This is a genomic window from Microbulbifer halophilus (genome assembly GCF_026183675.1).
GTDB classification, from domain to species: domain Bacteria; phylum Pseudomonadota; class Gammaproteobacteria; order Pseudomonadales; family Cellvibrionaceae; genus Microbulbifer; species Microbulbifer halophilus.
Map to the genome: position 1 here is coordinate 57,672 of NZ_JAPIVK010000010.1, position 57,671 is coordinate 115,342.

Below are 57,671 nucleotides of genomic sequence, written 5' to 3' on the forward strand. Positions count from 1 at the left end.
CAATCGGCCCCCGAGCCGGTGGAGATCGATAGTGCTTCCGCCGCCGACAGCGCCGCGGCTGCAGATGCCGGGGAAACCCCGGCTGCCACAACCCCGGTACCCACCGGCACCCGCCCCGATGTGGAGCAGTGGCTGGTCAAGCTGGGCGAGGCGGTGACCGGGCTGGAGTACAGTGGCCTGGTGACTTTTGAACACGCCGGTGTGCTGGAGACCCTCGAGGTAGTGCACGCGGTGCGCGAGGGGCAGCAGGTCGAGCGGGTGCGCTACCTGAGTGGCGAGCCGCGCGAGCTGATCAGCCACGGCAGCAACAGTAACAACTGCAAGCGCAGTGCCAACCCGCTGGCGCGCACCGAACTCTGGCGGGGCGCGGACAGCGCCGATGTACAGCGCACCTATCATTTTATCCTGCGCGGTACCGAACGTATCGCCGACCGGGATACGGTAGTGATCGAGGCGCGCCCGCGGGATCGCGACCGCCTGGGAATGGTGGTGAGCCTGGATCGCGAGACGGGCCTGCCGATGAAGTCGATGCTGGTGAGTGCCAAGGGTCGCGTGCTCGAGCGCTACCAGTTCGTGCAGCTCGATCTGTCGCCGATCGAGGCGGAGGAACTGGAGCCCGCCTCTGCCGACGCGCGCCGGATCGACAACAGCGGTGCCTGTTCGCTGGCCCAGAGCCGCTGGCAGCCGGAGTGGTTGCCGGAGGGCTTCGAACCCGTATCGGTAAAGCCATTGGCCGATGGCGATATGCTGGTGTACAGCGACGGGCTCAGTGTCTTTACGGTATTTGTACAGCGGCTGGGTCCGGAGCTGGATTTCAAGGGCCAGGCCATTCGCGGCGCCACCGTGGCCTATATGGACCGCATCCAGGTGGACGGCGTCGACTACACGGTCACGGTGGTGGGTGAGATACCGGATACCACCGCGCGGCGTGTGGCCGGTTCCGTCACCACCAGCGGCTGAGGAATCCCGGAATTATGCTGGAAGAGCGCGGCCGGGTCGTGGCCATCGAATCCGGTGCCATCTGGGTCGAAACCGTTCAGCGCAGCGGTTGCCATGGTTGCTCCGCCAGGTCCGGCTGCGGTACCGGACTGCTGGGCGACTATTTTTCCAGTGCGTCGCGTATTCGCGTGGCGCTGAACAGCTGGGATTCCGAAGATATTTCCCTCAACGATACAGCGGTGATCGGTATCGGTGAAAACACCCTCGCCAGCAGTGCCCTCCTGATCTACCTCTTGCCGCTGTTCGCGCTGGTGCTGGCGGCGCTGGCCGGTGACGCCGTTGCCGGTGAAGCCGGGGCCATCGCCGGCGGCGCCATCGGCCTGTTGTGCGGGGCTGCACTCGTCCGCCGGCACAGTCGTCGCCACGCGGCCGATCCGGCCTACGCGCCGATGCTGCTGCGTGTCGAGCGCTCTCCAGACCTCCCGGACTCCAATCTTTACAGGGCGTTGTAGGTTGGCCGCGAAATCCAGCTGATCGCCCGGACTGCTTGTCGGGTTTTGCCGCGCCCATCCCAATCTACACTATGATCTCCCGTCGGTTTTGGAGAGTTCCCATGCAGGCTCGCTGCCATGCGGAAAGCTGGCCCCTGCGGACCGCCTTTGTGATATCCCGCGGTGCCCGCAGCGAGGCGGTGGTGGTCGTGGTCGAGGTGACGGGGCAGGGGGTCACCGGAACCGGTGAATCCACGCCCTACGCCCGCTATGGCGAGAGCGTGGATTCGGTCATCGCGCAACTGGAGCCGGCACTGGAGTCGGTGTCCCGGGGATTGACCCGGGCGCAACTGCAGCAATGGATGCCCGCCGGTGCCGCCCGCAACGCACTCGACTGCGCGCTGGCAGACTGGGAGGCGCGACGCAGCGGGGCCGCCTTCAGCGGTCCCGAATCGCTGCCCACGGTCCAGACCCTGGTGATCGACACCCCGGACGCGATGGCTACGGCCGCCGCCGAGGCGGCGGCCCGGGGGGTCGCGGTGCTCAAGCTGAAACTGGACGACCGGCTGGTGCGCGAGAGGGTGGCCGCGGTCCGCGGCGCTGCACCGCAGGCGGAGCTGGTGATCGATGCCAACGAGGCCTGGCCGGCGGAGACCCTGGAGGCGCGCTGCCGCTTTCTGCGGGAGCGGGGCGTGGCGATGCTTGAACAACCCCTGCCTGCCGGCGGCGACCGGATTCTCGAAAGTTTCCCCCACCCCCTGCCGATCTGCGCCGACGAGAGCTGCCATACGCGCGCCGACCTGCCGCGCCTGCGGGGCCGCTACGACATGCTCAATATCAAGCTGGACAAGACCGGCGGCATCACTGAGGCACTGGCCCTGGCGGAGGCCGGGCGCGAGCAGGGGTTTGAACTGATGCTGGGCTGTATGCTCTGTACCTCCCGGGCGATACGCGCCGCCTGGCCCCTGGGGAAGAAGGTGCGCTTTCTCGATCTGGACGGCCCCACTTGGCTGGCCCGGGACGCAGAGCCGCCGCTGCGCTTTGTCGCGGGCCGGGTTTACTGGGAGTAATTCCGGCCCGCTCCCGCTACCAGGCCGCCCGGCAGCTGGTGGAGCGCGACCGGCAGCGGACCGCCCTGGAGGCGCCTTTTGCGGGGTCGGTCAGCCGGCGTTGCCGAGAGCCCTCGGAGCGAGTCAGCGCCAACCAGGTGGTGCTGGAGATCATTTCCGAGCGCCGCGGCTTCGAGATAGTGACGAGCGTGCCGGAAAACCTGATCGATCAACTGGATTTGGAGCGGCGCCACTCCATTGCACTGCCGGCTCTGGATGCGGCGGATATCCCCCCGCATCCGGCGTAGGGGCCCGGAGCGATACAACTGAGGTGGTGCAATGAATCTTGCCCAACTGGCCTACCGCTATCGCCGGCTGGTTTTTGAAGACTCGGAAATCACCATCCGCGAAGCGGTGATCAGCACCGCTTTCCTCGGCCTGCCGGCGGAAGAGGTGGAGGAAAAGATCACCAAACCGCTTGAAGAGCATGTGCGGGCACTGGGGGAAGTGGAAAATATCCGCTCCACCTCGATGCGCGGGCGCTCCCTGATCCACGTGGAAATACGGGACCGCTATTTCGATCTGGACCAGATTTGGGACGAGGTACGCGAGCAGATCGACGCCGCGCAGTCGGAGTTGCCGGAGGGAACCGGAACGCCGGTACTGAACGACGATTTCGGGGATTTGTCGGTAGTGACTGCCGCACTCACCGCCGACGATTTTTCCCAGGTCGAGCGTTTGCAGATGGCGGAACATATCCGCGCGACTCTACGCCGTCGAGGGCACCCGGCGCGTGCAGCCGCAGCGTATCCACGTCGACCTGCCGCAGGCCCGTTTGGCCGAGCTGGGGCTCTCCCCCGCCGAATTGGCCGCTCAGTTGCGGGAGTGCAATATATGCCGCCCGCCGGTGTGCTGGAGACTGCGGAGCAGCTCCTGGCGCTGCAGGTGTCGGGTGAATACCGCAGCCTCGACGAGCTGAGGCGGGCGGAGATCCGGCTTCCCGGCGATGGCGGCACCCTGCGGCTGAGTGACCCGGGGCAGATCAAGCGCGGATACCGGGAACCGATGGTGCAGACCGCCTATTTCAACGGCCGCTGGGCAATTGTATCCGCGGTATCCATGCAGGATGACTGCAGCGTGCTTGGACTATGGCCGGGCGCTCTGTCACCGTTTCCTGAACGTTGCCGGCGGCGACAGCAATCTGTCCGACCGCCTGTTTCGCTTCATGGCGCGGGGCTATGAACGGCTGTTTCGCCGGGTCATGCGACGTCGTGTGGTCTTCCTGGTTTTGATGCTGGTCTGCGGTGTGGTGCTGATGAAGGTCGTTCCGAAAAATTCTTTTCTGATTCCGATCGCAGCCAGGTACTGATGTACATCGACCTGCCCTCCGATATTGCGGCGGCGGAAGCGGACAAAAAAATTCAGGCTATCAGTGTGCGATTGCGCGATGATCCCGATTTGGCCCCGGAGATCGGCGGTATCACCGCTTACGCCGGATTTGGCGGGCCGCGATTTGTGCTCTGGCTGACACCGATGGATCCGGCACTCAGCAAGGGGTTCATGGTGCTCGATGTTCGCGAGCGCGGACGTGTCGACGAGGTCATACAGGGGCCCAGGTCCATCCTCGCGGCGGAGTTCCCGGAAGTGTCCGCGCAGGTGGCCCGGATATTCCTGGGCCCCTCGGACAGCACGCTGCAGGAAGCACAGGCCAAGGGCCCGGACCGCGAAGTGCTCTATTCCACCGCCGCGAAGATAGAGGCCGTTCTCCCCGGTGTGCCGAGAGTGCTGGATATATAAGCCACAGTTGGGGCTCGCGGATCCCGTCGCTGGAGATTGAAGTGGACCAGGCCCAGGCCCGCACCGTGGGTATTTCTTCCGGAGATATCGACCGCTCCCTGAAGGGCGTCATCACGGGTTGCCCGCTTAGTGACTATCGGGAGGGGGACCGCATTATTCCCATCGTCCTGCGCTGCGCCGGTGATGAGCGCGCCAGCCTGCGGCGGCTGCAGTCGCTCTCGGTCTATTCCGGGGACGCGTCCGCCGGGGTGGTTTCCCTCAGCCAGATCGCCAGGGTGACCCTGGGCAGCGGCTACTACAAGGTGGACCGGGAAAACCTGGTGCGGAGTATTACGGTTCAGGGGCGCAACCGCTTTATGACCGCCGAGGATATGCTGCTCAGAGTGAAAGCGCAGCTGAAGGAACTGGAGGAGGCCCTGCCGCCGGGTCACTGGATAGAGTTCGACGGTGTCGTGGTCGAGTCCGCGGAGGGCAAGGCCGCCCTGCAGGCCAATCTTCCGCTTTGCCTGGGCCTGGTGTTCATTCTTCTGGTGGGGCAGTTCAATTCTTTCCCGCGACTGTTTGTGATACTGGCCACCATCCCTCTGGTGATTGTCGGTGTGGCCCTGGGCCTGGTCACCATGCGGGCCGATGTCGGTTTTATGGTACTGCTCGGGATCTACAGTCTCGCCGGAATCATCATCAACAACGCTATCGTCCTGATCGACCGGCGCCGACCGAGGCGATAGTGCGGGCGTCGGTGCGCCGTCTGCGCCCGATCGTGATGTCCACAATGACCACCATCCTGGGATTCCTGCCGTTGATCATAGACGCGGACCCCCTGTTTTACGGCATGGCCAGCGCCATGGCATTTGGCCTGGCGGTGGGCACCGTGATGAGCCTGGGGGTGGTGCCGGTGCTGTACAGTTATTTTGTCGGCCAGTCGCGGAGCTCTGTACCATACGGAGCGGCTGTCCATGGTGATGCCGGGCAGAAAGGGTGGGAAAGTCCATGAACAAACGGGAATACCCGGCGGATGAAACGGCGGGAAAACTGATCGCGGCCGGTATGAAGCTGTTTGGGGAATACGGTTTCAAGGGCACCACAACGCGGATGATCGCCGGCGAAGCCGGGTCCAATATCGGCTCGATTGCCTACTATTTCGGCAACAAGAAAAAACTCTATCTGGCGATCGTCGACCATATTGCCGAGCGCATGCGGGAACATTTCAATCTCGGGGCGCGGGAGCTGGACGGGGACCAGCTGGCCGGCGCCACGCCCGATGACGCTTACCGGATGCTGCGCTCCCTGGTCCGGGACATGGTGCGGACCTTTGTCGCCGACGACGAGTCCGCAAGTTGGCTGATGCTGGTGCTGCGGGAACAGGAAAACCCCGCCGAGGCGTTCGACATCCTGTACGACAAGGTGTTCAGCGTCGTCTACGGCAATCTGGGCCGCATGCTCTCAGTCCTCCTGCACCTGGCGCCGGAAGACCGCAGAGTGGCGGTGGAGGCCCACAGCCTGATCGGCCAGGTAGTGTTTTTTCTCGTCGGCCGCAGCTCCCTGGTGCGGCGACTGGGGGAGGAGGGCGGTTACAGTGCAGAGACAATCGCCGCGGCGGAAGACGTGGTCCTCGCCCATCTAGCGCTCTACCGGGAGGGAGCCTCTACGGGGGGGCGGGTCCCACGGGTAGGTGAGCAGCTCCATCGGCGGGCTTGCCAAAAACCGCATCGGCAGGGGCCCGTCCCGTCCTGGGTGACAAGGCCGGTTGAAGCGCCAGACAGAGTTGCTCGATAGAAAGCAGTTTTAAAGAGAATAATGCGCCAATAGTGGAAGTCGCTTCATCCCGGCCGGAGAAAGTGAGAGGGTAGCTCCGGGGTTTCCGGTCTTACAGGATGGAGTTCGACAATGAACCAGTCATCGGAATTTCAGGCGCTCTGCAATCTTATCTGTGCCCACACCGTTGCGCGCTGTATACACATGATCGCCGAACTCGGTGTTGCCGATGTGCTCGACGACGAGCCCGCATCGGCTGCCGCACTCGCGGATGCTGCCGGCATGAATGCCGATGCCCTGGATAGAATGCTGCGCCTGTTGGCCGCCAACGGGGTATTCGTCCGCGAGGGGGATGGCTATATGCATACTCCCATGTCGGTACTGTTGCGCAGTGATCACTCGCGGTCGCTGAGGCCCTTTGCCCGAATGATCGGGATGCCCGCCATCTGGCGGGGGGTTACCGATCTGGAACATGCTGCCAGAACCGGCATGCCGGCGCTGAACCAGGCGCAAATGATTTCCTACCTGGCCGATCATCCCGCCGAATCCAGCCTGTTCAACCAGGCGATGACAAGCAAGTCCGCCGATGCCGTTGCCGCCGTGGTCGAAACATATGATTTCGGTGCCTTTGACAGGATCGCGGATATCGGCGGGGGGCGGGGACATCTTCTCCAGGCGATTCTCGAGCGGACCGCGGCAACCGGCATCCTTTTCGATCTTCCCCAGGTGATCGACGATGCCGCCGGAATCGATCCCCGGCAGATACAGCTTGTGGGGGGGGATTTTTTTCGGGACCCCTTGCCGGTTGCCGATGCGTACATTCTTATGGACATTCTGCACGGTTGGGCCGACGACAGGGCGGCCGATATCCTCAGCGGAATACACCGATCGATACCGCCTCACGGGCGGGTCTTTGTGATTGAAACGCTGGTATCCGGGTCGCCCGGGCCACATTTCGGAAAGACCCTGGACATCATGATGCTGGCCGTGACCGGCGGGCGCGAACGCACCGGGGCTGAGTACGGGAAGCTGCTCGAGTCAACCGGCTTCTATCTGGAACGGGTGACGCCCACCGAGTCCCAGTACTCCATTGTCGAAGCGGCAGTCGCTTGATGCCTGAGACCCATCGACAACAGCGGTCTGAGATTAGTGATTTCAAAGGAGGGACACATGAAAAAGCGTGTAGCTGTCATAGGGGCCGGACTGTCCGGGATCGCGGCAATCAAACAGTTGACGGATGAGGGGCACGAGGTTGTCTGTTTTGAACGCCTGGACAATCTCGGCGGTGTGTTTGCCCGGAATGAGATTTACGACGATCTGCATCTCACCATATCCAACTATTTTATGGCCTACTCCGACGATGTTCCACACACAGAGCGGTTGAAATTCTGGTCGAAATCGGAATATCGGGACTACTTGAAGGCCTATGTTGAAAAGTTCGATATCGGCGCGAAGATACAGTACAACACCGAAGTGCAATCGGTTCGACAGACTCCAGGCGGCGGTTCCTGGGAGATTGAGGTGTCCCGCGCCGGTGGGATGGAGAGGCTCGAGTTTGATTCGGTGGTCGTTTGCTCCGGTCATTTCCAGAGCCCCAATATCCCGGAAGTTGAGGGGTTGGAAATTTTCAAAGGGACTGTTGTCCACTCGAAAGACTATCGCGAGCAAGAATTTTACCGGGGCAAGCGGGTACTTTGTGTCGGCATGGGAGAAAGTTCCGCGGATATTACCGCGGAAATATCCAGTGTTGCGGAAAAATGTCTCCTGTCAGTGCGCCGATACCACGCCGTAGCACCGAGATATATCCCGTTCCAGGAGGATACCTATTTCACGATAGACACCTCCTGGTTGACTTCGAGAATTGTGAACCGGCTCCCGCACAGATTCCACGGCGGTATTGCCAGTGGCATTTTCAAACGCTATCTCAAAAGTCGCAATCCGGATGTACGGATTCGCGGGCAGTGGCTGATAGAATCCGGGCCCACTTTTCACCAGGCGGTTACCAAGAATGAACGGCTGTTCAAGCCGATTGCCGATGGCAAGGTGACTCCAAACATCGGTGGTATTCAGCGCTTCGAAGAGAACAGTGTGGTCTTCAAGGACGGCAATCGGGAGGAAATCGATGCGGTGGTGTTCTGCAGTGGGTACAAACTGGAGTTCCCCTTCCTGGACCGGAAGATTCCGGATATGAGGGACCTTTTCAAGCAGATGTTTATCCCCGAAATCGGAAGGTCCCTCGCATTTGTCGGTTTCGTGCGCCCCCAGCAGGGTGGGATTCCGGCGATCGCGGAAATGCAGTCCCGCTACCTGGCCCAACTGTACAGCGGCGCAACCGGATTGCCACCCATAGCGGAGCAGAAACGGACCATCCGGCAGGATGCCGAGCACTGGCGCAATGAATACAAGCTCACCCCGAACGTCCCCTCTCTGGTCAACTATTGTCACTATATGGATTCCCTGGCCGAGCTTGTCGGCTGCATGCCGAAAATTCCCGCACTCTGGGAAAATCCCAGGCTGAGAATAAAGCTTCTGCACGGCCCGCAGTTCGCTGCCCAGTATCGTCTCACCGGCCCCCACAGCATGCCGCATGAATCCCGGCAGTTTTTGCTGGCGTTTCCCAATCTCAGTTCCTGGCGGCTTATTTCCTATCTGGAGATCGGCGCACTCCTCTGCAGGGTAATGCCCCGAATTCCCCGTTTCAGATTGAGGGCCGTCCCCGGCATCAGATCCTTTGCATCGAGCTAAGGGTTTAAATTGGCGGAATTCGGTCGGAGCTACTTTTATCGTTTGCCTGTTGCAGTGAGTTTGCCATGATAAAACTGTCTGATCACACCTTTCGAACTGGCAGCTGTACCGGTGGCAGGCGGGACCTGAGTGTGTTTCAGCGTATCCTGTTGGGGTCCGACGGCACCATGACCAGCCTTCTGGAGGCGATTCTGGGGGAGGAGCTGTACGTAAACAAGATTCGGGAAGAGGTGAGCAGGACATCCACCGATTTTCCGGACCTGGATGTCTGCGAGGGCCAGAGGCTGTGGCGGCGTACGGTAACGCTGAAGGGGAGGGTGTCCGGTATCAACTGCCTCCATGCGGATTCCCTGATCGCCCCGGATCACCTGGGCAGAAAGTTCTCTGAAACCCTCCTCAGTAGCAAAGCGCCTATCGGGAAAGTCTGGGATCTGTTCCAGATCGAGACCTACAAGAGCCTTGTGGAGTGGGGTGAGACCCAGGCCGGCGACGCGGCGGGGTACTTCCCCGTGGGTGAGGGTGAGGTATTTCTATATCGTGTCTATCGGGTTTTTTCACAGAAGAAGCCGATTATGAAAATAACGGAAAAGTTTCCGCGGGAATGGTTTTTGGATTCCGGTTTTTCACCGGAATTGATTGCGGGCGGTGAGTTGTCGATGATCCGCTGAGACGATACCTAACTGGAGAATTGGAAATGTACCGCCAATCGGCAAAGGGGATTTATCTGTGGTTGGGCTGGCTGGCGGCCTTCTACGCGGTCTGGGCGTTCCTGGTATTCGGGCTGGGCAACTGGCAGATGGTGGAGGAAAATTGGTCGATGGCGCTGGCCATGGCGTTGGGCAGCTACGCCGCGGGGTCCACCCCCATGGGCGGGGGGACCGTCGGCTTTCCGGTGCTGGTATTGCTGTTCGATACCCCGGCGAGCCTGGGGAGGGATTTCAGCTTTGCGGTGCAGGCTATCGGCATGGTGAGCGCCAGTTTTTTCCTGCTCGCCAGGCGCCGGCCCCTGGCCGGCGCCATGTTGAAAGGCGCCATGTTGGGTTCCCTGCTGGGCACTCCGCTGGGGATTCAGTTTGTCGCACCGCTGGTGCCGGAGCTGTGGATAAAGCTGGCCTTTGCCGTGATCTGGGGCAGCTTCGGCCTGCTGCACCTGTACCGCCTGCGGGAAATTACCGGTCACACAGGCAGTGGCGATCTGCGGCCGGGCCGCGATTTTCGTATTGGTCTCGCCCTCGGGGTGCTGGCGGGGGGGTCGACGGTGGCGGTTACCGGTGTGGGGATCGATATGGTGGTCTACGCCGCTCTGGTGCTGCTCTGCCGCGTGGATCTGAAGGTCGCCATTCCCACCTCGGTGGTGATCATGGCCTTCAACTCGGTGCTGGGTGTGGCGGTGAAGAGCATCAGTGGCGACTGGCACCCGGAAGTATTCGGCAACTGGCTGGCAGCGGCCCCGGTGGTGATACTCGGTGCCCCCTTCGGCGTATTTATCGTGGCCCTGGTGGACCGCAGGCTGACGTTGCTGGTGGTGGCGCTACTCTGTGTGGGCCAACTGGTCTGGACCTGTTTCGCCGAGCGCAGTGCCCTGGGGGTTCCGGGCCTGCTGGCGGCCGCCGCCGCGGTGGGGCTTTGCCTGCTGGCCTTCGAGTACCTGCGCAGGCTGGGCAGGCGCCGGGTGAGTTCGGCAGTTCAACCGCTGCCCGCCGGGCCGCAATCTTCCGCCGGGGCGAAGAGCGATTCCCTGCCGCTCGCCGGCTGAGCTCAGCGTCCCGGCTGCCATCCAACAGCCGCTAAGCCGGGTCGCCGAGTAACTGGATGAACGTCTCCAGATACTCCTCGCTCGCCACATCGGCGGACACCGGCGGGAGTTCCAGGGTGATGCAGGGCAGCTTGCGCTCCGTGCACCAGGTACCGAAGGAGCCCGGCGTGGCGTAGCCCACATCGGTCACCAGCGGCAGGCCCATGCGCCGCGCCAGCCATTTGCCCAGCTCGCTGTTGTCCGGGTCCTCCACACAGGCCAGGGGGTCGTGCATGGTGACTATCCAGCTGGGCCGCAACTCCCCGACCAACTGGCTCAGGGCCCGTGTCTCCGCCTCCGAACCGGCCTCGCTGCCGGTGCCCAGGCGCACGTCGCGCTCTTCGGCAGCGCTGTTCCAGCGGTAGACGCTGCCGTCCGGCTGCCAGTTGCCGGTGGCGAAATTGCGGTTCAGATCGACCCCGCGGGCGTTGGCGCGCAGTCCCAACTGGCAGCCGTCGGGATTCACCGCCAGAATGACATGATGGCGCAGCCATTCCGCCGGCAGGGTGCGCAGGGCGCAGGACAGGGCCACCACCGCGGCCACCTCGTCGCCGTGGGTTCCGGCCATGACCAGGCCGTGTCTGTCGCCGCACTGGGCGGGGAAGTAGAGCAGGGGGGCCCCCAGTTCCGATTTGCCGTACTGCAGTTGCGGGTGGCAAAAATGACCGCGTTTGGTGCGCGGGCGCAGTGTCGTCATCTCGTCCTCCCGGACTGTTCATGTCCGTCGTTTTGCTCGGCAGTGTCCCGGAAAGGCCTGTGACCTGTTGGACACGGGTTCCGGAAGACACTTAACATTGTTTTACACTGGATGGGAGAACTTTCGTGGCCGGATTGTCACTAACTGTTTAGAGGAGCCCGGGTCGCGCTGTGAGACCCGCTTCAGTCACGAATACTTCAATGCATATTAGAAGGGATAAATAAGGGTAACAAACCGATGGTTACACGCTGTACACAGTTTTTGTTGACTCTCTGCCTTTTGATATCGGCATCTGCCTGCGCAAGAGGATTGCCGGAGGTGACCGAGCTGATCGAGCAGAACTCCCCCGCGGTGGTGAAGATCAACACCATGGATCGCCGCCAGGCCTCCCGCGGTGGTGTCCCGCCCCAGTACCGGCAGGAGATCCCGGATATCTTCCGGCACCTGTTGGAGCCGCGTCGCCGCGAGCAGCGTCCGGTAACCAGTATGGGGTCCGGCTTCATCGTCTCCGGCGATGGCTATGTGGTAACCAACAACCACGTGGTGGACGGGGCCGATGAGGTCACCGTCACCCTGACCGATCGCCGCGAGTTCAAGGCAAAGGTGATCGGTTCCGACAGCAGTTCCGACCTGGCGCTGCTGAAGATTGACGCCGAGGGCCTGCCGTCGCTGAAATGGGGTGATTCCGACGACCTCAAGGTGGGCGAGTGGGTGGTGGCCATCGGCTCGCCGTTCGGCCTCGACTACTCCGCCAGTGCCGGCATTGTCAGCGCCATGGGCCGCAGCATTCCCAATGAAAGCCGCGAGAACTATGTGCCGTTTATCCAGACGGATGTGGCCATCAACCCGGGCAACTCCGGCGGCCCGCTGTTCAACCTGGATGGCGAAGTGGTGGGGATCAATTCGCAGATCTTCACACGCAGCGGCGGCTCCATCGGTCTGTCGTTCGCCGTCCCGGCCTCCCTGGCGCGGGACGTAGTGGCCCAGTTGAAGGAAAAGGGCCAGGTGGACCGCGGCTGGCTGGGCGTGGGCATTCAGGACGTGGACCTGAACCTGGCGCGGGCCATGGGCCTGGGCAAACCCCACGGTGCGCTGGTGGCGCAGGTGGAAGCCGGGGCGCCTGCGGCGGAAGCCGGTATCCTGGCCGGAGATATCATCACCCGCTTTGACGGCCACAAGATTCTCGAACAGGGCGATCTGCCGCACATGGTCGGCCGCACCCGCCCGGGTAGTACCGTTACCGTCGACCTGATGCGCAAGGGCGAGCGCAAGAAGGTACAGGTCACCGTGGGTACATTGCCCGGCGGCGATGAGGACCAGCAGGTGGCCAGTGATAACGGCCCCTCCACTGATGATGTGGGGGGGCGCCTGGGCCTTGTGGTGGGCGAGATCCCCGATGGCCTCAGGCAGCGCTGGGGCGTGGATACCGGCGTGCTGGTCAAGCAGGTGGTGCCCGGCAAGCCGGGAGCCCAGGCCGGCCTGCGCAGCGGCGATATCATCGCCCAGCTGGGCTTCGACGAGGTCGAGAACATGAAAGATTACGACCGGGTGGTCGACGAGCTGCCGGGCGGCGAACTGCTGCCGATCCGCTTCTTCCGCGCCGGCCAGCCCACTTTCCGTACCATACAGATTGATGAGTAGACCGCCGGAACCGTGGGGCGCGGGGAAACAGGGCCGTGGCTGATCGGGAACTTTTCGGAATTTTCACTCGCTTGGTGAGGCTCAGTCGCGAGCGAAAGATTTTCTGATAGCAGGGGCTTCGCTCGCGTTCCCCGGTCCCGGGCCCCGATGGTTCCGGGTCCCGACTCCTGATAGACTTGCGCCACGCTACCGGCGTACCTGCCGGCTAACAAACTGATTTTCAAAGGATTTCACCCCTCACGTGGCCACAGATCTGTCCCATATCCGCAACTTCTCCATCATTGCCCATATCGACCACGGCAAATCCACGCTGGCGGACCGGTTTATCCAGGTCTGTGGCGGGCTGACGCAGCGGGAAATGGCCGAACAGGTGCTGGATAGCATGGACCTGGAGCGGGAGCGCGGGATTACCATCAAGGCCCAGAGCGTGACCCTGGATTACAAGGCGCGGGACGGCAGGACTTACCAGCTGAACTTTATCGACACGCCGGGCCATGTGGACTTCTCCTACGAGGTATCCCGTTCCCTGGCCGCCTGTGAGGGCGCGCTGCTGGTGGTGGATGCGGCCCAGGGTGTGGAGGCCCAGTCCGTGGCCAACTGCTACACCGCAATCGAGCAGGGGCTGGAGGTAATCCCGGTATTGAACAAGATAGACCTGCCCCAGGCGGAGCCGGACCAGGTGTCCGAGGAAATCGAGGACATCATCGGTATCGATGCCACCGAAGCCACCCGCTGTAGCGCCAAATCCGGTCTCGGTGTCGAGGACGTACTCGAGGATCTGGTGCGCCTGGTACCGCCGCCCGAGGGCGATGTGGAGGCACCGCTGCAGGCGCTGATCATCGACTCCTGGTTCGACCCCTACCTGGGGGTGGTGTCCCTCGTGCGGGTGGTTGCCGGCACCCTGAAGACCAAGGACAAGATCGTGACCAAGTCCATCGGCCGCAGCCACGTGGTCGACAGCGTGGGTATCTTCACGCCCAAGCGCCACGCCACCGGCATCCTGCGCGCTGGCGAGGTGGGCTTTGTGGTCGCCGGTATCAAGGACATCCACGGCGCGCCGGTGGGCGATACCCTGGCCCACGCCAAGGGCGTCGAGGACGTGCCGATGCTGCCGGGCTTCCAGAAGGTGAAACCGCAGGTCTTTGCCGGCCTCTTCCCGGTCAGTTCCGACGACTACGAGGCCTTTCGCAACGCGCTGGAAAAGCTGTCCCTGAACGATGCCTCGCTGTTTTTCGAGCCGGAGACCTCCGACGCCCTCGGCTTCGGTTTCCGCTGTGGTTTCCTGGGCATGCTGCACATGGAGATCATCCAGGAGCGGCTGGAGCGGGAGTACGATCTCGACCTGATCACCACCGCCCCCACCGTGGTCTACGAGGTGGAGCTGAACGACGGTTCCGCGATGTCGGTGGACAACCCCTCCAGCCTGCCGGAAGTGGCCTCCATCGCGGAGATGCGCGAGCCGATCGCCGAGGTCAACGTGCTGGTGCCGCAGGAATTCCTGGGTAATGTGATTACCCTGTGCGTGGAAAAACGCGGTCTGCAGAAAGACATGCAGTATGTCGGCAACCAGGTGGCCCTGCGCTACGAACTGCCCATGAGCGAAGTGGTGATGGACTTCTTCGATCGGGTAAAATCCGTGAGCCGCGGTTTCGCCTCGCTGGATTACAATTTTGTGCGTTTCGACGCGGCAAACCTGGTGCGCCTGGATATTCTCATCAACGGCGACCGCGTCGACGCCCTGGCCCTGATCGTGCACCGCGACACCGCCCAGCAGAAGGGCCGCGCCATGGCGGAGAAGATGAAAGAACTGATCCCGCGGCAGATGTTCGACGTCGCCATCCAGGCGGCTATCGGCGGCCAGGTGGTGGCACGCACCACGGTGAAAGCGCTGCGCAAGAATGTAACCGCCAAGTGCTACGGCGGCGATGTGACGCGCAAGAAAAAACTGCTGGAAAAACAGAAGGCCGGCAAGCGGCGCATGAAGCAGCTGGGCCGCGTGGAAGTGCCGCAGGAGGCCTTCCTGGCTGTTTTGAAAGTGGATCAGTAATCGGTGGTCAGTGGCGGCAGAGTCCGGCGACCCCACCGGTCACCGACTGCTAACCACTTCGCCGAGACTGGCATAGATTTAATAAAGTCGGAAAACTCATGGATATCAACTTCCCGCTGATACTGCTCTGGCTGGTGACCATCACCGGCGTTATCTGGCTGGTGGACAGCCTGTTTTTCGCGCGCCGTCGCAAGCGGGATGCGGGAGAACCGGTACTGGTGGAATACGCCAAGTCCTTTTTCCCGGTGCTGGCGATCGTATTCATCCTGCGCTCCTTCGTGGTGGAGCCTTTCCAGATTCCGTCGCGCTCCATGGTGCCGACACTGCAGGTGGGCGATTTTATCCTCGTGAACAAATTCGCCTACGGGCTGCGCCTGCCGGTTTCGCGGTCCAAAGTGGTGGACCTGGGTGAGCCCGAACGGGGGGATGTGATGGTGTTCTTCCCGCCGCACATGAACGATACCTACTTCATCAAGCGGGTGATCGGCCTGCCCGGTGACAAAGTCGAACTGAAAAACAACGTGCTCTATATCAACGGCGAACGCGCACCCCAGCAGCTGCTGCAGGCGCTGCCGCCGGCGGCCCCGGAAGTGGAAGTCATGTGGGAGGAGATCTACGGTCGCCGGCACCTGATGGCCAAGCGTGTGCACGGGGGCGATTTCAGCAACTTCAGCACAACCGTACCCGATGGCCACTACTTCATGATGGGCGACAACCGCGACAACAGCCTGGACAGCCGCAAGTGGGGCGTTGTGCCCGAGCGCGATGTGGTGGGCAAGGCCTTCGCGATCTGGATGCACTGGGACCAGCTGTTGAGTCTGCCCAGCTTCAGTCGCGTGGGCAAAATCGAATAATCTCCAAGAAGAAAAACAGAGGAAAGGTTCATGGGTAGGCAAATCCGTTCTTCCCTGCGTCGCCAGCGCGGTATGAGCTACTGGGGCTGGCTGGGTATTGTGGCCATATTCGGTTTTATCCTGACCTGCGCATCCAAGATGGGGCCGGCCTATATCGACGCCTACTATGTGGACGAGGGCTTGCGCGACCTGTCGGAGAATCCCGGCTTGCGGGATATGAGCCGCGGCGAGATCAAGAAGGAGCTGGATCGCTTTTTCCTGATCAACAATGTGCGCGGTGAGCCCACTGAATCGGTGCGGATTCTCCGCGGCGCCGACAGCATGTTGGTGAGCGTGGACTACGAACTGCGCCAACCGTTGTTCTACAACGTGGACGTGGTAATGAAATTCAACAAACAGCTCAATACAGCCAGGGCAGATCTCTGCTGTGAGCCGACGGTAGACCTGGAGCAATTCCGCAAACGTGACTGACCTGTTGCTCGACCGGCTGAGCCAGCGGCTCGGCCATACCTTTGTGCGCCGGGAACTGCTGGAGCTGGCGCTGACCCACCGCTCCCACGGCAGCCGTAACAACGAGCGGCTGGAATTCCTCGGCGACTCCATCCTGGGCTTCACCATCGGCGCGGCGCTGTTCGAGCAGTTTCCGCGCGGGCGCGAGGGGCAGCTGAGCCGGCTGCGCGCGCAACTGGTGAGCGGCGAGACCCTGGCCGAGCTGGCGCGGGAAATGGAGCTGGGTGACTGCCTGCGCCTGGGCGAGGGCGAGATGAAGAGCGGCGGCTTCCGCCGGGCGTCCATCCTCGCCGATGCCGTGGAGGCACTGATCGGCGCCATCTACCTGGATGCGGGCCTGGAAAAGGCGCGCGAACGGGTGTTGGACTGGTTCGCCTCGCGCCTGCAGGGGCTCTCTCTGGAAACCGCCAAGGATCCCAAGACGCGTCTGCAGGAATGGTTGCAGGCCAAGGGGCGGCCGCTGCCGGAGTACCGGGTGGTGAATATCGGTGGCGCGGAACACGCGCAGAATTTTGTCGTCGAGTGCCGGGTCGAGGGGCTCCACGGTCCGGCGCGGGGCGAAGCGGGCAGCCGCCGTGCCGCCGAGAAGGCGGCCGCCACCGAAGCCTACAATAGGTTGACGGGACTCGGGGTATAGGGGCGAACCTGTGTTCGCCCAATAGACAGTGTCCACTGCAGCCCCCGGACGAACACAAGGTTCGCCCCTACATCGGGCCAATTTCGGAGAATTTTTTGAACGATCAAGCCACCCGCTGCGGCTATGTCGCCATCGTCGGACGTCCCAACGTCGGCAAGTCCACGCTGCTGAACCATCTGTTGGGGCAGAAACTGGCGATTACCTCGCGCAAGCCCCAGACCACCCGGCACAATATGCTGGGAATCAAGACAGAGGGGCCCAACCAGATCGTCTTTGTCGACACCCCCGGCCTGCACGGGGATGCCGACAAGGCCATCAACCGCTATATGAACCGCGCTGCCAAGAGCGCCGCGCGGGATGTGGATGTGGTGGTATTCGTGGTCGAGCGGACCCGCTGGACGCAGGGCGATCAGTTGGTGGCGGACAAGCTGCGGGGGCTGAAGACCCCGTTGATCATCGCCGTCAACAAAGCCGACCAGTTCGGCGACAAGGGCGAGTTGTTACCCCAGCTACAGGCCCTGGCGGAACAGCATCCGCAGGCGGAAATCGTACCCATCTCGGCACTGCGCGGCCTCAACCTGGATACCCTGGAAGAGGTGATTGTGGAGCGACTGCCGGAGGGCCAGCATTTTTTCCCCGAAGACCAGATCACCGACCGCAGCTCGCGTTTCCTGGCCGCCGAAATCGTGCGCGAGAAAGTCATGCGACAACTGGGCGCCGAAGTGCCCTACCAGGTCACCGTGGAGGTGGAGGAGTTCGACCAGGATGGCCCGATACTGCATATCAGCGCCGCGATCCTGGTGGAGCGCTCCGGGCAGAAGCGCATTATCATCGGCAACAAGGGCGAGCGTATCAAACAGATCGGCAGCCAGGCGCGGCAGGATATGGAGCGGCTGTTCGACAGCAAGGTAATGCTGAACTTGTGGGTCAAGGTGAAAAGTGGCTGGTCGGACGACGAGCGGGCACTGCGTAGCCTGGGGTATCGGCATGACTAGGGGGGGCGGGATGCTCCGGGGATACGGGCAGGCGTATCGCGTCTTCCGGCGCCCGCGGTGGCCGGGCGCAGAACACTTACCCGCCGCTATTCTCGATCGCGCTCCCGGGTCCCGGGTCCCGGGCCCCGATGGTCCCGCTCCCTGACTTATGCAACCCGCCTATATCCTGCACACCCGCCCCTATCGCGACTCCAGCCTGATCCTGGAACTGCTGACACCGGAGCAGGGCCGAATCGGCTGTGTGGCCCGGGGGGCGCGGCGGGACAAGCAGCGCCGCCGGCACTCCCTGCAACCCTTTTCGCCATTGCTGGTCACCATGCTCGGTCGCGGCGACCTGAAAACCCTGGGGCCGGTGGAGAGTGCCGGTGCGCCGCTGTGGCTGAAAGGGCGCGCGGTCTACGGCGGTCTCTACGTCAACGAGCTACTGATGCGGCTGCTGCCGGTGGGCGAGGCGCAATACGCTGTGTTCGCCGCCTACCAGACACTACTGCAGGCCCTGGCCGGACTCGACGGCAGCAGCTCGGAGCAACTGGAGACGCCGCTGCGGCGTTTCGAGCTGCAGTTGCTGTACCAGCTCGGCAGTTGCCCGCCACTGGGCTACTGCGCCCAGTCACAGGGGCCGGTGGCCACCGGCGGTACTTATCGGCTCGAAAACGAGATCGGCTTTGTGCCGGTGGTGCGCCCGGCAAATGCGCGACGGCCTGCCGGTGAGTTTGCCGGCGCGGACCTGCTGGCGCTGGAGCGCGCCGTCGACAGCGGCGAACTGGCGCCGGAACTGCTGCCCGCCGCCAAGCGCCTCACGCGGCTGCTGCTGGCACCGCTGTTGGGCGAAAAGCCGTTGCAGAGCCGCGAACTCTTCAGACAGGTTTACCGGAAACAATGATCGTCAGTATCGGAACGGATATCTGCAGTTATACCCGCGTCGAGGCCGCCTGGCGGCGCTTCGGCGACCGCTTTGTGGAGCGGGTGTTGTGCAGGGGCGAGCGCGCGGCCTTCGCCGAGCTGGCCATTCCCAATCGCGCCGCCTACCTGTGCAAGCGCTTCGCCGCCAAGGAGGCGCTGGGCAAGGCGCTGGGCACCGGCATCGGCGCCGGTATCTCCTGGCAGCATATCGAGGTGCGCCGACGGCGCGGGCAGGGGCCGCAGGTGTTCCTGAGTGGCGAGGCGCAGGTGCGGGCGGAGCGTATGGGCGTGGACCGCATTCACCTGACGCTGTCGGACGAGCGGGATTTTGCGCTGGCGTTTGTGGTTTTTGAGGGTGGCGGGACCCGGGACCGTCGGGACCCGGGATCCGGGGAAAGTGGCTCCGCCTGAGTCTGTAGGATGGGCAAAGGAGCGCAGCGACGTATCTTGCGGCGCTTTGATGGGCACGCTGCGCTTTGCCCATCCTACCCAGATCGTTTTTACCGTAGGAGCCCGGATTCCGGCTATTGCGGCGGCGTTCAGTCGCGGGCGATGGATTCGCTGGCGGCAGCGGGTTCGCCCGCGCTCCCGGGTCCCGACAACCCAAACAACACATCCAGATCCTGCTCCGAAGCCCACTCCCGCAGCGCGCGGATTTCCCGCGCTGCGGCATCCACCAGCTTCTGGTCTATCTCCGCCCCGTCGTCGTCCTGCAGAGGCCGCAGGTGCTCCTGCAGGCTGGCGGTGGCTTTTCGCAGGCGGGGCACGCCGCAATAGCAGCAACCGCCGTGCATCCGGTGCACCAGCTCGAACAGCGCCTTGTGGTCGCCGGCGCTGCGCAGGTGATTCAACTCCTGTTCGTCCTGGATCAGCCCCTTGATCAGCATCTGCAGCATGTCGCGGGCAAGGGCGGCGTCGTTGTTGCTGAGGCTCAGGCTGTCCCCGATATCCACCAGGCGCGGGCCGGGGCGCTCCACGTTCGGTGGCGGCGCCGGGGGAGAGAGGATCTTCATCCAGCGTTTGATCATATGGTCCAGCTGCGCCTCGCTGACCGGCTTGCTGAGATAGTCGTCGAGGCCGGCGGAGAGCAGGCGCGCCTTCTCTTCGGCGCCGGCGTGAGCGGTCAGGGCGATGACGGGGATGCGGTCGCCACTCTCCAGTTCGCGGATGCGTCGGGTGGCCTCGATGCCGTCCATGTCCGGCATCTGTATGTCCATGAAGATCAGGTCGAACCCCTCTTTCCGCTCGCCGGCCTCGCGCCAGTATTCGATGGCCTCCTCGCCACTGGCGGCGGCGACCACGTCTATGCCCTGGCCCCGCAGCAGTTCGCAGACCAGCAGGCGGTTTGCCTCGTGGTCGTCGACAGCCAGCACCCGCGGCGCCGCTGACCAGGGCAGGATCGGGTGGGTGCCACTGGGGCGGCTCTGGCCGTGGTTGGGGGCGGTCCGCTTGACCGCCCGCAGCAGGCTGTCGCGGGTGACCGGCTTGCCGAGGAAGGTGAGCACCCGGGTGCGCAACTGCTCGTAGCAGCGGCGCAGCTCCACCGGCGAGCCCTGTAGGATGGCCCGGCACTGGTAGGTGTCCACCAGTTGCTGCACGGTGCCGATAAACCACTGGAAATCGCCGTCGGCGATGGCGGTGTCGATGATCACTGCATCCGGCAATGCGTCGTGTCGCCACATCTGCTCTACCGCCGGTTGCAGGGTGGCGGTGTCGCTCAGTTCGATCGGCTCCACCTGCCAGAATTTCAGCAGCTGTGCCACCTGCATGCGGGTCATGCGGTTGGGGTCGGCGACCAGGATGCGGCTGCCGGGGAACCGGTCGCGCGCGGGCAGGGTGCGGTTGCGTTCCAGCAGCAGTGGCAGGTGGACCCAGAAAGTAGCGCCGCCGCCGGCCGCCTCGTCGATGCCGATAGTGCCGTGCATGCGCTCGATCAGGCTGCGGGCGATGGCCAGTCCCAGACCATTGTTGCTGATCTGCTGGCTGCGCGGCTGTTTCCTGTTGTCGAGCAGTTGCTGCAGTTCGCGGCGACCCTGTTCGTCGATGCGGTTGCCCAGGTCGGTGACGCTGATGCGCACCAGCAGTTCCGAGTCCTTGCCGCTCTGCACGCTCATGCGCACCGGAATATTGCCGTCGGTGGAGTTGCGCACCGCATTGCCCACCAGGTTGGTGAGAATCTGCTTGATCCGCAGCGGGTCGCCGACCAGGGTGTCGGGCAGCTGGTTGTCGATCAGTGGCACCAGTTCCAGGTGGTGCTCGTAGGCGAAGGGGGCGAGGATCTGCAGGGTTTCCTCGAGCAACTGGCCGGGATTCATGGGAATATGGTCCAGCACCAGATTCCCGGACTCGATGCGCGAGAAATCCATAATGTCGTTGATGGTGGTGAGCAGGTTTTCCGACGAGCGCAGGATCGTCTGCAGGTAGTCCTGCTGCAGTTCATCAATATCGGTTTTCAGCAGCAGGTTGGTGAAGCCGATGATACCGTTCAACGGGGTGCGGATCTCGTGGCTGGTGTTGGCGAGGAAATTGGATTTGACCCGGCTGGCCTCCAGCGCCTTCTTGCGCGCCAGATCCAGCTCGATATTCTGCTCCTCCATGCTGTCGAGGGACTGGCGCAGATCCTCCATCGACTGCAGCAGGTTGGACTTGTACTCCCGCTGATAGCCGGCCAGGTTTTCCGCCATGCCGTTGATCTGCTCGCCCACTCGGTTCAGTTCCCGGGTCTCCATTGCCCCTACCCGCGTATCGAACTGGCCGTTGCCGATCCGCTCCAGCTTTTCGCCGATCTGCGCCAGGCGGCGGGCGAAGTGTTCGGAGATGAAGGTGGACCAGATGAGTGCCCCCAGGGTACAGATAATGGCTGCCAGCAGGCCCGCCAGTACGACCTGGTAGGTGCCGATGATGAAGTAGGGGCGGTGCAGCTCGATGCTGATCCAGCAGGTGATTTCACGGCCTTCCAGCGGGTGCAGCACCTGCAGGCTGCCGCCCTTTTCCAGCATCAACGGTTCGCGCCCGTGGAGCTCCGCCGCGGTGAGCGCCGTCCGCGGGCTGGGCCCGACACCGGCCAGCTCGTACAGGTCGGTGGCCGGGTCGAGTTCCTTGTGGTCGCTGGTGTAGATATGCACCGAGCGCACCATGTCCTTTTCCAGCATCAGGGACAGCAGGCTCTGGTGCAGCCACTCCCGGCGCAATTCGGTGGGTTGTCCGCCGGAGAGCTCGAGCAGCTCCGCCAGCTGTTCCGCGCTGGCGCGGCCGTGGGCCAGCAGCAACTGGCGGCGGTCGTTCATCTGCTGCAGGGAGAAGACAACGGCCAGCACCAGCGCCAGGACCAGAGCCGGGGCGAGGGTAAAGCGAAACAGGATTGCGCGCAGTGAGTGCAACCGGGGCGGCAGATCCTGTACCGGCTCTGGGGGCGGGGATGCGGCCATGGCGAAATCGGTTCTTATCGGTCGTGTTATTTTTGTTCGATTCTACTCTTCCAGTCCGGATATTGCACTGCGGGGTGCCACGATCGCACCGGGATCTGTATATGCCGCTAACAAACCGTTATAGGCGGAGGTTCGCAGGCGCGGGGTGCGGAGGGTAGAATGGCGCACCGTTTTTGTCAGGTTTCGGACACGCTATGGATTACCCCACGATTGCCGACTGTGTGGGCAATACCCCGCTGATACGCTTACAGCGCCTGCCGGGCGATACGAGCAACACCGTCCTGCTCAAGCTGGAGGGGAACAATCCCGCCGGTTCGGTCAAAGACCGCCCGGCACTGTCGATGATCCAGCACGCCGAGGCCCGCGGCCGGATTGGCCCCGGCGATACACTGATCGAGGCTACCAGCGGCAACACCGGCATCGCCCTGGCCATGGCGGCTGCCATCAAGGGGTACCGTATGATCCTGATCATGCCCGAGAGCGCCACCGAGGAGCGCAAGGCGGGTATGAGAGCCTACGGCGCCGAGCTGATCCTGGTGAGCGCGGAAGCGGGCATGGAGGGCGCGCGCGACCTGGCACTGGAAATGCAGTCGGAAGGGCGCGGCCTGGTACTGAACCAGTTCGCCAACGGCGACAACCCGCGGGCCCACTACGAGGGTACCGGCGCGGAGATCTGGCGCCAGACCGGCGGCCGCATTACCCACTTTGTGTCCTCCATGGGCACCACCGGTACCATCATGGGCTGCGGTCGCTACCTGAAAGAACAGAATCCCGCGATACAGATTGTCGGCCTGCAGCCCACCGAGGGTTCCAGTATTCCCGGTATCCGCCGCTGGCCCCGGGAATACCTGCCGGAAATCTTTGTCCCCGAGGAAGTGGACCGGGTGATCGATATGGAGCAGCGGGAAGCGGAAGAGATGGCCCGCCGCCTGGCGCGCGAGGAGGGCATCTTCGCCGGCGTCTCCTCCGGTGGTGCCGTGGCCGGCGCCCTGCGCCTGTCGGCGGAATTGGAAAATGCCACCATCGTCGCCATCGTCTGCGATCGCGGCGACCGCTACCTGTCCTCCGGCCTGTTCAACGAATCGTAGAGCCCCCGATGGTTCAAGTCAGAAAACATCACTCTATCGGTGCGGACGGCGAGCTGGATCTGGAATCCTGGCTGCGCCATGTGCAGACGCTCGCCGGTCTCGACGGCGGCGCCCTGGTCACGCTGCGCCGCGCCGCCGAGGTGAGCGCGGAGGCCGAGAAGCGGGCCATCGCCGCCGAAAATATCTGGGCCGAGGGCGCCAGCAGTTTTGCCACCGGCCTGGAGATGGCCGAGATCCTCGCCGACCTGCAGATCGATGCCGAGGCGCTGATCGCCGCGGTGCTCTACCGCGCGGTGCGCGAAAAACGCCTGGAACTGAAAACCGTCGAGGACCAGTTCGGCAAGAAGGTCGCCAAGCTGATCCGCGGCGTGTTGCGTATGGCGGCGATCCGCAGCCGCAGCGCCGATACTGGCGACGAGCGCCAGGGCACTGCGGTGGAGGAGCATTCGGAAAATATCCGCCGTATGCTGGTGGCGCTGGTGGACGATGTGCGCGTGGCGCTGATCAAGCTGGCCGAGCGCACCTGCGCCATCCGCGCGGCCAAAAATGCCGAGCCGGCCAAGCGCCGACGGGTCGCGCGCGAGGTGGCCGATGTCTACGCGCCGCTGGCCCACCGCCTGGGCATCGGCCATATCAAGTGGGAGCTGGAAGATTTGTCGTTCCGCTACCTGGAGCCGGACGACTATATGCAGATAGCGCGCCTGCTGGACGAAAAGCGGCTGGCGCGGCAGAAATACATCGATCAGGTACAGGAACTGCTGCGGGATGAACTGGCGCGGGCGGATATCCACGGCGAAGTCTACGGCCGCGCGAAGCATATCTACAGTATCTGGCGCAAGATGCGCCGCAAGAGTATCGGTTTCTCCCAGGTCTACGATATCCGCGCGGTGCGCATCCTGGTGCCCACGGTGCGCGATTGTTACGCGGTGCTGGGCATAGTGCACAACCTGTGGCGCAACATCCCCAACGAATTCGACGATTACATCGCCTCGCCCAAGGAAAACGGCTACCGCTCCCTGCACACCGCCGTGATCGGCCCGGAGCGCAAGGTGCTCGAAGTACAGATCCGCACCTTCGCCATGCACGAGGAGGCCGAGTACGGTGTCTGTGCCCACTGGCGCTACAAGGGTACGGACGAGAAATCCGATGGCCAGGACGGCTACGAACAGAAGATTTCCTGGCTGCGCCAGGTGCTCGACTGGCACGAGGAAGTGGGCGGCAACCCGCTGCAGGAGCAGCTCCGCTCGAGTGAGGCGGACAGCCGCATCTATGTGTTTACCCCGGATGGCCACGTGGTGGATCTGCCCCGCGGCGCCACGCCGCTGGACTTCGCCTACAAGATTCACACCGAAATCGGCCACCGCTGCCGCGGTGCCAAGGTGGACGGCCGCATCGTGCCGCTGAACTGCGAACTACAGACCGCCAACCAGGTGGAAATCCTCACCGGCCGGAGCGAGTCGCCCAGCCGCGACTGGCTCTCTGCCGGCATGGGCTATATCACCACTTCCCGCGCCCGCGCCAAGATCATTCACTGGTTCAAGCAGCAGGCGCGGGACCAGAATATCGCCGATGGCCGCAGTATTCTCGACGGCGAGTTCAAACAGTTGGCGCTAATCGATTTCGATTTCGAAAAACTGGCAAAAAAGCTGAACATGCACTCCCTGGACGACCTATACGCCGCCGTGGGCGCCGGCGATATCGGTGTCGGGCAGGTGCTGAATGCGGCCCAGCGCATGGTGCGGGTCGACCGGGTGGAAGTGGAGCCGTCACTCACCGCCTCGGTGGCCCGGGGCGAGGGCAAGGCCGATGTCTATATCGACGGCGTCGGCAACCTGATGACCCATATTGCCCGCTGCTGCAATCCGGTACCCGGCGACGAGATCATGGGGTATATCACTCTCGGCCGCGGTGTCTCCATTCACCGCAAGGACTGCGCCAATATGCTGCGTATGCAGTCGGAGGAGCACGAGCGGGTGCTGCAGGTGGAGTGGGCGAAAAAACCCAAAGAGCTCTACGCCGTGGAGATCATGATCGAAGCCTACGACCGCCACGGCCTGCTGCGGGATATCACCGCCATGCTCGACAGTCAGCGCGTCAACATCACCGCCATGCAGACCCGCTCCAACAAGCACAAACACACGGTGGATATGGTGCTCACGGCCGAGGTGCACGGCTTCGAGGAGCTGAGCCGCGTACTGCACCGCATCAACCAGTTGCCGAACGTGGCCTCGGCCAAGCGGCGGATATTGCACTGAATGTGGAATGCGGGAACGGCTCCATAGCCTGAAAGGTTAGCTCCCCTCTCCCTCCGGGAGAGGGGCTGGGGGAGAGGGCCCGGGCCGCAGGCCCGCGCAGGGTGCGCCGTGGCAGAAAACTGCTCCTGCGTTTTCTGCATTCCCGCCATCTATGGCGGTCGCGCACCATCTGAACTATCGGTGCGCGCGGCGCACCCTACGGAGAAGGAAACACTGTGCAAGACGATAGATACACCACCGAAGACCTGCTCCACCTGATGGCCCAACTGCGCAACCCCGACGGTGGTTGCCCCTGGGACCTGAAACAGGATTTCTCCACTATCGTTCCCTCCACTATCGAGGAGGCCTACGAAGTCGCCGAGGCCATCGAGTCGAAGGATTTCGAACACCTGCACGAAGAGCTGGGTGACCTGCTGTTCCAGGTCATCTTCTACGCCCAGTTGGGCCGCGAAGCGGGGCATTTCGACTTTTCCCGCATCGTCGACACCCTGGTGCACAAACTGGTGCGCCGCCACCCGCATGTATTTCCCAGTGGCGAGCTGTATGGCGACAACAGCGGCGAGTCTATCGACGAAACCCGGGTGAATCAGAACTGGGAGGCGATCAAGGCGGAAGAGCGGGGCGCGAAAGGCGAGTCCGGCACCCTGGACGGCGTTGCCCTCGGCCTGCCGGGGTTGACTCGCGCCGCCAAACTGCAGAAGCGAGCCTCCCGGGTCGGTTTCGACTGGCCGGATATCGACGGTGTGCTGGACAAAATCGAAGAGGAAATCGGCGAGCTGCGCGAGGCCGTTGCTGCAGGCGACCGGGAGCACGCCGGCGAGGAACTGGGCGATCTGCTGTTTTCCTGCGCCAACGCCGCCCGCCACCTGAAAGTGGATCCGGAGGCGGCGCTGCGCGGCTGCAACCGCAAATTCGAGCGGCGTTTCAATGCCGTGGAAGCCTCGCTGCACAGCCGGGGGCGGACACCGGCGGAAGCTTCCCTGGCGGAGCTGGATGCGCTCTGGGAGCGGGCCAAGAGCGGCGAGTAGGAGCGCCTTGCGGCCGCTGTGGCGGTGATCGATGGCCAGTGCCGGCGCGAGCGCGCCCGCCACCCCCGGGCCCGCCGGCCACTCAGCGGCCGTTCACCACCCGCAACCTTGCCCCCCACAGGGGCAAGGTGTAAGGTAGCGCTCTTTTCACGCGGCGGCTATTGACACGCTGGCATAATCTGGAGGCAATCCGACCATGCGAATCATTCTCTTGGGAGCGCCGGGGGCCGGCAAGGGGACCCAGGCACAGTTCATTACAGAGAAGTTCGGCATCCCGCAGATCTCCACCGGCGATATGCTGCGCGCTGCAGTCAAGGCGGGCACACCGCTGGGGCTGCAGGCCAAGGACATCATGGAAGCGGGCAAACTGGTCTCCGACGACCTGATCATCGCCCTGGTCAAGGAGCGTATTGCCCAGCCGGATTGCGCCAACGGCTTCCTGTTCGACGGCTTCCCGCGCACTATCCCCCAGGCCCAGGCGCTACTGGATGCGGAGATCGGGATCGATCACGTGCTGGAGATTGCCGTGGACGACGAGGAAATCGTCAAGCGGCTGTCCGGCCGCCGTGTGCACGAGGGTTCCGGTCGCGTCTACCACGTCGACTACAATCCGCCCAAACAGGAGGGTGTGGATGACGTCACCGGCGAACCGCTGGTACAGCGCAGCGACGACACCGAGGAAACCGTGCGCAACCGCCTGGCTGTTTACCACGAACAGACAGAGCCGCTGGTCGGCTTTTATCGCGAGCTGGCGGAGCGGGCCCCGGAAAGCGCGCCGAAATGCAGCAAGGTTGCCGGCATCGGCAGCATGGACGAAATTCGCGAGAAGGTGTTTGCGGCACTGTCCTGATCCGGCTGTGCAACTGAATCCTTCTGAAGGCTCCCGATTGGGGGCCTTTTTTGATTTGGGCCATTCCCGGTTTCCCCGCGGCCTCCGGTTATCAATACGGCAATCCCCGCCGTTATGAATTGCGGCCATTGCGTCGTCCAATTAGCGTAGCCGGGGGCTTGCGGGTACCATCCGATGTGTCAGTCAGTAAACGGGTTATTTGCATGTCGACAGCGGTCATTCTGATGAATCTGGGGACGCCGGCGGAACCGACAGCCCGCGGCGTGCGGCAGTTTCTGGGCGATTTTCTTTCGGATCCGCGGGTAGTCGAAATTCCCCGCCCTCTCTGGCTGGCGATTCTGTACGGCCTGGTATTGCCCCTGCGGCCGGGCAAAATCGCTCCCGCGTATCGCGAAATCTGGGGGCGGAGCGCCGACGGCGAGGCGGTCGAGGGCTCGCCGATACTCCATTACACACGCAGGCAGGCGGAACTGCTCCAGCAGCGCCTGGCGGACACACGGCCGGATATTACCGTGACCTATGCCATGACCTACGGCAAACCGAGTCTCGATTCCGTTGTCCACCGGCTGCGCCGCCAAGGCTACGAATCCTTCCTGGTATTTCCGCTCTATCCGCAGTACTCCGCCACTACGACCGCCGCCATCTACGACCGGGTGGCGCAGATCTACCGCAACAGCCGGGATGTGCCGGATATCTCCCTGGTGCACGACTACTATCGCCACCCGCACTATATCCGGGCGCTGGCCGCCTCCGTTCGCGAACTCTGGGACAGGAAAGGACAGGCGGACAAGTTGTTGCTGTCTTTCCACGGTATTCCCAGGGCAAATGTGACAAAGGGCGATCCCTATTACCGCCAGTGCCATGAAACCGCCGAACACCTGGCCGCCGAACTGGGGTTGGGTGGCGATCGCTGGCAGGTCAGCTTCCAGTCCCGCTTCGGCAAGGCGGAATGGCTGCAGCCCTACACTGATAAAACCCTGATCGAATGGGGTGAAAAGGGGCTGTCCAGCGTCGATGTTCTCTGTCCTGCCTTTTCCGCGGACTGCCTGGAAACGCTGGAAGAAATTTCTGTGGAGAATCGCGCTAACTTTATCGATGCCGGGGGCGGGCAGTACCGATATATTCCGGCCCTCAATATCCGCCCCGACCATATCGAGATGCTGGCGACCATTGTGGGAGAAAAATTGCCGGCAAAACCGCGGCGGTAACGCGCCGGATTTTCGTCTCCAATGCGTTCGAAAATGGATTTGTCGGGCGATTTTTCAAAAAAACACACTTTTTATAAAAAAATCCTTTCTTTTTTGCCTTTTTTTCTTGCAAAGCGGGTGTTTTTTATTAACTTTGGTAAAGCCGTATCGTTTTCAACGTTATGGCGCGCTCTGAATTTGCAGTATGGCCGCCCGCGGGAGGCCCTTGTTCAGCAGCAAACCAACACACTTTTGAGTTTGCAGAGACAGTTCTAACGACTCAGAGAGGAGACAAGGGATGGCACGAGTAGCGAAAAAGAAGGCGCGCACCAAACGCGCTGCCAAGGCGAAAGCTCCGGCTGCAGTTTCTCCGGCAGTGAACAAGGCGCAGAAAGCGGTCGATTCGGCGACCAAGTCACTGGATACACAGCTCGACCGGGTTGCCAAAGCGCGGGCACGGGTTCAGAAGAGCAACACGGCGGCCGCAAAACAATCGCTGACCAATGCGAATGCCAAGGCCAAAGATTTGCGCGCCAAAGTGGCGTCGGCAAAACAGGATCTGGCCAAAGCCAAGGCAATGGATGCCGTGCGCCAGGCAGAAGAGGCGGCCAAGCAGAAAATTGGCGATCTGGCCGAGAACCTCTCTGCAAAAGCCGAGACGGATCTGGCTGCGGCACTCAAGGCATTTGAAGCCCGCTGGAAGAAAAGCCGCGCCAGGGCCGATGCGAAGAAGTTGAAGGCCGCCGAGCGCAAAGCCGAGACCAAGGTCAAGGCCGCCGCCAGGAAAGCGACGGCCAAGGTCAAGGCCCTGGACAAGAAAGCTGCGGCCAAGGCCAAGGCGGAAGCCAAAAAAGCGGCCAAGAAGGCCGCCAAGAAAAAGACCGGTCGCCCCAGGAAGTCTGCGGCCAGGAAGACCACGGCCAAAAAGAAGACGACCGCCAAGAAGTCGGCGCGCCGCGGACGTCCGCCCAAGAAACAGACCGTGGGCAAGAAGACCGCAGCCCGCAAGACGGCCAAGCGCCGCGGTCGCCCGCCGAAGAAGCGGTAATCCGGCCTATCCCGAGCCCCGGCACTGCCGGGGCTTTTGCGTTGTGGGAAGGGGAAAAGTGCCGCATCGGCATCCAGTCCGCGGCGATACATGACTCGCCTCGCGGACCGTGACACAATTCGCCTCCACCGAGTTGTAGAACGAGTGACACCGTGAAGATTCTCGCCCTGGATACCACCTCCGGAGCCTGTTCCGTAGCCCTGCATTGCGACGGCCGGACAGCGGAGCAGTTCGTCAAGGCCGAGCGGGACCACACCCGCCGCCTGCTGCCGATGGTCGATCGGGTGCTGGGGGATGCGGGCCTGCGGCTTGCGGACCTGGACGCGCTGGCGGTTAGCCGCGGCCCCGGCTCTTTTACCGGCCTGCGCATCGCCATCAGCTGTGCCCAGGGGCTGGCCTTCGCCGCAGACAAACCGGTGGTGCCGGTCTCCAGCCTGGCCGCACTGGCGGCCGGTGCCCGCCGGGCACACCCCGAATGGCGGGGTGGCGCCATTGCCAGCGCCCTGGATGCGCGTATGCAGCAGCTTTACTGGAGCGTTTACGGATTGGAAGCGCCCAATGACAGCCTGCTGCCGGAAGCGGTAGAGGATCCGGATCAGGTCGCGCAGCGATTGCGTGAATCCGACCTGCCGCAGCCGCTGTACGGTGCCGGTCCCGGCTGGCACTATCTGGCACCGTCGAGCGACCGTGCCGGCGCGCCGCTGCGGGAAGCCGATCTCGAGTCGGCGATTCACGCGCGGGATATCGCCGAGCTGGCGCTGCCGCTGCTGCAGGGTGGCGCCGCGGTGCGGGCGGAGGAACTGGAGCCGCTGTACCTGCGCAACGAAGTGACCTGGAAAAAACGACAAAAAATCCGCGCGCGATAAGTCATCCATGGAAATTTTTCAGATCGTAATCCTGGCCCTGATCCAGGGCCTGACCGAATTCCTGCCCATCTCCAGCTCGGCCCATCTGATACTGCCCCACCAGGTACTGGGCTGGCCCGACCAGGGGCTGGCTTTCGACGTCGCGGTACATTTCGGCTCCCTGGTAGCGGTGATGGTCTATTTCCGCAACGACGTCTGGGCCCTGATTCGCGACGGCCTGGGCGGTTTTGCCGACGGCAACTTCACTGACGACGGGCGCCTGGCCTGGCTGATCGCGCTCGCCACCATCCCCGCGGGTCTCGCGGGGCTGGCCTTCCAGGGATTTATCGAGACGGAACTGCGCTCGGCGGCGGTGATCGCCGCCACCACCATCGGTTTCGGCGTGCTGCTCTGGTGGGCCGATGTGCGCGGTGTGCGCACCCGGACCCTGGCGGAGCTGGACTGGAAAAAGGCACTGCTGATCGGCCTGGCGCAGGCGCTGGCCCTGATCCCCGGCACCTCCCGCTCCGGTATCACCATGACCGCCGGCCTGATGCTGGGAATGAAACGCGAGGACGCCGCCCGTTTTTCGTTCCTGATGTCGATCCCGATCATCGCGCTCAGCGCCATGTTGCTGACCTACGAGCTGGCGACACAGCGGGGCCCGGTACCCTGGGGCGATATCCTGCTGGGCACACTGTTGTCCGGTATCAGCGCCTATCTCTGCATCCACTTCTTCCTGCAATTTATCAGCCGCATCGGCATGGCGCCTTTCGCGATCTACCGCCTGTTGCTGGGCGCGGGCTTGATCTGGATGCTGGTGGGATAGAAGCTCTCCCCAAAGCTGCAAACATAGCTCCCCTCTCCCTCCGGGAGAGGGGCCGGGGGAGAGGGCGCCCGACTGTGCCACTGAACCAAACAAGGAGCATCAAATGACAACCGTCGCATTCCTGGGCCTGGGCGTCATGGGCTACCCCATGGCCGGCCACCTCGCCGGCGCCGGCCACACTGTGCGGGTCTACAACCGCACCGCCAGCCGGGCGCAACAGTGGCTCGCGGATTATCCCGGCGAGTCCTTCGCCACGCCCGCGGAGGCGGCGCGCGGCGCCGAAGTGGTATTCGCCTGTGTCGGCAACGATAACGACCTGCGCGAAGTGGTCGCAGGCGAGCAGGGCGCCTTCGCAGGTATGGACCGCGGTGCGCTGTTTGTCGACCACACCACCGCCTCCGCCGACGTCGCGCGGGAACTGGCCGCAGCCGGAGCGGAAAAGGGCATCGGCTTTCTCGATGCGCCGGTCTCCGGCGGCCAGGCGGGCGCGGAGAAAGGGGCCCTGACAGTGATGGTCGGCGGCGCGGAAACAGATTTCGAACGCGCCCGCCCGCTGATCGACTGCTTCGCGCGGGCCGCCAATCTGCTGGGCCCGGTAGGCAGCGGCCAGCTGTGCAAGATGGTCAACCAGGTCTGTATCGCCGGCCTGGTCCAGGGCCTGGCCGAAGGCCTGCATTTTGCCAAAGCCGCCGGCCTGGACGCCGAGCAGGTGATCGAGGTGATCTCCAAGGGCGCGGCGCAGAGCTGGCAGATGGAAAACCGCTACAAGACCATGCTCGCGGGCGAATACGAACACGGCTTTGCCGTGGACTGGATGCGCAAGGACCTGTCCATCGTGCTGGACGAGGCCCAGCGCAACGGCGCACTGCTGCCGGTCACTGCGCTGGTGGACCAGTTCTACAGCGAGGTACAGGCCCTCGGCGGCGGCTGCTGGGATACCTCCAGCCTGTTGGCGCGCCTGACCAATGTGCGCTCTTTCGATTAAGCATTAGCCCTGATGAATGTCCTGCTCCTCTCCGCCTACGACGCCGACAGCCACAAGCGCTGGCGGCGCGGCCTGGTCGCGGCCATTCCCGACTGGCAGTGGACGGTGCTGGCGCTGCCGCCGCGCCATTTCAGCTGGCGCGTGCGCGGCAACAGCCTCAGTTGGGGCCGGGGCGAGGCGGCCGACACACTGCGCCGCCCCTGGGACTTGATCGTCGCCACTTCCATGACCGACCTCTCCGCCCTGCGCGGCCTGGTACCGGAAATCGCCGGGGTCCCCACGGCGGTCTATTTCCACGAAAACCAGTTCGCCTATCCCCGCAGCGAGCGCGCCCACCCGAATATCAATCCCGAGCTGATGAATGTCTACACGGCGCTGTGTGGCGACCTGCTGCTGTTCAACTCCCACTACAACCGCCGTACTTTGCTGGAGGGCGCGGAGAAATTGCTGAAGCGTTTCCCGGACTTCGTGCCGCCGGGGCTCTGCGCTGAGATTGAGGGCAAATCGCAGGTATTGCCGGTACCGCTGGAGGATGAACTGTTTGCAGCCCCCGGCGGGCGATCGGATTTGCCGCCTGTCGGGGAGGGGCCCGCAGCTGGTGGTCCGGGCAGCGGGCCGACGTATGTCTGGAACCACCGCTGGGAGTACGACAAGGGCCCCGACATCCTCCTGGCCGCACTGCAGCGGTTTGTGGCGCACAGGTGGCCGTTTACCCTGCATATGGTGGGTCAGCAGTTCCGCCGACAGCCGCCGGAGTTCGCCCGTATTCGCGAGCTGCTGGAACAACACGGCGCGCTCGGCGCCTGGGGCTATCAGCGCAGTGCCGACGATTACCGGCGCCTGCTGCGGCAGAGCCACGCGGTCCTGTCCACGGCCCGCCACGACTTCCAGGGACTGGCGGTGCTCGAGGCCGTCGCCGCTGGCTGTCGGCCAGTGGTACCGGACAGCCTCGCCTATCCCGAGTGGTTCGGGCCCGGCGGCTACCGCTTTTCCGCGGATATCGATTCCTGCGCGGCTGAGCTGAGTGGGGCCATGCTCGATTGTGCCCGCCGTATCGAAGCGGGCGAGCGCGCGGAGGTGCCGGATGTATCGGGTCTGTGCTGGTCCGATTGGGTCGGTGACTACCGGGCGCTGCTCGGCAATCTGGCGTCGGGTGGAGGGGCGCGCTAGCCCGCACCATACAACCGCGCCTGTGAAAAGGGTATTATTCGCCCCTCAATTCCAGATCAGACAGCATGGAACAGCAAGGATTTATGAGTAAGCAGCGCGTACTGACCGGCATCACCACCTCCGGCACCCCCCACCTGGGCAACTATGTGGGCGCGATTCGCCCCGCGATCGCCGCCAGCCAGGAGGAGAACAACCAGTCGTTCTACTTCCTGGCGGACTACCACGCGCTGATCAAATGCCAGGACCCGGAGCAGGTGCACCAGTCCACCCTGGAGATCGCCGCCACCTGGCTGGCATTGGGGCTCAATACCGACAATGTGGTCTTCTACCGCCAGTCCGATATCCACGAGATCCCCGAGCTGACCTGGCTGCTCACCTGCCAGACCGCCAAGGGTTTGATGAATCGTGCCCATGCCTACAAGGCGGCGGTGGATGCCAACCGCGCCGACGGCGAAGACTCGGATTTCGGTATCAACATGGGCCTCTACAGTTACCCGATCCTGATGGCCGCGGATATGCTGATGTTCAACGCCCAGCGGGTGCCGGTGGGCCGCGACCAGATCCAGCACATCGAGATGGCCCGGGATATCGCCCAGCGCTTCAACCATCATTACGGCGACCACTTCGCGCTGCCGGAAGCCGTGGTGGAAGACCATGTGGCGGTCCTGCAGGGCCTCGACGGCCGCAAGATGAGCAAGAGCTACGGCAATACCATCCCGCTGTTCCTGCCGGAAAAGAAACTCAAGAAGCATATCAACAAGATCAAAACCAACCTGCTGGAGCCGGGCGAGCCGAAGGACCCGGATACCTCCACGGTATTCCAGATCTGGAAGGCGTTTGCCTCCGAGGTGCAGACCGCGGAAATGCGCAAGGCGTTCGAGCAGGGCATTGCCTGGGGCGAGGCCAAGAAGCAGTTGTTCGAACTGGTCAACGGCCAGATCGGCGAGGCCCGCGAGCGCTACAATGAATTGCTGGCCAATCCGGCGGAAATCGAAGCGGAGCTGGAAAAGGGGGCGGACAAGGCCCGCGCTTACTCTGCACCGTTTCTCGAAGAACTGCGTCACGCCGTAGGTATCCGCAAGATTGGTTGACGGCTGCCGGGCTCTCTCACCGCAGCGGCCAGTACTGACTGGAGGACCGCGGTAGCGGGCCGTTCATGGAAGACAAACAGCACCAGAAATCGATAACAACAGGGGGCTATCGTGGCACGCATCCAACAAAACTCCGGGTCGGGCAGCGGCTGGATCAACCGGTCCCTCAATTTTATCGAAGTGGTGGGCAATCGCCTGCCGGACCCGGCGGTGCTCTTCCTGGTCCTGATGCTGGTTATCTGGGGGCTGTCCTGGATACTGTCCGGTGTCAGCTTCGATACTCTGCACCCCGCTACCGGTGACGCGATTCAGGTGACCAATCTGCTTTCCGGGGATGAACTGGCACGTTTTCTGTCGACGATGGTGACCACTTTTACCGGCTTCGCGCCCCTGGGTGTGGTGCTGGTGGCCATGCTCGGTGTGGGTGTTGCGGAGCACAGTGGCTTTATCAATGCAGTACTGAAAAAGTTGCTGGCGGTCACACCGCAGCAACTGCTTACACCCATACTGATTCTGGTAGCCATTGTCAGTCATACGGCGGTGGATGCGGGCTATGTGCTGGTGATTCCGCTAGGCGGGGTTATTTTCTATGCGGCCGGGCGCCATCCGCTGGCGGGTATCGCCGCCGCTTTCGCCGGGGTTTCCGGTGGCTTTTCTGCCAATTTTGTTCCCTCGGCAATAGATCCACTGCTGCAGGGGTTTACCCAGACGGCGGCACAGATTGTCGATTCCGGGGTACAGCTGAACCCGCTCAATAACTGGTTCTTTACATCGGCCTCCTGTCTTGTGATCACGGGGCTGGGCTGGTGGCTGACGGACAAGGTTATTGAGCCGCGTCTTAAAGATGTCGCCATCGATGGCGACAAGGAAGAAATGCCGGTTATCCACGAGCTGGGCGGGCGCGAAAAGAAAGCGCTTTACCTGTCGGTGGCGGTGATGGCAGCCGGTATCGTCGGCCTGGTAGCCTGGATGTTCCCCGAGACTTCGGCGCTGCGCGACGCCGAGGGCCAGCTGGCTTCTTTCGACGCCCCGGCGATGAAGTCCATTGTACCGCTGATTTTTCTGTTGTTTATTATTCCCGGTGTAGTGTTTGGCTATGCCGCGGGCACCTTCGGGAAAAGCAAAGATGTTATCGATGCGATGTCCAGAACCATGAGTTCCATGGCCTACTACATCGTGATGGCCTTTTTCTGTGCGCTTTTTATTTCCGAATTCGCCCGTTCAGGCCTGGGCACCCTGCTGTCGGTGGAGGGCGGCAATATGCTGGCGGCCATGAACCTGCCTGGGCCGATTACCCTGATGGGGATAATTCTGCTAGTGGGCTTCATTAACCTGTTCGTCGGTTCGGCTTCCGCCAAATGGGCATTGCTGGCGCCGATCTTCGTGCCTATGCTGATGCAGATCGGCTTCTCGCCGGACCTGACCCAGGCCGCCTACCGGGTGGGGGATTCTTCCACCAATATCATCACACCCTTGATGCCCTATTTTCCTCTGGTGGTGGTCTACTGCCAGCGCTACGTGAAGAGCACCGGTATCGGCACACTGGTTTCGATTATGCTGCCTTATTCACTGGTGTTCCTGTTCTGCTGGTCCCTGTTCCTTGTGGCTTACTGGACACTGGGGATTCCTCTGGGGTTGCAGGCAAACTACACCTATCCTTGAGTGAAAGCAGTAAGATTAGGGCTTCCATGCTCAGTGAGTAGAATATGCAGATTGCCTACCTCTATCTGGCGATAGCCATCGTTGCCGAAGTCGTGGCTACAACGGCTCTGAAGGCGACAGAGCAGTTCACCAAGCCGATCCCGACGCTGATCGTCGCTGTTGGCTACGGTATAGCGTTTTACCTGCTGACATTGGTGTTGCGCACGATTCCGGTGGGAGTGACCTACGCTATCTGGTCTGGCATGGGTATCGTGCTGGTGGCCATTGCCGGGGCTATGGTTTACAGGCAGATTCCGGATCTGCCCGCAGTCATCGGGATGGGGCTGATTGTTCTGGGCGTGATTGTCATGAATGTGTTTTCCGGTACGGTGAAACACTGATAAGCGGTTATCGCCCAGAGTTTTGTGCCGGAGTCTAAGCTCGCTTCCCGTCCCGTGCTCCATTTCTGTCGAGAAGCAGGGACATTGATGTTCGTGTTCCGTAACGAAAGATATCAGGTTTCTTGATTCCGCATTTCCTCTTTCTCGGAGCCTGCAATCTGTATATAAGAATAACCGAGAGGGCTGAATTACAGTCACTGTTAGGTGTTGCCGGTACGGCGCTTTCGAAGCGCTATCAGCTTGAGTTTTCAGATATGCACTTCCAAGTCGAATCCGGGAGATGAATGGTTGATTTACTTGTCGGATTGCCAGTTTCTTGTACCACACTAATTGGCGGTTTTTACTAAGGAGTGCATAAGTAGCCCGACATGAAATTTCGGACCGTATGGGGCATGGATGCCGATTACGAGCGTACACGGATGTATTCACAGCGTGTCTGAAATTTCATGTCGGGCTACTTATGCACGTATTAATAAATGAGTAAATCTCTTACTGTACTGGTGTGTCAGCTCATTTCTATAGACGGGAGTCGTTGAGTCTTTGGCGCGATATCCTTGAAATATACTGTAATCTGCCGTAATTGAATGTAATTTCAGGAGGGTTTTATATATTCAGGGATATTCTATTGGCATATCTTTCCATACTCTGTAAAGTTGTTTTACTGAGATTGAGTCTGTAATTCTCGAATGCCAGGAAACAATAAGATCAAGGATTGAAACAAATGTCTGAAATACACACAAATATACCTGCCGCCGCTCTACCCACAGATCTGTCCGAGTCCAATGTAATAACTTCCGAATATGAATCATTCTCCCTGATTCCGAGAATGGGGCCTATGACTTATGCCTATCATTTTAAAAGAAGCTTTAGTTTTATTCTGGATCTGGCAAGGACGTCAGAGCTTTTAGATAGTGTGGTGGAATATAATGAGAAGTGGGGAAAGATTCCGGCTGTTCCCAATCTATTGCTCGACCAGTACTCTGAATCTGATAGCAGAAAGCCTGTAAAGAAAATTGATGCAAAGATGGTGATTGAGCCGCAGCTGAAAAGTACCACCGTTTCTTCGAGAAAAAGACTTGATCGGCTTCGTCGATTCAAGCCGGACAGGGTTCCCGTGAATGAGATCGTTTCGAATACGGATGTAAGAGAGATGGAAGCCGATGAGGCGCAGCTGGATACGCACATGAATATTCTCAGTAGAGCGGCGGAGCCGAATACTGTTGTTCACCAGCTCGCTGAGTCCGAAGTCATGTTCAATAATGATGGTATTTTTTCAAAGAAATTCCTAGATCTGCCTAAAAGTGATCGAATGAAACTTGTTGTTGAACACCTGGGTTTGGCGTCAGGAAAAGTGAGGAAAACTCAGGAGAAGATGGCCGAGCATATGCTGGATAGGGGACTGAAATACCTCTCGGGAAAGGCTGCCGAATTGCGGAAGATTGCTGAAGAGCAGCCGGACTTTCGGCAAAGGCTGGTAGGTGCGGTTGCGGGAAAGATCGACACCGACCGAGTTCTGGGAACTATAGATACTATCGAGGATCCGGTGATCGCCGAAAGCCGGGAATGGGCGTTCTTGCGTCAGGAGAGAGTGGAGCTGGCACTTGGAAAGCCACAGTTTCGTGGCCCTGTGGCGGCAAACTCTGTTGCACCGAATAGCACTCTGAGTATCAGCCGGAGCCACAGTACAGGTCGGGAGAGTCAGGACTACTCCCTCAATCGCGCACAGGACAGCCTGAGTAGTAACCAGCTTATCGCCAGCCAGATCAAGCAGCGTATGGGTACACTCTTTGACTATGGCTCCAACCTCGGACAAACCATGAGCGAGGAGGGCTTTTCGAAGGACAGCAGCCGTAACGAAAAGCGGAATCTGATTGAATCCACACTGAGTCGTATATCGGAGGTCAATGCTTCACAGAAAATTGTTGGGGGCTCCAATTCAAGCAGTCATGCACGGGAGTATGTCACGGAGGGGAAGGATAGCACTTTTTCAACCAGTGAGGTGGCTTTTGAGGTGTTTTCCCCAGTGAAAGTGACCCACTTTCTGGATGGTATCGGCGCAGTCTGGTGTCCTCGTATTGTCAATCCGTTCTCCAGGCTAAAGCAGGTAATAAAGGATTATCGGAGTAAGGTGGAAAGCGATTATATCAGAGAGAATGCGGTGGTTGATCCTGCGGAGCCGGCCCCGACCTATGAAGGGTTTGAGAGAGTACACAAAAGTACAACCAAGATTCGCAGCTCGGAGATCAGTGATGGTAATTTTTGGGAGAGAGATAATAATTACTCAGAGGTGGTTAGGATAGAGCTTTCGGATGAAGAGCTTTCAGATGGGTTCCTTATATCAAATGATGTGAAGGTTTCCTTTAAGCAGGATTCCAGTGGTATTTGGTCCACTACTCTCGATTCCGATCAGTATGAGGTTCTTGATTACGACGTTGAGGAACACGAAAGGGGGTCCCATATAGAGATCAAAGTCGGGTTTAAGATATTTGATGAGAATACGCTTACGGGCAATCCAAATTCTATATGGCTGGATGTGTCGGTTAGTAAATACAAGCTGACCCAGTCCTATCTTGAAAAGAAAAGAGAGTATGACAGGATTAATGATCAGGTTAATCCGGCCCGAAGAGAGGCTGTAGAGGTGCAGGCCAGAAAGTATGCTCGTCTAAAGTCCGAGGAATTGATCAGAAAGTACGAAAGTAGTGTTGAAGATCTGAAGGATTACGCCTTCGTCGCGCTTATGAAAAAAATATTCCAGGGGAGTGGTAGTGAGAGCCACTGGTCCTTCTATCAGGGGATTATCAAGCGGTGCGTGGACTGGAGCCGCGCGAGTATTGAACCGGAACCTGCATCGCCAGGAAGCCTGTCTGCGTCAGGGCTTTCTCCGTATCACTTTCTGAATGTCGAGGCGATACGATTCTTCTTGCCGGTTCATCCAGATTCGGAAGAGACTTTCTTTGAAGTGTTCGAAAATTCTGTTGACCAGGAATGGGCTGAGCTTTTTGAAAGTGTCAGGGACTATATTGATGGTCAGAGAAGCTCTGTTGAGGAGATGCGCGAGCGTATGAGTGAGGCTGACAGGGAGTCCTTGACTTTGGATAGCTACGATTCGGAGCTGGTCCTCGGTCAACACCTGGAGTCTGTTTTGAGCAAGCACGCCTTCAAAGTGTCATGAGTCGCCCAATGGATGCCATTGGAGATACAGCCGTGGCAGCTGTATCTCCTGCTGCAGATATCACAGCACTCGCCACAGAGCGCCTTCAGCCTGTCAGTTACCCTGTACGCCTGAACAATATCGCGGTTATGGGGCAGGCAGGTCAGTGGGCGCGTAACCTGTTGCTACGGCCGACCTATGGCGGTCGCTTTCTGTTACTTGTCTATCCCGAAGGGAACTTGAGCGAAGATGCATTGATTCGTCAGAGTGTCAATTTCCAGGCATTTAACAGCCGTCCTGAGCTGCTGGAAATTCGTGTCCCCGTCGAGCTGCAGGTATACCGGGATTGGTACTGGCGCCTGATCAAAACGCATTGTGCCAATGAGAAGGAGGAAGAGTACGAGGAGGCGGAAGCTCTTTATCAGAATAGCCCGGGTCTGTTGGGCGGGCGCTCGGCTCGGCTATTGGCGCAGAGCGCAGAGCGGCGGGGGGAGCTGAGCCGTCTGGTATATGATATCGAGCCGACGATGGAAGGGCGGCTCAGCTTCCGTGAGGAATCCGATCGGGATGTTGCAAAGCTGGTCGCCTGGTCCTGTCACCAGCCGTTTCAGGACAAAGGTCCGGGGGCCGTACTTTGGAAGCATTCCGAGGCGATACTGGAGTGGTACCGAAGTGTTGTCCAGTCCGTCGATCCACATTGTGTTTGGGCCCTGGGAGACACCAGTTACTCCGACGGAGTCCACAATCTCAATTTTGCCCGCCAGGTTGATGGAAAAACCGCCTGGTTCAGGAACGCTGGATTGCGCAAGGATCTGCTGTCGCTCTATCGTCTCTGCTATCGATACCATTGGAGCTTTGAGGCAATGCAGGCAGTGATGCGTGATTATCCCCATCTCGCTATGTGGGACGACCACGAAATCCGCGATGGCTATGGCAGTGATGAGGGTGATTTCATTGAAGAAAACCTGGCTATGAGGGATATCGCCAGACAGGCAGCGGAGGAGTATCTGTTTCAGCTAAGCCCACGCTTGCGTAGCGAAGCAGGGGAAAACGCAGACATAGACAACCACCAGGCCTACCTGGATAGCCCTTTGGCCGCTTTCATTTTTGATGGGCGCAACAGCCGGAACTACGGTGAGGACCTGCTGCTTCCAGCGGAGGCAACTTTTTCTTCCGGATATATCAACTCCCAGCGCTGGAGTGAGCCGGGCCAGGTAGTCAGCGATCAGCAGCTGGATGATTTTGAACGATTTTGTGGAGCCGTTAAAAACGCTGCCGATATTAAGTACCTTCTGATGGGGAATTGCGTTCCCTTTATCTATGTCGGGGAGACCCTCGAGGCTCTGGGATCCGAGTCAGCCTTGACGAAATGGATGGGCCATCACGATGACATTCGAGACAGTTGGCATTCCCCGGCAAACCGGCGTCAACTGAGCCGGTTGATCGATATCCTGAGGGATCTCCATCATTCCAGACCGGATATGGAACTGATCAATTTATCTGGCGATATTCATATCTCTAATGCATTCAAATTCCAGCCACCTGGATTTGAGAAGCCGCTTTATCAGGTCACTTCGTCGGCGTTGACAAATCGTCCTCCAATTGATGAGGATATATCCGATTGGATGAGTGCAGGGGATGGCGACGAAGGGAGTTCAGAGTCTGAGATACTGGGAACTATCGAGCGACTCTGGCACCAGGGTAAATTTCAAAATTTTCTCTCCCTCTCCGCTGATCAGTCCGCGTTGCATATACACCTGCATGTCTTCAACAGAGAGGATGACAGAGACTTTGGAGAAAGGGACATTCGATTGACAATCAAGCCGGGAGCAGGATACAGCTTGCAGAAATAACAGCGGTTGCCTTGCGGGCGGCAGTTTTTTCGAAACCTGAAATTATTTGGGACAGGCCAGGCGGGGCCCGCCATGTAAAGGGGAACCTTGTGTTCGTTCTGGTTGCCGGTGGAATGGGCCCCTACGGTGGATGCCGCCTGGTTTGAATCTGCCCGTGATGCTGGATATTGGGTCGAATCTGGCGTTCGCCCGGCCTGCCGCGGCCCGATTATTCCAATAGGCCTATCGGCCGGTCACGGAAGTTACCCCGGCGCCACCCAGGATAGACACACAGGTGTTGTGTTGTCATGGCGTCTTTCCTGCCGGCGACTCGTGCCGGCGCAATGGGCTGTTTACTCCGGCGCTATGCAGAACCGGGATCGGCCACATCTTCCGCTTGGTGCTGAAAGGCACCGTGGCGCAGATAGTGAATCACCTGCGCGATCACCTTGTCATTTTTCATCATGAAGACATGCGTGACCGGCATCGCCAGGTGATCTTTCATGCCGTCGAGCTTGGTACTTTCCACCGATACCTTGCCGTCGTCCGCGTCGGGAATCATCTGTGACAGTATCAGGTTGATACTGCGCGTACCGGCGATGATGCCCAGGTCGAAATCGGCCGGCCCGAGTTTGTTGGGTACACTGAGGCTGCCGGTGCCCAGTTGCAGGCCGGCGTCGCCGTAGATGAAGTGAAAACCGGGGAAGCTGCCCAGCCGGTCCACCACCTCGCTGCCGTTGTTGGGCGGCCCCAGCATCACCACACGGCCGAGATTGTCGACGGCTACATGGCTCAGGTACTGCCGCACGAGAATGCCGCCCATGGAGTGGGTGACAAAATTGACCCTGTCGCGACCGTCGCACTGGTCCAGCGCCGGCGCTATGGCCGGGCCGGCCAGTTGTTCGATCGGCTTGTCGGTGGAGGGATAGTCCACGTTGACGGTGGCGAATCCGGCGTCCGCGATGGCGGCCTCCAGTTCTGCCATGGAGGAATCGGACTTGCCCAGCCCGTGCAGCAGTATCACGCATTCCGATTCTGCCCGAGCGACCGGGGATAACAGGAAAAACAGCAGTAGGGACAATATTCGCATGGTTTGAACTCTTTTCTGTTTTCGCGCCAGTCTATCAGTTTCCCGTCTTGGCTTCGCCGTCATTGCCGGAAGGCAGGGGCGACTCGCCACCGCGCACATTCACATCCTGCTGCGGGAAGGGAATCGAGATCCCGTTTGCGTCGAAGGTCTCCTTCACCTGCCGGGTCAGGTCCCAGTAGACATCCCAGTAGTCCTGGCCCATTACCCAGGGGCGCACGATAAAATTCACCGAACTGGCCGCCAGTTCCGCCACCCGGATCATCGGTTCGGGGCTTTTCAGTACCTTGGGGTGGTTTTGAACTGTCTCTTCCAGTACCCGCTGTGCGGTTTCCATGTCGTCGTCGTAGCCGATGCTGAAGGTCATGTCCACCCGCCGGGTGGCGGTGGTGGTGTTGGTAATGACATTGCCCCAGACATTGGAGTTGGGAACGATGATGACCTGGTTGTCCGGCGTGATCACAGTGGTGGACATCATGCCGACGGCTTTTACCGTGCCCGCCACGCCGCCGATATCGACAAAATCCCCTTCGTCGAAGGGACGGCTGAACATGATCATCAGGCCGGCGGCCAGGTTGCCGAGGGTGCTCTGCATGGCGAAGGCGACCACAAAGGAAGCACCGCCAATCAGCGCAAACAGGGGTGTAACGTTGATTCCCATCAGCGACAGTACAAGCAGTATGCCAACCGCGAGTAGCAGCCAGAAAACAGCGGCCTCGATAAAGTTTTCCAGCAGCCGCGAAATGTGGGGAGAACGACGCGCAGTGTGCCTGGCCCAGCTGCCGATGATTCTGGCCACCGCGATGAGGCCCAGCAGTGCACCGAAAAATATGCCGAATTTGATCAATAGTTTGAGACCGCCATCGGCGGAGAACAGCCAGCCGCGGATGCGTCGCCAGATGGTGCCCGGATCCGCTGTGCGGGTCTGGGCCATCACCACCGCCGAGCGGTAGGCCCGGTATTCCTTGATCTTGTCGGCGTTGCCGCCTTTGCGTTCCCAATTTCGCAATACGGTGCCCAGGGATTGGCCGACGGCTTCGCGCTCGCTGCCGATGGCTACCAACGCCTCTCGCGCGGCGGGCACGGTCTCCCCGCTGGCGCCGGCGAGTTTCAGTTGCGCCTCCATCATTTCCTGGGTTTTGTCTTTGTACAGGGAAAACCAGGCGTCGGCCGCAGTGGCCAGCTCGTCCTTGCTCAACGGGATCAGGCGCAGTGTCAGCTCGTCGATACCGATGCTCGGGTCCACAATACGCTCGGGAATCGCCGGTGTCGGCTTTTCCCCGGCGTCTGCTTTCTGCTCCGTCGCCGATTCTGCGGTTTTCTGCTCGGAGGACGGATCGTCCTGCTGGGCCCATACCCAGCCGGAGGCGATCAGGAAAACGAGGGTTATCTGCAGTGTGGCGATGCGCGTCCGTGCGGGTAATGTCATATTCGGGGCAGCCCTGATTGATTCCTTGGCGGCAAGTATAGGAAAGTGTGCTCCGGGGTTGGTGGAAGCACCGTGCGCCGCTGTGAAGGGGACTGTGTCAGGGTGTCGGGGTATTCAGCGCGGCGATGAACTGCTCCGGCCTGTCGGGGGTCACTACCAGGGTGTGTACGGGGAAGCGGAGTACCACACAGTTGGCACTGTCGGTGGCGAAGGCGCGGTAGCGCCCCAGGGTGCTGTTTCGGAACAGGCCGATAAAGCCGAAGAGTCCGCCATTGCCGAAAATGCGTACCGAGCCGCGCATGGCCTCGGGTTTCACTTCTGCACTCTGGAGGTCTTTCAGGTCGATGCGGGTTTTCCAGCCCGGGCGCAGGATCCGCAGCATCTGTCCCTCGATCTCGTAGCCGCGGATGGCGAACAGGGCGCCGAGTGCGAGGATTGTCGGCGGCAGCCAGATGGAGACCGCGAACAGGGCAGATGCCGTTTCCGGTGCCCTGCTCAGCAGAATCGACGGCAGTGCCAGCAGCAGGAGTGCGACCAGGGCGGTCAGCCATTTCAGCTGGCGGCTCCAGGGGGCGGTAAAGCGGATGGATTGCATGGGTTTATCGAATTGATTGCGATGAACAGTCAGTCGATCATACCGGGGTAAGCCGGCGGCGGCAAAGTGGTCGCAATCGCCAGGCTGGTTGGAAAAGTCAGTAAAACCGGGTGGATAATAACCGGGATGCGAGAGTAGAATCTGTCCTGAGTGACCAAGTGATCGCTGCTGTTCTGGGGACAGAGATGCATACATCGGCCGGGAATCATCGTTCTGCACTGGTGGTGGAGGGCGGCGCCATGCGCGGTATCTTCGCGGCCGGGGTCCTGGATGCATTTATCGAAGTGGATCACGCGCCTTTCGATTTTGCCATCGGTGTCTCCGCCGGCTCCACCAACCTGATCGGTTATCTGGCGGGCGACTGGGGTCGCAGCCGCCGGGTACTGCTCGACCACGCCCGGCGGGCGGATTTCATCGACTGGCGGCGCGCCCTGAAAGGCGGGCACTTCTGCGATGTCAGCTGGCTCTGGCACGCCTCCTACAAGGAGGTGCCGCTGAATGTCCGTCGCTATTGCGACAACGGCGTTCCCCTCTATGCGGTAACCACCAGTATCCACACCGGCGAGGCCCGCTATCTGGAAGTGACGGCGGAAAACATGCACGAAGTGTTTCCCGCCTCCTGCGCCATTCCGCTTTTCTACCGCGATTTTCCCCGGGTGAACGGCGAGCCCATGACCGATGGCGGCCTGGCGGATTCCATTCCCGTGCTCCGCGCCTACGAACAGGGGGCGCGGGATATCACCGTGGTGCTGTCGCGCCCGCTCGGCTACCGCAAGCGGGAGGGTTCGGCGCCGAAACTGATGAAGCGCTTTTTCCACGATCACGCGCGGCTGTTCGAGGCGGTGCTCGAGCGGTCGCAGCGCTACAACCGGGCGCTGGACTTTATCCAGTCGCCACCGGCGGGTTGCCGTGTCACCGCCATTGCGCCGCCGGAGGATTTTCCGGTGGGGCGCTTTACCCGCGAGCCACATCTGCTGGAGCGGGGCTACCAGTGCGGCAGGGCGTCGGGTCTGGCGCATCTGGAGAGTGCGGCGGGGGGGCTGCCCGATGTGGGGTAGCGACCACGGCGATGTGCCCATCTTACACCGATCCATTCGCCTGCACGGCAGGCTCCTACGGTGTTGTGGCTACCTGTTACCAACGGAACAGGTACGGAAACAGCCTGTGTTTTTCCTCTTCCCCCAGTGATTCCACCCGGCGGATATTGTTTTCGGGAATGCTTTCGGGGTCGGGGTAGCTTTTCAGGACCCGCTCGATACTGGCCTCGCGGATCAGGTGCAGTATCGGGTAGGGGGCGCGGTTGGTGAGGTTTTCCGCATCCGCGGGATTCGTGCCGGCAAACTGGTAGGCCGGATGGAAAGTGGCGAGCTGGTAGATGCCGCTGTAGTCGTGCCGCTCGATCAGCCACTCGGCCAGGTCGAGAAACTGGTTGAAGTCCGCAAAATCCGGCAGGTGGTCGGGCAGGATCAGGAGCGTGGTTTCCAGCTCTTCCACAGGCGCCCGGTCGAGCCGCTGCATCTCCGCCAGCAGTTCGGCCATCAGGGGGTCGTCGTCGCGCGCCTCGCTGACCGCCAGGCGCACCTGTCCGGCGCGCAGTGGGCGGCGGGCAAAGGGGCAGAGATTGAGGCCCACCACCACCTCGACAAGCCACCGCTGCACGGCGGCGACAATTTCCTGCCGGGGCACCCCGGTTACCACATCAGGTCGTCGGGAATCTGGAACTCTGCGTAGGGATCGTCCTCGTCCGGTTCGCCGGATTGTGCCGGTGGCTGAACGACGATATCCGCATTGCGCTCGGCGATCTTGTCGGCGATCACCCGCGGTACCAGTTCGAACAACTCGTCCTGGGCGACGATTACCAGGCGGCCGTTGGCCAGGTGCTCGCGGATTTTTTCGGTGACATGGATGGTCTTAATCTTTTTGTCGAAGGTGAAGTTATAGGCGATATCGCCGTTGCCCTTCGGCTGTTTGTTGCTCTCCACCATCTGCCGGATCTGCGCCGCGATGGCTTTCTCCTGTGCCGCGGCCTCGCGTTCGGCGTTCAGGGCGCGGTCGCGGGCCACCTTTTCCTCGCGCGCCTTCTCGGCCGCGGCCTTGGTTTCGTCCACCACCGGCTGCGCGGATTTCTTTGCCACTTTCTGTTGCTTGCGCTTTTCCTTGCTGACCTGCTTGGCCTTCTTGCCGTCCACCAGCCCGGTTTTCTGTAGTTGGTCCTGTAGTGAGCTCATAGTATGTTTCCCGAATTTGGTGTCACCCGGTGGATTCTAACCGGCCGGCACGCTGCGCGATACCGGTCGGACCCATGGTATTTAGCTGCTGTAGTAGGTGGCCGCGCCCGGCCCCACCGGCAGGCCGAAGGCGAAGACCCAGATAAAGAACAGCAGGGTCCAGCCAATAAAGAAGAAGATGGAGTAGGGGATCATGGTGGCGATCAGGGTGCCGATGCCCAGGTCCTTTTTGTAGCGCGTCGCAAAAGAGACGATGAGGCCGAAATAGCTCATCATCGGCGTGATGATATTGGTTACCGAGTCACCGATCCGGTAGGCGGCCTGGATCACTTCCGGCGCGTAGCCCAGCAGCATCAGCATGGGCACGAAGATGGGTGCGGTCACCGCCCACTGGGCCGAGGCGCTGCCCAGCATCAGGTTTACGAAGCCGCACATCATGATAAAGAGCAGGAACAGCAGCGGGCCGGTCAGGCCGATGCTCTGCAGCGTGTCGGCGCCCACCACCGCGAAAATGGTGCCCAGGTTGGTGATCTTGAAGAAGGCCACGAACTGCGCAGCGAAGAACACCAGCACGATATACATACCCATGGTGCCCATACTTTTGGACATGGCATTGATCACGTCGCGATCGTTGCGCATGCTGCCGGTCACGCGGCCGTAGACGAAGCCGGGGACCGCGAAGAAGACCACGATCAGCGCGACTATGCCTTTCAGGAAGGGCGAGCCGGCCACCTCGCCGGTCTCCTGGTTGCGCAGCACACCCCACTCGGGAACGATGGACAGCGCCAGCAGTGCGCAGACGCCCAGTACCGCCAGGCCGGCGAATTTCAGGCCGCGTTTCTCGGCGGCGGTCAGCGCGCCCATCTTGTCCTGGGACAGGTCGACGGAGGCCTCGTTGGGGTCGTATTTGCCCAGCTTCGGCTCGACGATGGCGATGGTCACCCAACTGCCGACGAAGGTGACCAGGAAGGTGCTGACGATCATGAAGAACCAGTTCACTTCCGGGCCGACGGTGTAGCCGGGGTCGATCATATGCGCAGCGGACTCGGTGATGCCGGACAGCAGCGGATCCACGGTGCCGATCAGCAGGTTGGCGCTGTAGCCGCCGGACACCCCGGCGAAAGCCGCCGCCAGCCCCGCCAGCGGGTGGCGGCCGAGGGAGTGGAAGATCATCGCCGCCAGCGGAATCAGCACCACGTAGCCCAGTTCCGAGGCGGTGTTGGACAGAATACCGGCGAACACCACGACCACCGTGACCGTCCGTTTCGAGGCCTGCATGACCAGGCCACGCACCGCGGCGGAGAGCAGCCCCGAGTGTTCGGCCACGCCCACACCCAGCAGCGCCACCAGTACCGTGCCCAGCGGCGCAAAACCGGTGAAGTTGGTCACCAGGCTGGTGACGATGATCCTGAGCCCCTCGCCGCTGAACAGGTTGAAGACCTCGATCACGCCGCCCGGCGCGCGGCCGTCGGCGCCCACCGGGCGCGGGTCCGCCACGGCCAGGCCGAACCAGGAGGCGATGCCGCTGATGACCACCACGCCGATGGCAAACATCGCGAACAGGGTGATCGGGTGGGGCAGCAGGTTGCCCAGCCATTCCACGGTGTCCAGGAAGCGGGTGAAGGCTTTCTTTCGACCGCCCGGCAGCTGTTGTTCATGGGAGGAGGCGCTTGTCGTCATCCATCTTTCCTCTGGCGTCGTTCTTATATCGGTTGCCCCGCAGGACTGCCCGTACCATGCGCACTGGTTAAAAAATGCGCTAAAGGGTGGGGATGATACACAAAAGGGCCCCGCGACAGAATGGTTTCGAGTGAAAGTATCGACTGGAGAAGCGGGCACTAGCCCGGCTTCAGGCTGCGCCTCGTGGCCCGGGCCAGGATCTCTTCGGGTTTGCCGCCCTCGTCCAGCTCCCGCGCGCCGCCCCCGATCACCAGTGCGGAGCCCGTCCCGTTTGCCTACCCGGATGTTAGTCCGAGCCCGTCGAGTTCTTCTTTGAGCTGGTCGAAGGAGCAGACCTGTCTGCCGAGTATTCCCATACTGTTCGCCGCTTCCACGTTGACCGGGTTGTCGTCGAAAAAGAGTACCCGTTGCGGTTCTATCTCGAGTGTTTCCAACACATGGCGGTTTCAGGCTTGAACCAGTCGATACTGTCGAAAGTCTGATCGTCGGGCAGCCATGTATCCGGGAAGGGACTGGGGCACAGTTCAACCAGGACCCCGCCCAGGTCAAAAAGCACAACTTCGATATCGATGCTCATAGTGCAGTGAAATATTGTGGTTTGAAAAAATCGCTATGACTTTTTGTACAACCAGTCCAGCCCCTGAATTGCCGTGGTGGGAAAGGCGGTTTCGTGTTTTGCCTCCGGAATCAGCAGAAGCTTGCTTTCCAGCTTTATCCGGCTCTCACCCTTAAGCTTGCTGTACAGTTGTCTGGCGCCTTCGACCATATCGTGGATAGTGTTGCCCGCGTCCGGAGTTTCCTGCCCTCCCACTGCAATGAAAACCCGGCGTATCTTGTCCGTGGGTTCTGCGTCAAATGACAGGATTACATCGTCGTCGTACCAAACCGAGGGACTGCCGAGGATATAGTTGTCAAACATATCCGGCCGGGTCAGCAGCATATAGGCACCGAAGAGGCCGCCGAGGGAGTTGCCGATAAATGTTCGACTCCCTTTTTCCGTACGGTAGTTTTTCTCGATATAGGGAAAGACGGTATCGGCAATAAAACCGGCATGGCTGGCCGCATCGCCGGTCAATGATTGCCAGTCGCGATCCCGCGTCGGTGTGTAATCCCGGAAGCGGCTCGACTGACCGCTATCTCCCCTGGAATAGGAAATGCCCACGAGAATGGCTTCTCCCATCTTGCCGGAACCCATCGGGTAGCGGGTGGCACCTGAGACAATCTGGAAGGCATACCAGGCGTCGGTCAGATAGATGACCGGGTAGTGGAGTTGCGGGTTTTCCGGGTAACTCCGGGGCAGTTTGATAAATAGCGGGTAGACGCGCTCGCTTGTGCGATCTTCCAGTTCCACTACCGAGCTTCTCGGCACCTCGAAGGGGACTGTCTCTACAGCCTGGGCGTGAAAGACGATTGCGAGCAAAGCTGATAAAAGCAAACTTCTCATTTTTTGTGACTTGCTGTGGGGTGTGAATCTGGCCGTGACTGGCCCGTTCCGACCGAGCATAGCGAACTATTCCCGCCATTGGGAGTGAAGGGGGAAAGCCTGGGACAGGATTGCTTTGCAACACTAAATATTGTGCGAATGGCTGGGGTTGGGATATTTTTCTGAATGCCCGGTTTCAGCACCTTTCCGCCGCTTCCCTGCCGACTCCGCTGGTGAATATTTAGCCTCCCACCTTCGGACCCCGGTTGCTATACTCCGCGCCCCCGACAGCAGCACTGCCATTTGCGGAGTACTCGATGACTGATTCACTTTGTGACATAGGCTTTATCGGCGCCGGTGTCATGGGCAAAAACCTGATCCTGAACCTGGCCGATAACGGTTACCGGGTCTGTGCCTTCGACCTGGACCACAGCCGCCTGAATACACTGCTGGAGCAGGATGCCCGGGAGACACAAGGTGAAAGGGAGCGCGGTGGCCGGCCGTCGCGGGTGGAGACCTGCAACTCCTATACCGAGCTGCTGGCCAAAGTAAAGGCGCCGCACCTGATCATTCTCTCCGTACCCGCCGGCGCGCCGGTGGACGATGTCTGCAACAAGCTGCTGGATGCGGGCCTGAAGGCCGACGATATCGTCGTGGATACCGGCAACAGTCTCTGGACCCATTCCGTCGAGCGCGCGAAGCGCTACGAAGGCAAGCTGATTTTCTTCACCACCGCGGTTTCCGGCGGCGAAGTGGGCGCGCGTTTCGGGCCCTCGCTGATGCCCAGTGGCGATCCCTACGCCTGGAGCCGTATCGAGCCGGTCTGGCACGCCATTGCCGCCAAGGTGGATGCGGCCAGCGGTCAGCCGATCGAGCGCTTCGAGCCGGGCAATCCGGTAAAAGAGGGCGAGCCCTGTGCAACCTATATCGGCCCCATCGGTTCCGGCCACTATGTGAAAATGGTGCACAACGGCATCGAGTACGCCGATATGCAGATGATCTGCGAGGCCTACCATGTGATGCGCAGTTCGCTGGGCATGGCGCCGGCGGATATCGCCGCGGTGTTTCGCGAGTGGAACAGGGGCCCGCTGAACAGCTACCTGATCGATATCAGTGCCGAGGTACTCTCGACTACCGATGCGGACACCGAGCAGCCGCTGGTGGATGTGATCCTCGACCGCGCCGGCCAGAAGGGCACCGGCCTGTGGACCGCGGTCAGCAGCCTGGAAGTGGGCTGCCCGGCACCGAGCATCGCCGAGGCCGTCTACGCCCGCGCCCTGTCCACCCGCAAGGTGCTGCGCACCCGCGCGGCGCAGAAGCTGCAGGGCCCGGCCGTGGCGCCCATGGAGCCGGCCAGGCGCGCCGAGGCCATAGCGCAACTGCACGACGCCCTCTATTGCGCCAAGATCTGCGTCTACGCCCAGGGCTTCGACCTGATGAAGCTGGCGGCGCGGGAGCAGGGCTGGCAACTGGATTTCGCCGGTATTGCGCGCATCTGGCGTGCCGGCTGCATCATCCGCGCGGTTTTCCTGCAGTCCATCAGCGACGCCTACGAGCGCGACACCAGACTCTCCAACCTGCTGCTGGACGATTTCTTCGCCGGGCAGATCGCCGAGCACCAGGGCAACTGGCGCCGCGCGGTGGCCGACGCCACCATCAACGGCATTCCGGTGCCGGCGCTGTCCTCGGCGCTCAGCTACTACGACGCCTTCCGCACCGAATCCCTGCCCGCCAACCTCCTGCAGGGCCAGCGCGATTTCTTCGGTGCGCACACCTTCTCGCGGGTGGATCGCCCGGAGCAACAGAAATACCACGTGGAATGGAGTGAGCCGGAGCGGCCGGTGGTGGGAATCTGAGGATAGTGGCATTTGCCTGGGAGCTTGTGGCGGGCCTGCGGCCCGCTTGCCGAGCTGGGACTCGGCGCTCCCGGCGCTCCAACAGGGATCAGTCCCCGTCGTTGGGATAGCCGGCGACAAAGTCGAGATCCTGCCGGTCGCCATCTACCGCAAAGGATTTCTCTCCATTGTCCGGATAGAGGCCGCAGGCTTCGCCCGCATCGCAGATGCTGCCGTTGCCGTTCAGGTCGGAGCCGGCGGCGATAGCGTAGTCGCCGGATTCCAGGCCGGTGAACTCGAAGGGGTACTCGCCGTTGTCGGTGGATCTGGCCAGTTGCTGTACGGTTTCGTAGCCGCCCCCGTCGGCCGGTTTCAGCAGCCGGATATACAGGTAACCCGCGTGATAGCCGCTGTTGCCCGCGCCCACCCGGAGTTCCACCGGCAGCCGGAAGTCGTCGGCACCGCTGATGGGGAAGACCACTTCGCTGCTGTGGCTGCCGTCGGCCAGTCCACTGCGGTCCACGTCGACGCGGTAGCTGCCGAAGCCGTTGTGGTCCACATCCACCGCCTCCACGCCGGTGATCCAGCCGGCGCCGGCCTGAGGGGTGTCGGCCACCGAGGCGCCGTCGGCGCCGATATTGCGGATTTCCACCGACAGCATTGTATCTACATTGGCGAAGTCCAGCGTCTCCGGGTCGGCGGCGATCACCGGTTGGGTGGCTCCCTTGTTCGCCGCCTGTACCGATTTGTAGGCGTCCAGCAGGCCGTGGCCGTAGACGGGATCGCGGCCGGGGTCGCCCTTGTCTTGGGTGAGCTGGCCGTTGGCCAGCAGCGCATCCAGGTCGTCCGGTGTCAGTTGCGGATTGGCGTCCCGCATCAGCGCGAAGACGGCGGCGGCGTGGGGGCTGGCCATGGAGGTGCCCTGCAGGCTGTCGTAGTCGGCGCTACCACTGTCGTTCACATAGGTGCTGTAGACGCCGTCGCTGAAGCCGTCGCCGTTGGCATCGGCGGACAAATCACCGCCGGGAGCGGCCAGGTCCACCCAGTCGCCGAAATTGGAGTAGGGCGCCTTCTGGTCGTCGGCACCGGTGGCGCTGACGGCGATGACGCCCTCCATGGCGGCGGGGTAGGCGGGGGTATCGCTGTTGTCGTTGCCCGCTGCGGCCACGAGGATGACACCGGCGTCGCGGGCCGCGCTGAGGGCGTCCTGCAGTGTCCGGGAAAAGCCCGGGCCGCCGAAGCTCATATTGATGACGTCTGCTTTCTGAGTCTGCGTTGTCGGTTCGCCGGAATCGTTGTCGAGACCGGCGGCATAGCGCACCGCCTGGGCGATGTCGTAGCTGCTGCCGCCTTCCGCGCCCAGCACCCGCAGCGGCATGATGCGGGTGTCCCAGCCGGCGCCGGCCACGCCCTCGCCGTTGTCGGTGGCCGCGCCGACGGTGCCGGCTACATGGGTGCCGTGCCAGGAGCCGCTGTCGTCCTCGGGGTCGCTGTCCATGCCGTCGCCGTCGCCGGCGCTGTCCGTATCGCTGATAAAGTCGTAGCCGTCCACCTGCTTGCCGTCGAGATCCGGGTGCCCGCTGAAGATACCGGTGTCCAAGATCGCCACCGCGACACCGGAACTGCCGGTGGTGATATCCCAGGCGGTGGGCAGGTCGATATTGCCGTAGTGCCACTGGTCATTCTGTAGCGCCGAGTCGTACTGGGGGTCCTCCGGATCAGTCTGTCTGCGGTAGCGGTAGTCCGGCTCCGCGTATTCCACCGCCGGATTCACCTGCAGGGCCTTCAGTTTCCTCAGTGTGCGCAGCTTCTGCAGTGTCTGCGGGTCGGCGCCGGGGAAGGTCTGCCGCAGGCTTTTCGGCACGGTGGTATCCGTCAGGCGGTAGCGGTGTGGCAGGTCTGGCAGCGTGTCCGCTGTGGGCAGCAGGTCGAGCTGCTCCAGGGCGCGGGGATCGGATTTGCCTTTCCACTGCACAATCAGCTCGCCGGGGGCGAAATCGTCGCTCACGGACGGGGATCGGTCGCTGTGATCGTAGTTGCTGTCGACCCACAGTGTGTAGCCGCTGGCTCCCGATACGGCCTCTACCCGCAGCAGGTAGTCGCCGGCGCCGGTGTCGAGGGATTCGCTGTCGTCGAGCACGCCGGTACTCGAGTCGACCGGGGTCTCCGGATCGTCCGCGGTGTAGAGGTAGAGGTCCAGGTCGTTTTCCAGCGGGGACAGTGGCTTGTAGGCGTGGACTGTCAGGCGGATGCTCTGGGATTCCGGCAGGGACAGGCGGTACCAGTCGTCCGCGTCCTCCGCGGCGCTGGCGAAGCCTCCCAGTAGCACCGGGTTGCCCAGGGACTGGGCCTCCGCGTGTGTGTTGTTGGACTCGGCGGGGGCCTGCGGGTCATTGCTGTCGGAATCGGTGTCGCTGAAGCGCGCGGTGTACACGCTGCCGGAGAGTCGATGGCCGCTGTCGCCGCCTGTGTCGCCACTGCCGCCGTCCCCGCCGCCATCGCTCCCGCCGCCGTCACCGCTCTCCGCTGATGGCGAAGAACTGCTCCCGCCGCCACAGGCGCCGAGGGCAAGGAGCAGGGTGACAAACAGGAGGTGGCAGATCAGTTTCATCGGGGAGGGCATGAGTAAGGGATTTCTATTATTCGTTGCTTCGCGGCGGCCCGGACAGTGACCGCCAGCAGATGATCCCAGATGCCGCGGGCGCCCTCAACCGGGACCTGTGACTCTACTGAGCCTGTTCGTTGCAGAATCAGGGAGCATCGGTGGTGTCGGCAGAGAGACTGGCCTCGACCCGGGCCCGCTCATTTTCGCTCAGCGGGCCGTAAAAACGGGGGTAGTTCCAGCCGTAGCCCCAGCGGAAGCTGGTGGGAAGGAAAGGCGAACCGCCGACGCGCACTCCGGCCCGCATCAATCTACCCAGTTCCGGTTTGCCCTGGTCTGCAACGCAGAGTTCCAGCTCGCGATCGGCCGCCAGGCGCTCAGCGTAGGTGCCGCCTTTCCAGTAGGCCAAATCGTGGGCGATACAGCAGTCCAGCCACAGCTCACGCTCTTCCGCGGTGCCGTCGGGGAAGGCGCTGCAGCCATCGGTGGTGAAGGGCTTCAGGTCCGCGGCGCCGGCCGGGAGTGCCAGCAGGGCGGCGGCAAGGAGCAGCGGTGTGCGGAAAAGTGCGGTCATGTCGGAGCAGGTTCGGCATGGCGTTATTCGTAGGATGGGCAAAGCGTAGCGTGCCCATCGGCGTTGTGGGAGATGGGCACGTCGCTGCGCTCCTTTGCCCATCCTACAGTGGGTCATCTCTCAGGCTGTGGACTTCGTTTTCCCTACTGCGTTGCACGACGGCCTTGCGCCGGAGCCAGGATGTCAGAAAACCACTTCGTCCACTTCCGCGGCCCGCTGCTCCGCCTCGCCGCGGGAGGCACGCGCGACCATTTCATCGACATTGGCGCCTTCGGTATTGGCGCCGCCGAAGGCGGTCAGCAGATCCCGGAGCAGGGCGGAGATCTCCAGGGTCATCACGGAGAAATCCGCATCGAAGCGCTGGGCGGCATTGGCGGTGTCCGCGCCGTCGGCCTTCTCGATCAGTTCGTCGCCGAACTTGACGCGTTTCAGGGCAAGCTGGTCGTCGACGATAAACTCGATACCGCCGCGCCAGACCAGCCCCAGCTTGTGCACCTGCAGGCCGGCCACCAGGTGGTTGTGGATTTCCTCGGCGCACAGGTCCTGGTTTTTGCAGCGGATCACGCTGCCGCTGTCTTTCGGGTCCCGCAGCTCCGCCTCGTGGCCGAACTCGAAATGGTGCGGCGCTTCCGGCGCTGTCAGCCAGTGGGTCATGGCCTGCTGGGGAATATTTTTCGCCGACAGGGGCACTACTGCCAGGCTGCTGATGGCCTCGCGCAGGTTTTCCAACAGCTCCTCCGCTGCGGAAGCGGAGGAGGCATCCACCACCAGCCAGCCGTCTTTGGGGGCGATATAGGCGTACTGCAGGCGGGATTTGGCGAAGGCTTTGGGGCGCATTTCCAGCAGCACTTCGTCTTTCAGGTTCTGCCGTTCCTTGCGACCCACCTGGCGGGCCTCATTTTCGGAGATGGCCTGGGCCATCTCCTCGACTTTTTCGTTCACCACGGCCGCCGGCAGCACCTTCTCCTGCTTCTTCGCGCAGACCATCAGGTAGCCGTTGGCCGCGTGCACCAGCTCGCTGCCGTGGCGGCCCAACGGCGGCACCCAACCGTAGCGGGCCGCATCCTGGCTGCCGCAGGGAACGAAGGCGCCGGGCTCCAGCAGCTCGTTCAGTTTTTCGGCAGTCAGGGCGAATTCTCGGGTGAGGCGGTAGACGCGCAGATTTTTAAACCACATTGCAACAGGCCATTCTTTCTTTCATTTTCGGGCGGCCGGCAATTATGGGCAATATGCCGGGTCAGTGCCAGTTGCACAATGGGACTCACGATTGCCGAAATTTCTCCGCGACCCAGCTGCGAACCTCGGCGAGCCCGCCGAAACTGGCGGTCGCCCGGGAAAAATCGTGCTGCATCGACATGGCATTGGGCACCACCAGGCAGGGAATGCCCGCATCGGCGGCGGCCATCAGGCCGTGCTCGGTATCTTCGATCGCCAGGCATTCGTCCGCCTTAACGCCCAGGCGCTGCATCGCCAGCCGATAGCCGTCCGGGTGCGGTTTGTTGCGTTCCACATCGTCACTGGCAACCACGGTTTCGAAGTAGGGTGCCAACTGGTGGGTGCGGGTTGTGGCGGCGACCACGGCCTGGCTGGAGCCGGTCACGATCGCCATCCGCAGCCCCTGCGAATGGAAATGGCCGGTGACTTCGCGGGCGTCGGGCATGATCGGGAAGGCGGTGCGGGACAGGTATTCCCGCGTTTCCACCACTTTCTGTTCCACCAGGCGTTCCGGCGTCTCGGCGATGGAGAAGCGCGCGATCATATCCAGCGCGTTGGCCCGGGCCGGCACGCCGGCATAGATATCGCGGTACTGCCGCTCGCTGAGTTCGGTGTTGTAGCGGGCCAGCACCGTCCTCCAGATCTCGAAATGGGCCGGCTCCGAGTCCACCAGTGTGCCGTCGTGGTCGAAAAGAATGGCTTTGATGGGCATCGGGACCTCCGTCAGTTCGAAATCTGAAAGCAACCATTCTACCGAATCCCGGGGCGTAGGTGGGGGTGGAGGTGGAGTAGGCCGCGCCGTGCTATAACCGGTATCGCTATCAGTAGCGGTCGATAAACCTGCAGTGGGGTAATAACAATGAGGATACAACTGAGAAAAATCGCCTTTGCCCTGGGAATATCCCTGGTCGGCGGATCGGCAGTTGCCGCGGAGCTGGAGGCCGGGTCCCCGGACGGCAGAATCCGGGTGGTGGTGAGCGATGCGCAGGGCGTTCCCCGCTACAGCGTGCGCTACCGCGGTGAAACGGTGGTCGAACCGTCGCGGTTGGGCATGGTGTTCAAACAGGGGCAGCCCTTCACCGGTGGATTTGAAATCGCCGACAGTGAGCGGGCCTCGGCCGACAGCCGCTGGCAGCAGCCCTGGGGCGAGCGCAGGAAAATGCGCGATCACCACCGGGAACTGAGTGTGGATTTTGCCCGCGCCGATGGCGACGGCAGCTTCACGGTGCGTTTTCGCCTGTTCGACGACGGTATCGGCTTTCGCTACGAGGTGCCGGAGCAGGATGGCCTGGAGCAGGTGGAGATCGTCGACGAGCTGA

The 57,671-nt window shown here is 61.6% G+C and carries 53 protein-coding genes (2 of these 53 cut by a window edge); 39 read left to right on the forward strand and 14 right to left on the reverse strand.

Annotated features, from left to right (window positions below; all coding sequences use genetic code 11):
* The 13 genes from OQE62_RS07095 to OQE62_RS07155 form a co-directional block, all read left to right on the forward strand.
* Positions 1-960, forward strand: partial view of a MucB/RseB C-terminal domain-containing protein gene (locus OQE62_RS07095; RefSeq protein ID WP_265721314.1) — the 3' portion only. The gene continues 99 nt to the left of window position 1, outside the view; only the last 960 of its 1,059 coding nucleotides appear in the window; the start codon falls outside the window, past its left edge; it ends in the stop codon at positions 958-960.
* A gap of 14 nt (positions 961-974) precedes the next feature.
* Complete coding sequence (locus OQE62_RS07100; protein WP_265721315.1) at positions 975-1,451, forward strand: SoxR reducing system RseC family protein; 477 nt, start codon at positions 975-977, stop codon at positions 1,449-1,451.
* Between the two features lie 101 nt (positions 1,452-1,552).
* Positions 1,553-2,500, forward strand: coding sequence for an L-Ala-D/L-Glu epimerase (gene ycjG, locus OQE62_RS07105; protein ID WP_265721316.1), 948 nt, complete (start codon positions 1,553-1,555; stop codon positions 2,498-2,500).
* Between the two features lie 38 nt (positions 2,501-2,538).
* Positions 2,539-2,787, forward strand: a complete 249-nt coding sequence (locus tag OQE62_RS07110; RefSeq protein WP_265721317.1) for an HlyD family efflux transporter periplasmic adaptor subunit — start codon at positions 2,539-2,541, stop codon at positions 2,785-2,787.
* A 31-nt stretch (positions 2,788-2,818) separates the two neighbouring features.
* Positions 2,819-3,721 (forward strand): efflux RND transporter permease subunit, encoded by a 903-nt coding sequence (locus OQE62_RS07115; protein WP_265721318.1) that lies wholly within the window; start codon positions 2,819-2,821, stop codon positions 3,719-3,721.
* A gap of 126 nt (positions 3,722-3,847) precedes the next feature.
* Entirely contained in the window at positions 3,848-4,276 is a 429-nt protein-coding gene (locus OQE62_RS07120; protein WP_265721319.1) for a hypothetical protein, read from the forward strand.
* Positions 4,273-5,004: an efflux RND transporter permease subunit gene (locus OQE62_RS07125; protein ID WP_377558788.1), complete on the forward strand. Its 732-nt coding sequence runs from the start codon at positions 4,273-4,275 to the stop codon at positions 5,002-5,004. Before OQE62_RS07120 ends, OQE62_RS07125 begins: the two co-directional genes overlap by 4 nt.
* A gap of 11 nt (positions 5,005-5,015) precedes the next feature.
* Positions 5,016-5,270: a hypothetical protein gene (locus OQE62_RS07130; RefSeq protein WP_265721321.1), complete on the forward strand. Its 255-nt coding sequence runs from the start codon at positions 5,016-5,018 to the stop codon at positions 5,268-5,270.
* On the forward strand, positions 5,267-6,052 hold the full coding sequence (locus OQE62_RS07135) for a CerR family C-terminal domain-containing protein (RefSeq protein WP_265721322.1): 786 nt from the start codon (positions 5,267-5,269) through the stop codon (positions 6,050-6,052). Before OQE62_RS07130 ends, OQE62_RS07135 begins: the two co-directional genes overlap by 4 nt.
* 111 nt (positions 6,053-6,163) lie before the next feature.
* Positions 6,164-7,144, forward strand: coding sequence for a methyltransferase (locus tag OQE62_RS07140; protein ID WP_265721323.1), 981 nt, complete (start codon positions 6,164-6,166; stop codon positions 7,142-7,144).
* Positions 7,145-7,201: 57 nt separating this feature from the next.
* Positions 7,202-8,776, forward strand: coding sequence for an NAD(P)-binding domain-containing protein (locus OQE62_RS07145; protein WP_265721324.1), 1,575 nt, complete (start codon positions 7,202-7,204; stop codon positions 8,774-8,776).
* 65 nt (positions 8,777-8,841) lie between these two features.
* Entirely contained in the window at positions 8,842-9,444 is a 603-nt protein-coding gene (locus tag OQE62_RS07150) for a chorismate--pyruvate lyase family protein (RefSeq protein ID WP_265721325.1), read from the forward strand.
* Positions 9,445-9,470: 26 nt separating this feature from the next.
* A complete protein-coding gene (locus tag OQE62_RS07155; protein WP_265721326.1) occupies positions 9,471-10,532 on the forward strand; it encodes a sulfite exporter TauE/SafE family protein in 1,062 nt (353 codons plus the stop codon).
* 31 nt (positions 10,533-10,563) lie between these two features.
* Here OQE62_RS07155 and mpaA read toward each other — a convergent pair whose 3' ends face one another.
* Positions 10,564-11,268: a murein tripeptide amidase MpaA gene (gene mpaA / locus OQE62_RS07160; RefSeq protein WP_265721327.1), complete on the reverse strand. Its 705-nt coding sequence runs from the start codon at positions 11,266-11,268 to the stop codon at positions 10,564-10,566.
* A gap of 237 nt (positions 11,269-11,505) precedes the next feature.
* Here mpaA and OQE62_RS07165 point away from each other — a divergent pair, with 237 nt between their 5' ends.
* From OQE62_RS07165 to acpS, 8 genes are all read left to right on the forward strand, one after another.
* Positions 11,506-12,909 carry a Do family serine endopeptidase gene (locus OQE62_RS07165; RefSeq protein WP_377535487.1) on the forward strand — a complete coding sequence of 468 codons (1,404 nt, stop codon included), beginning with the start codon at positions 11,506-11,508 and terminating at the stop codon, positions 12,907-12,909.
* Positions 12,910-13,150: 241 nt separating this feature from the next.
* The gene (gene lepA / locus OQE62_RS07170) at positions 13,151-14,956 is read left to right on the forward strand and encodes a translation elongation factor 4 (protein ID WP_265721329.1); all 1,806 of its coding nucleotides are present in this window, start codon (positions 13,151-13,153) and stop codon (positions 14,954-14,956) included.
* A 98-nt stretch (positions 14,957-15,054) separates the two neighbouring features.
* Positions 15,055-15,810 (forward strand): signal peptidase I, encoded by a 756-nt coding sequence (gene lepB, locus OQE62_RS07175; protein ID WP_265721330.1) that lies wholly within the window; start codon positions 15,055-15,057, stop codon positions 15,808-15,810.
* Between the two features lie 30 nt (positions 15,811-15,840).
* Positions 15,841-16,281, forward strand: coding sequence for a DUF4845 domain-containing protein (locus OQE62_RS07180; RefSeq protein WP_265721331.1), 441 nt, complete (start codon positions 15,841-15,843; stop codon positions 16,279-16,281).
* Entirely contained in the window at positions 16,274-16,957 is a 684-nt protein-coding gene (rnc, locus tag OQE62_RS07185) for a ribonuclease III (RefSeq protein WP_265721332.1), read from the forward strand. The genes OQE62_RS07180 and rnc overlap by 8 nt, the downstream gene beginning before the upstream one ends.
* A gap of 95 nt (positions 16,958-17,052) precedes the next feature.
* Positions 17,053-17,952, forward strand: coding sequence for a GTPase Era (era, locus tag OQE62_RS07190; protein WP_265721333.1), 900 nt, complete (start codon positions 17,053-17,055; stop codon positions 17,950-17,952).
* 148 nt (positions 17,953-18,100) lie between these two features.
* Positions 18,101-18,835 (forward strand): DNA repair protein RecO, encoded by a 735-nt coding sequence (recO, locus tag OQE62_RS07195; RefSeq protein WP_265721334.1) that lies wholly within the window; start codon positions 18,101-18,103, stop codon positions 18,833-18,835.
* Positions 18,832-19,266, forward strand: a complete 435-nt coding sequence (gene acpS, locus OQE62_RS07200; RefSeq protein ID WP_265721335.1) for a holo-ACP synthase — start codon at positions 18,832-18,834, stop codon at positions 19,264-19,266. Before recO ends, acpS begins: the two co-directional genes overlap by 4 nt.
* A gap of 128 nt (positions 19,267-19,394) precedes the next feature.
* Here acpS and OQE62_RS07205 read toward each other — a convergent pair whose 3' ends face one another.
* Entirely contained in the window at positions 19,395-22,283 is a 2,889-nt protein-coding gene (locus OQE62_RS07205) for a response regulator (RefSeq protein ID WP_265721336.1), read from the reverse strand.
* A 194-nt stretch (positions 22,284-22,477) separates the two neighbouring features.
* Here OQE62_RS07205 and cysM point away from each other — a divergent pair, with 194 nt between their 5' ends.
* The 15 genes from cysM (at position 22,478) to OQE62_RS07280 (ending at position 41,705) form a co-directional block, all read left to right on the forward strand.
* Entirely contained in the window at positions 22,478-23,371 is an 894-nt protein-coding gene (gene cysM, locus OQE62_RS07210; protein ID WP_265721337.1) for a cysteine synthase CysM, read from the forward strand.
* Positions 23,372-23,379: 8 nt separating this feature from the next.
* Positions 23,380-25,626 carry a GTP diphosphokinase gene (gene relA / locus OQE62_RS07215; protein WP_265721338.1) on the forward strand — a complete coding sequence of 749 codons (2,247 nt, stop codon included), beginning with the start codon at positions 23,380-23,382 and terminating at the stop codon, positions 25,624-25,626.
* 215 nt (positions 25,627-25,841) lie between these two features.
* On the forward strand, positions 25,842-26,654 hold the full coding sequence (gene mazG / locus OQE62_RS07220) for a nucleoside triphosphate pyrophosphohydrolase (RefSeq protein ID WP_265721339.1): 813 nt from the start codon (positions 25,842-25,844) through the stop codon (positions 26,652-26,654).
* Between the two features lie 196 nt (positions 26,655-26,850).
* A complete protein-coding gene (gene adk, locus OQE62_RS07225; protein ID WP_265721340.1) occupies positions 26,851-27,504 on the forward strand; it encodes an adenylate kinase in 654 nt (217 codons plus the stop codon).
* A gap of 203 nt (positions 27,505-27,707) precedes the next feature.
* Entirely contained in the window at positions 27,708-28,712 is a 1,005-nt protein-coding gene (gene hemH / locus OQE62_RS07230; protein ID WP_265721341.1) for a ferrochelatase, read from the forward strand.
* 277 nt (positions 28,713-28,989) lie between these two features.
* Complete coding sequence (locus OQE62_RS07235) at positions 28,990-29,739, forward strand: hypothetical protein (RefSeq protein WP_265721342.1); 750 nt, start codon at positions 28,990-28,992, stop codon at positions 29,737-29,739.
* Between the two features lie 152 nt (positions 29,740-29,891).
* On the forward strand, positions 29,892-30,605 hold the full coding sequence (gene tsaB, locus OQE62_RS07240) for a tRNA (adenosine(37)-N6)-threonylcarbamoyltransferase complex dimerization subunit type 1 TsaB (protein WP_265721343.1): 714 nt from the start codon (positions 29,892-29,894) through the stop codon (positions 30,603-30,605).
* A gap of 7 nt (positions 30,606-30,612) precedes the next feature.
* Positions 30,613-31,413, forward strand: coding sequence for an undecaprenyl-diphosphate phosphatase (locus tag OQE62_RS07245; protein ID WP_265721344.1), 801 nt, complete (start codon positions 30,613-30,615; stop codon positions 31,411-31,413).
* A gap of 103 nt (positions 31,414-31,516) precedes the next feature.
* Positions 31,517-32,398, forward strand: a complete 882-nt coding sequence (locus tag OQE62_RS07250) for an NAD(P)-dependent oxidoreductase (protein ID WP_265721345.1) — start codon at positions 31,517-31,519, stop codon at positions 32,396-32,398.
* 12 nt (positions 32,399-32,410) lie between these two features.
* The gene (locus OQE62_RS07255; protein WP_265721346.1) at positions 32,411-33,568 is read left to right on the forward strand and encodes a tRNA-queuosine alpha-mannosyltransferase domain-containing protein; all 1,158 of its coding nucleotides are present in this window, start codon (positions 32,411-32,413) and stop codon (positions 33,566-33,568) included.
* Between the two features lie 83 nt (positions 33,569-33,651).
* Complete coding sequence (locus tag OQE62_RS07260; protein WP_265721347.1) at positions 33,652-34,659, forward strand: tryptophan--tRNA ligase; 1,008 nt, start codon at positions 33,652-33,654, stop codon at positions 34,657-34,659.
* A gap of 111 nt (positions 34,660-34,770) precedes the next feature.
* A complete protein-coding gene (locus tag OQE62_RS07265; protein WP_265721348.1) occupies positions 34,771-36,321 on the forward strand; it encodes an AbgT family transporter in 1,551 nt (516 codons plus the stop codon).
* 44 nt (positions 36,322-36,365) lie between these two features.
* Complete coding sequence (locus OQE62_RS07270; protein WP_265721349.1) at positions 36,366-36,701, forward strand: DMT family transporter; 336 nt, start codon at positions 36,366-36,368, stop codon at positions 36,699-36,701.
* 721 nt (positions 36,702-37,422) lie between these two features.
* Positions 37,423-39,873, forward strand: coding sequence for a hypothetical protein (locus tag OQE62_RS07275; protein WP_265721350.1), 2,451 nt, complete (start codon positions 37,423-37,425; stop codon positions 39,871-39,873).
* A gap of 8 nt (positions 39,874-39,881) precedes the next feature.
* Complete coding sequence (locus OQE62_RS07280; protein WP_265721351.1) at positions 39,882-41,705, forward strand: alkaline phosphatase D family protein; 1,824 nt, start codon at positions 39,882-39,884, stop codon at positions 41,703-41,705.
* Between the two features lie 343 nt (positions 41,706-42,048).
* Here the strand turns inward: OQE62_RS07280 and OQE62_RS07285 are convergent, their stop codons facing one another.
* From OQE62_RS07285 to OQE62_RS07295, 3 genes are all read right to left on the reverse strand, one after another.
* Positions 42,049-42,774, reverse strand: coding sequence for an esterase/lipase family protein (locus OQE62_RS07285; protein ID WP_265721352.1), 726 nt, complete (start codon positions 42,772-42,774; stop codon positions 42,049-42,051).
* Between the two features lie 34 nt (positions 42,775-42,808).
* Positions 42,809-44,200 carry a mechanosensitive ion channel family protein gene (locus OQE62_RS07290; protein ID WP_265721353.1) on the reverse strand — a complete coding sequence of 464 codons (1,392 nt, stop codon included), beginning with the start codon at positions 44,198-44,200 and terminating at the stop codon, positions 42,809-42,811.
* Positions 44,201-44,297: 97 nt separating this feature from the next.
* On the reverse strand, positions 44,298-44,795 hold the full coding sequence (locus OQE62_RS07295) for a PH domain-containing protein (protein WP_265721354.1): 498 nt from the start codon (positions 44,793-44,795) through the stop codon (positions 44,298-44,300).
* Between the two features lie 185 nt (positions 44,796-44,980).
* On the opposite strand from OQE62_RS07295, the gene OQE62_RS07300 reads away from it, so the two are divergent.
* The gene (locus OQE62_RS07300; RefSeq protein WP_265721355.1) at positions 44,981-45,853 is read left to right on the forward strand and encodes a patatin-like phospholipase family protein; all 873 of its coding nucleotides are present in this window, start codon (positions 44,981-44,983) and stop codon (positions 45,851-45,853) included.
* A 76-nt stretch (positions 45,854-45,929) separates the two neighbouring features.
* On the opposite strand, the gene OQE62_RS07305 is transcribed toward OQE62_RS07300, so the two are convergent.
* The 5 genes from OQE62_RS07305 to OQE62_RS07325 form a co-directional block, all read right to left on the reverse strand.
* Positions 45,930-46,481, reverse strand: coding sequence for a DUF1415 domain-containing protein (locus OQE62_RS07305; protein WP_265721356.1), 552 nt, complete (start codon positions 46,479-46,481; stop codon positions 45,930-45,932).
* Between the two features lie 5 nt (positions 46,482-46,486).
* A complete protein-coding gene (locus OQE62_RS07310) occupies positions 46,487-47,023 on the reverse strand; it encodes a DUF2058 domain-containing protein (RefSeq protein WP_265721357.1) in 537 nt (178 codons plus the stop codon).
* 81 nt (positions 47,024-47,104) lie between these two features.
* Complete coding sequence (locus OQE62_RS07315) at positions 47,105-48,703, reverse strand: AbgT family transporter (RefSeq protein WP_265721358.1); 1,599 nt, start codon at positions 48,701-48,703, stop codon at positions 47,105-47,107.
* A gap of 275 nt (positions 48,704-48,978) precedes the next feature.
* Complete coding sequence (locus tag OQE62_RS07320; protein ID WP_265721359.1) at positions 48,979-49,140, reverse strand: HAD-IA family hydrolase; 162 nt, start codon at positions 49,138-49,140, stop codon at positions 48,979-48,981.
* A gap of 173 nt (positions 49,141-49,313) precedes the next feature.
* On the reverse strand, positions 49,314-50,138 hold the full coding sequence (locus tag OQE62_RS07325; RefSeq protein ID WP_265721360.1) for an alpha/beta hydrolase: 825 nt from the start codon (positions 50,136-50,138) through the stop codon (positions 49,314-49,316).
* A 305-nt stretch (positions 50,139-50,443) separates the two neighbouring features.
* Between OQE62_RS07325 and gndA the strand changes: the two genes are divergently transcribed.
* A complete protein-coding gene (gene gndA, locus OQE62_RS07330; protein ID WP_265721361.1) occupies positions 50,444-51,982 on the forward strand; it encodes an NADP-dependent phosphogluconate dehydrogenase in 1,539 nt (512 codons plus the stop codon).
* A gap of 88 nt (positions 51,983-52,070) precedes the next feature.
* On the opposite strand, the gene OQE62_RS07335 is transcribed toward gndA, so the two are convergent.
* From OQE62_RS07335 to OQE62_RS07350, 4 genes are all read right to left on the reverse strand, one after another.
* Complete coding sequence (locus OQE62_RS07335; RefSeq protein ID WP_265721362.1) at positions 52,071-54,584, reverse strand: S8 family peptidase; 2,514 nt, start codon at positions 54,582-54,584, stop codon at positions 52,071-52,073.
* 127 nt (positions 54,585-54,711) lie between these two features.
* Positions 54,712-55,137, reverse strand: coding sequence for an FAD-binding oxidoreductase (locus OQE62_RS07340; protein WP_265721363.1), 426 nt, complete (start codon positions 55,135-55,137; stop codon positions 54,712-54,714).
* Positions 55,138-55,320: 183 nt separating this feature from the next.
* On the reverse strand, positions 55,321-56,313 hold the full coding sequence (gene rdgC, locus OQE62_RS07345; protein ID WP_265721364.1) for a recombination-associated protein RdgC: 993 nt from the start codon (positions 56,311-56,313) through the stop codon (positions 55,321-55,323).
* A gap of 85 nt (positions 56,314-56,398) precedes the next feature.
* Positions 56,399-57,064 carry an HAD family hydrolase gene (locus OQE62_RS07350; protein WP_265721365.1) on the reverse strand — a complete coding sequence of 222 codons (666 nt, stop codon included), beginning with the start codon at positions 57,062-57,064 and terminating at the stop codon, positions 56,399-56,401.
* Between the two features lie 147 nt (positions 57,065-57,211).
* On the opposite strand from OQE62_RS07350, the gene OQE62_RS07355 reads away from it, so the two are divergent.
* On the forward strand, positions 57,212-57,671 hold the start of the coding sequence (locus tag OQE62_RS07355) for a glycoside hydrolase family 97 protein (RefSeq protein ID WP_265721366.1). Its footprint extends 1,583 nt past the window's final position; the window shows 460 of its 2,043 coding nt (coding positions 1-460); the start codon lies at positions 57,212-57,214; its stop codon lies beyond the right edge, outside the window.

What these genes read in the sequence shown, in the direction of transcription:
- OQE62_RS07280 (WP_265721351.1), top strand. Translation starts at nt 39,882, where the DNA reads ATGGATGCCATTGGAGATACAGCCGTGGCAGCTGTATCTCCTGCTGCA.
- OQE62_RS07250 (WP_265721345.1), top strand. Translation starts at nt 31,517, where the DNA reads ATGACAACCGTCGCATTCCTGGGCCTGGGCGTCATGGGCTACCCCATG.
- OQE62_RS07335 (WP_265721362.1), bottom strand. Translation starts at nt 54,584, where the DNA reads ATGCCCTCCCCGATGAAACTGATCTGCCACCTCCTGTTTGTCACCCTG.
- OQE62_RS07310 (WP_265721357.1), bottom strand. Translation starts at nt 47,023, where the DNA reads ATGAGCTCACTACAGGACCAACTACAGAAAACCGGGCTGGTGGACGGC.
- OQE62_RS07165 (WP_377535487.1), top strand. Translation starts at nt 11,506, where the DNA reads ATGGTTACACGCTGTACACAGTTTTTGTTGACTCTCTGCCTTTTGATA.
- OQE62_RS07135 (WP_265721322.1), top strand. Translation starts at nt 5,267, where the DNA reads ATGAACAAACGGGAATACCCGGCGGATGAAACGGCGGGAAAACTGATC.
- OQE62_RS07350 (WP_265721365.1), bottom strand. Translation starts at nt 57,064, where the DNA reads ATGCCCATCAAAGCCATTCTTTTCGACCACGACGGCACACTGGTGGAC.
- OQE62_RS07150 (WP_265721325.1), top strand. Translation starts at nt 8,842, where the DNA reads ATGATAAAACTGTCTGATCACACCTTTCGAACTGGCAGCTGTACCGGT.
- OQE62_RS07100 (WP_265721315.1), top strand. Translation starts at nt 975, where the DNA reads ATGCTGGAAGAGCGCGGCCGGGTCGTGGCCATCGAATCCGGTGCCATC.
- OQE62_RS07340 (WP_265721363.1), bottom strand. Translation starts at nt 55,137, where the DNA reads ATGACCGCACTTTTCCGCACACCGCTGCTCCTTGCCGCCGCCCTGCTG.
- gndA (WP_265721361.1), top strand. Translation starts at nt 50,444, where the DNA reads ATGACTGATTCACTTTGTGACATAGGCTTTATCGGCGCCGGTGTCATG.
- mpaA (WP_265721327.1), bottom strand. Translation starts at nt 11,268, where the DNA reads ATGACGACACTGCGCCCGCGCACCAAACGCGGTCATTTTTGCCACCCG.
- OQE62_RS07275 (WP_265721350.1), top strand. Translation starts at nt 37,423, where the DNA reads ATGTCTGAAATACACACAAATATACCTGCCGCCGCTCTACCCACAGAT.
- recO (WP_265721334.1), top strand. Translation starts at nt 18,101, where the DNA reads ATGCAACCCGCCTATATCCTGCACACCCGCCCCTATCGCGACTCCAGC.
- OQE62_RS07295 (WP_265721354.1), bottom strand. Translation starts at nt 44,795, where the DNA reads ATGCAATCCATCCGCTTTACCGCCCCCTGGAGCCGCCAGCTGAAATGG.
- relA (WP_265721338.1), top strand. Translation starts at nt 23,380, where the DNA reads ATGGTTCAAGTCAGAAAACATCACTCTATCGGTGCGGACGGCGAGCTG.
- OQE62_RS07300 (WP_265721355.1), top strand. Translation starts at nt 44,981, where the DNA reads ATGCATACATCGGCCGGGAATCATCGTTCTGCACTGGTGGTGGAGGGC.
- OQE62_RS07315 (WP_265721358.1), bottom strand. Translation starts at nt 48,703, where the DNA reads ATGACGACAAGCGCCTCCTCCCATGAACAACAGCTGCCGGGCGGTCGA.
- hemH (WP_265721341.1), top strand. Translation starts at nt 27,708, where the DNA reads ATGTCGACAGCGGTCATTCTGATGAATCTGGGGACGCCGGCGGAACCG.
- OQE62_RS07290 (WP_265721353.1), bottom strand. Translation starts at nt 44,200, where the DNA reads ATGACATTACCCGCACGGACGCGCATCGCCACACTGCAGATAACCCTC.
- OQE62_RS07255 (WP_265721346.1), top strand. Translation starts at nt 32,411, where the DNA reads ATGAATGTCCTGCTCCTCTCCGCCTACGACGCCGACAGCCACAAGCGC.
- OQE62_RS07180 (WP_265721331.1), top strand. Translation starts at nt 15,841, where the DNA reads ATGGGTAGGCAAATCCGTTCTTCCCTGCGTCGCCAGCGCGGTATGAGC.
- OQE62_RS07205 (WP_265721336.1), bottom strand. Translation starts at nt 22,283, where the DNA reads ATGGCCGCATCCCCGCCCCCAGAGCCGGTACAGGATCTGCCGCCCCGG.
- acpS (WP_265721335.1), top strand. Translation starts at nt 18,832, where the DNA reads ATGATCGTCAGTATCGGAACGGATATCTGCAGTTATACCCGCGTCGAG.
- OQE62_RS07120 (WP_265721319.1), top strand. Translation starts at nt 3,848, where the DNA reads ATGTACATCGACCTGCCCTCCGATATTGCGGCGGCGGAAGCGGACAAA.
- OQE62_RS07115 (WP_265721318.1), top strand. Translation starts at nt 2,819, where the DNA reads ATGAATCTTGCCCAACTGGCCTACCGCTATCGCCGGCTGGTTTTTGAA.
- OQE62_RS07245 (WP_265721344.1), top strand. Translation starts at nt 30,613, where the DNA reads ATGGAAATTTTTCAGATCGTAATCCTGGCCCTGATCCAGGGCCTGACC.
- lepB (WP_265721330.1), top strand. Translation starts at nt 15,055, where the DNA reads ATGGATATCAACTTCCCGCTGATACTGCTCTGGCTGGTGACCATCACC.
- ycjG (WP_265721316.1), top strand. Translation starts at nt 1,553, where the DNA reads ATGCAGGCTCGCTGCCATGCGGAAAGCTGGCCCCTGCGGACCGCCTTT.
- cysM (WP_265721337.1), top strand. Translation starts at nt 22,478, where the DNA reads ATGGATTACCCCACGATTGCCGACTGTGTGGGCAATACCCCGCTGATA.
- OQE62_RS07140 (WP_265721323.1), top strand. Translation starts at nt 6,164, where the DNA reads ATGAACCAGTCATCGGAATTTCAGGCGCTCTGCAATCTTATCTGTGCC.
- OQE62_RS07270 (WP_265721349.1), top strand. Translation starts at nt 36,366, where the DNA reads ATGCAGATTGCCTACCTCTATCTGGCGATAGCCATCGTTGCCGAAGTC.
- OQE62_RS07260 (WP_265721347.1), top strand. Translation starts at nt 33,652, where the DNA reads ATGAGTAAGCAGCGCGTACTGACCGGCATCACCACCTCCGGCACCCCC.
- OQE62_RS07155 (WP_265721326.1), top strand. Translation starts at nt 9,471, where the DNA reads ATGTACCGCCAATCGGCAAAGGGGATTTATCTGTGGTTGGGCTGGCTG.
- rdgC (WP_265721364.1), bottom strand. Translation starts at nt 56,313, where the DNA reads ATGTGGTTTAAAAATCTGCGCGTCTACCGCCTCACCCGAGAATTCGCC.
- OQE62_RS07235 (WP_265721342.1), top strand. Translation starts at nt 28,990, where the DNA reads ATGGCACGAGTAGCGAAAAAGAAGGCGCGCACCAAACGCGCTGCCAAG.
- OQE62_RS07285 (WP_265721352.1), bottom strand. Translation starts at nt 42,774, where the DNA reads ATGCGAATATTGTCCCTACTGCTGTTTTTCCTGTTATCCCCGGTCGCT.
- OQE62_RS07145 (WP_265721324.1), top strand. Translation starts at nt 7,202, where the DNA reads ATGAAAAAGCGTGTAGCTGTCATAGGGGCCGGACTGTCCGGGATCGCG.
- adk (WP_265721340.1), top strand. Translation starts at nt 26,851, where the DNA reads ATGCGAATCATTCTCTTGGGAGCGCCGGGGGCCGGCAAGGGGACCCAG.